Here is a 56,890-nt window from a genome sequence, read left to right as displayed (position 1 = left end):
TCTTGGCGCAAGCAGAAGAAACAGCCGCTCAATACCAAGTGTTGTCAGAGTTGACAGGGGCGATCGCCGAACAAATGAACGCCGTGTTTGCCTGTCTTGACATTTTAGTTGTGCTGGATATTATTTTTGCTCGGGGAAAATATTGTCGAGAAATCAACGGGCAGGCGATAACTATGACTGAGGAAGAAGTTTTGCTTTTTGATCAAGTCCGTCATCCTTTGCTGGGGCGTGATGCGGTTCCTCTTTCTTTAAAACTTGGCGAAGAAAACCGCTGCATGGTCATCACGGGTCCAAATGCTGGAGGCAAGACCGTCGTCTTAAAAACCGTTGGACTTGTTTGCGCCATGGCTCATTATGGCTTATTTCCAGCACACAATGGCAAAAGCACTGTTCCGTTTTTAAAAAGTCTTTGGATGGATATTGGCGATCAACAAAGTCTGGAAAATTCTTTAAGTACCTTCTCTGGACACATGTCGAACATTGCTCAGATTATGAAGAATGCTACCCGACACAGTATTGTTTTATTGGATGAAATCGGCAGCGGCACTGAGCCCAATGAAGGGGCTGCTTTGGCGATCGCCATCATGGAATCCATCTATCGCTCAGGAGCTTTAATGATCGCAACAACGCATTATGGTGAAATCAAGCAGTTTGCCGTCGATCATCAAGATTTCGAAACAGCGGCAATGGCTTTTGATGCCAAAACCTTGACACCAAAATATCGTTTGCTGACGAATGCAGTCGGTGATAGTAATGCGTTTTGGATTGCCGAAAAGATGGCGATCCCCGCTGACGTAGTCCAAACAGCAAAGGAATATTTAAAGCATAAAACCTATTCTTTTGTGAAGGAGCCTTTTGAAAAGGGGAAGAAACAACCCCATCAACAAGAAGCCAAGATAGATCTTATTTTTCAAAAAGGAGACTTGGTCTTTTCAACAGAACATAACCAGCGCGGGCTTTTTTATGAGTATTTGGAACAAGGACAAGCGAAAATTTCAATAGAGAAACAATTTTTTGTCGTTGCCGCTCGTCGCTTGCAACTCCTCACAAAGCGAGAGGTGCTCTATCCCGCAGGTTATGATTTTGATCAGCTATTCGTTGATTTTGCGCAGCGCAAGTTTACTCGAGATATTGAACGGGGATCTAAAAAAGCGCAGAAGCAGTTACGAAAAGCAGCGCAAGAACGGCAAACCAATCGACCCGTGGATTGATAGATTAAGAAAACTTTCAATCGATAGACCAAAATCAAGCAAGCAGTCCTTTTTCAGCACCTAGAAAAAGGACTGCTTTTTTTAAATGTTCGTTTTTTTAATAACGTCCTTTATCGATGCCGTCCCTTTGTTTGGATGATTATTTTGGTTGTTTTTTCTTTATAGAGCAGAAAATATTCGAAATATCTAAATTCTTTAAGAAAAGTTAAAGAAAAATAAAAATAACAGAGAATTGGTTGTATCTTTATTCGAGGAAGGGTACCATTCATATTGGATTGAAAAATAACATATAACCTTGTTAGGTGAGGCTCCTATACAAACACAAGCTATTGCGCAGAAACGTCGAAAGACGCCAATGTGTAAAACAGGAATTGTCGGATTAAGGCTTTTCATAAAATAGCTAAGAGAGCAAATGACTTTCTTTACGTTGTATAGTGCTAAAACTCGGACGATGAGATTGCTGCTAAAGTCTGACGTCCTAAGAGAAGTGAGACTTTTTTGCTTTTCTTTCTGATGGATGACGAAGCTCATAGAGCAAAATAACTGGTACCGTCTGAACACCTACTCCAAGGCAAGAGGAGTGGAAGCAATGATAGAAAAAAAGAAGATCGATTGGCTGCTGATCATAGCTTATTTGCTATTGAGCCTTATCGGTCTTTTAATGATTTATAGTGCAAGTTCATACCGTTTATTAACGAGAGATCAACCACCAGCGTCGCTATTTATCCGTCAATTGGTCTTTTTGTTACTTAGCTGGGTTCTTTTATTCATTATTCAGCGGACGCGAAGAGAGATTTTGCTTAGCAAATACTTAGCGATCGGTCTGCTAGCATTTGGGATCTTTACCTTGCTCTTAGCTCGTTTGCCCTTTTTCGGTGTCTCTGTTAATGGGGCACAACGCTGGGTCTCGATCGCAGGGATTCAATTTCAACCATCAGAGATTGTGAATGTAGGGATGGTCTTGTACCTTGCTCATTACTTTCAAACTGCAAAAACCACCTTGCAGGAAATGAAACGTCCGCTTTTCGTTTTGTTTTTGTGCTGCGTGTTGATCCTGTTTCAACCGAAAATAGCCGGTGTGATGATTTTGCTTTTTTTAGCATTTGTCATGATAACTACGGTACAAGTCCCCGTGAAGCTGACGGCTCTTTTATTTGGTGGCTTAGTGATCAGTCTATTCTTGGCTGCCCTGTTGATCATGTTTTTAGGCGACAATGATTTATTGCCTCATATTTTTATGCACGTATATAACCGAATTCGCCTAGTAGGTGATCCATTCTCCGACCCTTACAATCAGGGGTTCCAAATGATCCATTCTTACTATGCTTTATTTAATGGAGGGCTTACTGGTCTCGGTTTAGGAAACAGTATTACGAAAAAAGGCTTTTTACCAGTTGCGGAAACCGATTTTATTTTTTCCGTTTTAGTAGAAGAGCTTGGCTTGCTTTTCGGGATTTTTGTTATTGGCTTATTATTCGTAATCATCTTACGTTTATTTATTCGTTCCGCAGCTATTGAAAACCCTCAGATTGGGTTGATATTGCTAGGAACAAGTACATTACTTTTGTTGCAAACAAGTATCAATATAGCCAGTATTTTAGGGTTGATGCCGATGACGGGGGTACCGTTACCCTTTATCAGCTATGGTGGCTCCAGTTACTTTATTCTTTCATTTGCCTTTAGTATGTGCCTGAAATTAGAGCGAGAGGAGGGCAAACGAAATGAAGTTCCTCAAACGACATGATGCAAACTATGCCTTGCTGCTACCCGTTTTTCTGCTTTTTTTGCTAAGCATTTGGGTCCAGCATCAAGCTTCTGTAATGGATGGCAATGATCCTTCTGGAATCGTTTTTCGACAGATCGTTTTTTGTGTTCTATCCGCCATCGCGCTCTTCGTTACGAGTTTGATCCCAACCAATTTGCTCTTACGCTTTTCGGGTCTTTTGTATGTATTGGCGCTAGGTCTGATGGCTTCTCTTCATTGGTTCTACGATCAAACGATGTTTGAGCAGACTTCTACCAAACGCTGGATCAGAATCGGCGACTTTACCATTCAGCCCTCAGAGTTTATGAAAGTGGCCTTTCTGCTTTTTATGGTCTATCTCACCTTAGTGTATGAAAAACGAAAAGCCGAACGGACCATTAAATCTGATTTGATCTACGTCACTAAGATCTTGCTTTATAGTATACCGACATTTCTATTGATGTTTATGCAACGGGACTTTGGTACGAGTTTAGTGTTTATTGTGATGTTAGGGGCTTTATTTATTATCTCGGGTGTTCATTGGAAAATTTTGACCGTAGTGATCGGTTTGATCGCAGCCCTCGGCGCTATTTTATTGCTGCTCGTGTTTACGGAATGGGGCAATCGTGTCTTGTTTCGACTTCATTTCTCGCAGTATCAATTAGACCGAGTGCGAGCTTGGGCAGATCCCCTAGCGTACCAAGACTCTATCGCGTTCCAACAAGTTCGCAGTATGTGGGCGATTGGCTCAGGAGGCTTATTGGGAGCGCCTGACACCCATACGACAGTGTACGTGCCGGTTCGTGAATCAGATATGATTTTTACAGTTATTGGTGAAACCTATGGCTTTTTAGGAAGTACCTTAGTGATCTTCTTGTATTTTTATCTCATCTATCAAATCATCTTCGCCGCGTTAAAAACGAATAACAAGGCGTCGGTCTATATCGCCATCACGTACGTTTTTGGCTTAGTCTTTCAGATCTTTGAAAATATCGGAGCGGCGATTGGGTTGCTGCCATTAACGGGAATTCCTCTGCCATTCTTAAGCCAAGGAGGAACCTCGTTGATTGCGATCAGTATTGCGATGGGAATTATTTTCGGGTTAGAAAAATTCCCGACTAAAGCGAAGAAACGATCTTACGCATTAAAAGAAAGTAGGGGATTAACATGAGCAAGACAGCAAAACAAGGGGTGATAGGTGGACTGCTTTGTAGCTGTTTCGCATGGTTGTTTTTCCTTGTAGCATTAGAGCCGCAGTGGTTCCAAACGCTTGATACCCTGTTTTCCCACGTGCCTCAATGGCGGACGGCTACAGTAGAAGCGATTTTTGTTCCGCTTGCTAGCACGGCAACGATCGTCCCGATAGCGGCTATTCATTTTCTATTGGCAGCAATTTTGTTTCTTCGAAAGAAACGGATCGAGAGTTTTTGGTTGATGGGAAATATGATCATAATCAGTGGTGTTGGCCAAGTGATCAAGAAATTCGTTGATCGCCCAAGACCGGAGTTTGCTGACAGTATGGAACGGGCGTCCGCCAGTTTTCCAAGTGGGCATACGCTATTAGCGACCACGCTAATTATTTCTCTCCTCTTTTTCTTCGCACAAACAGCGCCTGGCAAAAGAGGCAAACGTCCTATTAGCCAAAAACTAGCTATGTTTTTGGGATTGGTTTATTTACTGCTTATTATGATGAGCCGCTTGCTATTTGGGGTTCACTATCCTAGTGACTTGTTAGCAAGTCTTCTTTTAACAAGCGGAGTCAGCTCAATTACGTGTTCAATAGTTTTTTCAATAAAAAAAAGGGTGCTTAGGGGGGAGTAAATTGAGTTTGGTAAAAAAAATAATTATTGTATTTTTGGCTTTGCTTACAGTGGTTGTGGCATCGGGGACTGCGTACGGAATCAAAGTATATTTTCAAGTTGAAAATGTTGCGCACTCGATTCATCGGCCGATAGAAGGAAGACAAGAAGCAGAGGTGATAGAAAACACAGAACCTTTAAGTCTGCTTTTGCTAGGAATTGCCAATGATGCTCGCCGGCAAACAGATTATCGTGCCAATACGATCATGATTGCAACGTTGAATCCAGTTACGAAAAAAACGACACTTACGAGTATTCCCAGGGATGCGTATGTTGAAATTGTTGGTCAAGGATATGAAGATAAAATCAACCACGCACATTCCTTTGGCGGAGCAAAGATGATGATTGAAACAGTGGAACAATACCTTAATGTTCCGATTCATCATTATTTTTCTTTAAATATGGATGGTATGGCAGATCTAGTTGATGCGATTGGCGGTATTACCGTTGAAAACGATTTTGCATTTACTGCTGAGGATATCTATTTTGAAGAAGGTATCCTTGATTTGGATGGCTGGGAAGCACTTCAATATACCCGTATGCGCAAAGAAGACCCGGAAGGTGACTATGGACGCCAACGTCGTCAGCGAGAAGTGACAGAGATTTTGGCCAATGAATTAGTTTCTCTATCAAGCGTGATGCGGATTCAGGATCTGTTAACGATTATTGGGGAAAATGGTGAAACAGATTTAACGTTTTCTCAGATGAGTCAACTATTCACCCAATATCAATCGGCACTCGTTACTGTCGAATCTTACCAAATGGCGGGTACTGGGTTCACTGGCGATGGCTTTAGAGGTGAATACGGTATCTCTTATCAAGAAGTGTCACCTGAAGAACAACAAGCGACGAGTCAGCGTTTAAAAAGCGAATTAATGCTTGATTAAGTAAGCCTTGGGTTTAATTAGTAACAACACCACTTCCTCTTTGTTCCTCTAGTAAATCGTGATTAGAGTTGACAGCTGCTTTTCCTCAGGATACTCTTTAGTCAAGCAAAGCAATTCGGCTTGAAGGGTAGCAAGAGCCTGTTCGGAAAAGGACTGTTAACTCTTTATTTGTTGCTATATCGTTTGGTTAAAAGTTACAAGGGGGAAAAGAATGACTATCATCTTTAAAGATCAATTACCAGCGGATTCAAATCAGATACTCGCTTTGTATAAATGTGTTGGCTGGGTCGCCTATACGAAAGAGCCAGAGCGACTATTAAACGGCCTAGCTCAGTCACAGGTGATCACTGCCTATGTTGAAGAGCAGCTAGTCGGACTTATTCGATGTATAACCGATGGACAAACCATTCTTTATATTCAGGATCTATTAGTAGCGCCAGCGTTCCAACGTCAAAAAATTGGCCAGCGATTGCTCAAAAAAATGCTGGCGAGATATCCATCAATTCGACAAAAGGTTTTGATCACGGACAACACAGAGAAAACGCGCCGATTTTATGAGTCTTGCGGCTTTTCCTCTGTAGAAACGCAGCAAATTGCAGCATTTATTTATTTACCTAAAAACGAGTAAATAGCCAGAAACCCGATCGCTAGTTGAAAATAGTCAATTTATTAACGGTTTTATGTTTGATGAAGGAGTGGGAGAAATGAAGCTGCGATTTGCGTTATTTGTGTTAAGTTTAGTGATTGGTGTTGGCGCATGTGGAGGAAGCATGCTGGCGTTTATGAGTATTGAGCCATTAAGGAAAGGACAGTCATTTGCTGGGTTGGAATCGTCCATGCTCCAAGGAACGCCATTTACAACATTTTTGATTCCCGGGGTGTTTTTGCTAATTGTGTTAGGACTGGGCAATTTATTGGCAGCTATCCGATTGTGGCGCAACCAAGGGTATCATGGCGAATTGCTTTTAGGCATCTGTTTAATTATCTGGATCATTGTTCAAGTGATTTTATTAAGGGGCGGGAATGTTTTGCATCTGATTTTCTTAGTGTTAGGTTTACTCCAGCTCGGTGTGGCAGCTTACTGTATCAAACACTTGCAACTCTCGGTTCCTTTTTCTGCTCATCAAAATTGATTTTGCAGAAGGGTTTTATTGGTAAAATAATTAAATTACTCAAAAGTTTCCTATGAAAAACGTGGATTTTTGAAAAAATATTCGCAAAAGGATCATTCACTTAAAAAATTATGATAAACTGAAAGAAGTGAACGTATTTTCTAGAATCAGGAGGATCAATTATTGGAGTTTCTTAAAAAATCAAAAATTTTTGCAGGTCTGGTGATCGTCTGCCTTTTAGGGATCGCCGTCTGGATCTATTCAAATATACTGTTTGTTTTTCGACCATTAGAAGCAATCTTTTCTAGTGTCTTTTTACCAGTACTGATATCCATTTTTATTTTTTATATCTTTTTGCCTTTCTTTAATTGGGTAAAAAGAAGGACGAAAAAGAAAAGCATTGCGCTGTATGCGACACTGTTGTTGATCGTTTTTGCAGCCTATTTGATCATTCAGGTGATTGGACCCGCATTAGCCTATGAGATGGGACGCTTTATCAATCAAATACCCGTTATCATCAATTTGGTGATCGATAACATCGATCATTCCTATTTGGAGGAACTTTTCGGTCCTTTCATTGATTCGATCGATATTTCGCAAGCGAGCAATTTCGCTTTGCAGTTTATTACCGGGGCAACGAATAGTCTGACGAGTTTGATCTCCATCGTTTCTCACTCAGCGATCGTTTTGTTTACGATCCCACTGCTCTTAGTCTATATGTTTAAAGACGGTGAGAAAGTGCCAGACTTTTTAGCAAACAAAACACCGAAAAAGTATCAAGGTTTGATGCGTCAATTATGCAGTGATTTCCACCAAGCAGCGTCTGCTTATATTGGCGGGAAATTGCTTGTATGTTCGTACGTTGCCGTTTCCAGTTATTTGATTTTTTCTTTGCTAGGTTTGCAGAATGCGTTGCTTTTAGGCCTGATTTGTGGTGTCTTGGATATCATCCCATACTTCGGACCATTTATAGGAGCGGCACCCGCATTTCTATTTGCTTTAAGTTTAGATATCCGGACTGCCATTTTATTGGTAGTGGGCATCACGATCATTCAATTGGGTGAATCGTATCTAGTTTCACCTCTAGTAATGAATAAAGTGTTGCATATCCATCCGATTATTGCGGTGTTCTTATTATTGATCGCAGGCAACTTGCTGGGATTTGTTGGTATGATCGTTGCACTTCCAGTGTATTCGATCATAATGGCGATGTCTGGCACGCTACTCCGTTTTTTCCAGGAACGCAAACTAGAACGTTCTGTGATCGATAAGGAGTCATTGTAACAATAAAACTTGCTGTTGAAGAAATCTTCATCAGCAAGTTTTTTGTTTTAGATGACACATAGCACGGTACAAAGACTCATGCTATACTGATTGAAACGAAAACGACGATAGGAGTGAGGAAATGAAGGTTTTGTGGAATGATCAGATCGTTGATCGAGAGGTAGTGAGAATTGATATCGAAGACCGTGGCTATCAGTATGGTGATGGGATCTATGAAGTTATCCGAATATATAATGGCCACTGTTTTATGTTAGCGGAGCATATGGCTCGATTGGAAAGCAGTGGACAAAAAATTAAGCTAACGTTACCCTATTCGATTCCCCAATTGACTGAAAATCTAAAGTTACTCATTAAGACTGAAGGAATCACAGAAGGAGAAATCTATCTTCAGATCACCCGAGGAATCGCTTCTCCGAGAAATCACGAGTTTCCACCAGCTGGATCGGTCAAAGGGGTGGTGACGGCAAATGTGATCCCCTTTGAACGACCAGATGAAATGCAGCAAGCAGGGCTTTCGGCAACCGTTCTTCCTGATGAACGCTGGTTGCATTGTGATATCAAATCATTGAGTTTGTTAGGGAATCTTTTGGCGCTGGATCAAGCGATCGAAGCTGGCTTCGATGATGCGATACTGCAACGAGATGGCTTTTTTACAGAAGCATCTGCATCCAATCTCTGGTTTGTCATTGATGGGATCGTCTATACTCATCCGGACGGGCGCTTGGTGTTACCGGGGATCACGAAAATGAAGGTCCTTCAGTTGTGTCGCCAATTAGAAATTCCCTATCGAGAAGAACCCGTCCCGATTGAGGCACTACGCGACACGCAAGAGTGTTTCTTGACCAACTCAGTTTGGGAAATCGTTCCGATCGTTGCCATTGATGGGAAACCCGTTGGCACTGGCGAATTGGGTTCAATCACGAAACAATTGCAAGCAGCGTATATCGCTGCCACAAAGAATAAAAGCGATTCATTGTGATTATGCAATAGAAACCACCTAAAAAAGCTTTGGCAACACCCAGTATTTTAAGGCTGGGTGGGACCAAAGCTTTTTCTTGCGTTGAAAATTATTTCTTACCATTCACTAGGGTTCCACAACTTCCCGTCAAGTTCTCCTTGTTTCAATTCGATGCGGGTTTCTTGCTGCTGCAACAACTGTCCCAGCTCTTGCAAAAATGCTTTTTCATGGTAATCAGTGGTTTCTTGAATGGATTGTTCTATCAGCGGTGTTAGCCAATCATGACCCATCAAAGCACCTCCAATTCAGCTAAAGCATCTTCTAATTCGGTCAATGTTTCATGGTTTTCCTGCAACAGGGATAGCAAAGGAGAAAGCTGCGGTTTTTTAGAAACCAAATGTGCCAGTTTCTCAGCAAACCATTGTTGCTTTTGATCAAACGTAAAGGGAGCGGGCATCGATAATAATTGCTGATAGGCAATGACAAAGGCACGCTTTTCTTTTTCCGTTTTATACATCAGTTGGTCAAGGACAACGATGGGTAACACGGTCATTTGGTGTTTTTTTGCCATCAGTACGAGTGGATGCAAAATTTCGTTAAAGGTCGTATTTTCTCGACCACCTAACTGAAATTCTTTGGCAGCAACACCAGTAGAAACGGCGAAACTGATTTCTTTCCCCATCAAAGCAGGCGCGCAATTTTCCCAAACCGTATCGATCCAAGCTTTCATTTTTGCTGGAACACTGTACCAATATAAGGGGAATTGTAAAACCAAACGGTCACAGTTTTGCAGCAGCGCCTGTTCATCGGCAAGGGAAAAGTCAGAAAAATCATCAAGAAAGTGTATGGTGACATTAGAAAGTTTGGCACTTTCACTGAAAAAACGTTGGGAAAGAGAGCTGTGGAAATCTGGGTGGCTAGCCACCACTAAGGTTTTTATCATGAGATTGATCATCCTTTCCTACTACATGTACCATATTTTACCAGAAAGGGAAACTAGTCTGCTTTGCTTTTCGTAGTGTTGGTCCTCTTTTAGTTTGATTTAAGGTACCTCGTCTATATTCATTGTTAAGGAAGTGTCAGTAACAACTTACACGTGAAGGAAATGGGGGAATAGAGGATGGAACCAAACGATCCCTTGATCAAAGGTCTAGCAACTATAATAAAGTTCGTTGCAAATGCAGTGAACTATGTCGAAAATGGACTTGCCAGTTGCAAACAACGAATTGGTGGAAAGCATCATACGAAAGAAAATGATTACGGCAATGGGCAAGAGTTTACAGAAGTGACTGTCTACAGATGACCGATGCAGAGAAAATAACTAAGATGGCTCACCCTCATAGGGTGAGTCCTTTTTTTAAGGATGGCAAGTTTCTTCAACTGGGGTGTTTGCTTCGATAAAGGTCGATAAAGAAGTAAAAAGAATCGTAGAGAGAAAATCGCTGAAGAAACAATGTGATGTGAAAATTCTTCTAATTATCATAGGAATAGAGCCAATGAATGGAGTCAGCCTTTTTAGTATCTTAGTCCAACTGAAAAAAGCGGATGGTAGAATTGCAGCAACGAATGATTCAAAAGGGGAAAGTCGCGATTATGTCAGGAGAGCTCTATGGGAAAGAGGGGAGAAATTTTTTGCGCCTAAACATTGGCTGTTCGCGAGAAAAACTCATTGATGGCTTGAAGCGATTCACATTGAGTTTGACATAAAAAAGAACCCACTGAGCGATCAGAAAGATCCTGTATTCTTTCTGATCGCCAGTGGTTTTTTAGTCTTTCGTCGTGCGGGGAGTCATTGCAGTAGTAACGGGGATTGGTTCAACGACATGGAAATAACCTTCTTTGTCTTGAATGATCAGCATATCTTGCTGACTCTTGCTCTTGATGATCTCACCTTTAACAATTTCGTTGGTGACAGTCCGATAAATGCTTGTAGTCATGTTCATTCCTCCCAACGGTTTTTACCAATTGATCTTCAATAGGGGGACTAGTACAAATCAATTGCTTGATTTGTACCAGCAAGGAAAAAGAAAACGAATTGGTATCTTTAGTATAGGAGAGCAATGTTTAGATTGCTGCAATTCCATGTAAAGTTTTTGTTAATCCTTTTTTTTTTTCAGCGATTGACTAATCGGCTAAAGAAAAACGCAAGGCCATTTTATTACTGCCAGACTCCACCATTTTTCCTAGTAACGTTGTTGCATTTTTTAAATACAGTTCGGCCATCTCAGCGTTGGCTTCTTCAAGCAGACGAGTAGGCTGCTTGTCAACGGAAGCTTTACGATCAGTTTCTTGTTGGATGCGGCGACAAGCTGCCATCGTTTCCATTTCAAAACGGTTGGCAAGATCACTATAGCGATCGTAGTCGCTGTCTCCAATCAACGCCAAGGTGCGTCCTAACCAATAGCTATTTGATGGATCGTAGGTCTTTGTCGTATCACAATAGCCAAGTGGGGTCTTAGTGATAGCTGCATAAAAGGGCACAACGCCATTGAAGGTATTGGGGCCAAAGGCAAGCCAATGAATGCCAGCGATTGCTGCGGGCACGTGGTTGCGGATCTGTAAAATATGGACTTGCTGGTTGCGATTGAGAGCAATCGATCGGAATTGTGTTTTTTGTGTCTCGCTCCCTGTACCGTAAGGGTCAAAAGGCGTATTTTGGAAGTGGGAGCTCAATGCCCATTTTACATCTTCCACGGATAGCTTTTGTTTTGGGTAGCATACAAACGGGAGCTCTTGATCGATCGGTTCAGCGGCTGTTCCGCTAAAGTGTTTTTGAATGTACCATGCCCGCGGGTTATTGTAACGGGTATCTTTTTCTGAGGAGCTGCCAAAAATATGGCGTAGATTAATGCCTTCAAAATCAGGATTTAATTGATAGTCTTCAATCAACTGTTCGAGATCCTGCGAACACAACGTCATTTCTGAGGCGAAATCGAAGTGATCAATGTTTAAGCGATTTGGTGCCACGACATAGGCATCATCTGGTATGCGAACAGCTGCCCAGTGATGTCCACCGATGGTTTCCATATACCAGATTTCCTCGGCATCAGAAAAAGCGATCCCGTTGGCTTCATAGGTCCCATAGGTTTCTAAGAGTTCCCCTAAGCGTAAAACACCTTCTTTAGCGGAATGGATGTAAGGCAGTACGATGCTGACGAAATCAGCTTCCCCGATACCATCTTCCACATATGGATCAATAGCCAAAACGCGCGAATTGGTTGTGATCGTTTCTGTTGCAGTCATGGCGATATTTTCTTCATTGATTCCTGAAGCTGCCCAAACTCCTTGCGATTCATCTGCTTCAGGGGTTGAAGTATAGCGTAATGATTTTGCTGGCAAACTGATTCGACAGTCGCTTAAAACGGCGTAAAATTCATTTCCTTGCCGTTCTGGAGTGATGACGACGAATTTTTGCGGTTCCGAACCGCTTCCAGAATCTTCATTGCGGGCAATCATGGTCGAGCCGTCGATCGATGCTTTTTTTCCTACTAGTAAAGTGGTACAGGACGCTTTTTTTCTATCCATCTTTCCAACACTCCTTCATTTCTTCTTACGAATGATTGAAGCTAGTATACCCATAGTCTCATGGTTTTACAATGCTTTCTATAGAGAGGAACAAAAAAATTTCGCCTTTTTTATTAATTTTTAGTAGAATAAGGTGTTGTAAAAAAAATCAAAGGAGCCATTATTATGAAGAAAACAGTTGTTTTTAGTTATATTTTTTTACTAAGTCTGGTTTTTGCCGGCTGTGCCAAACCATCGATGGATGCGGGAAACTCCTCCAGTGAATCTTCGTCAGTCCAACAAAACGCCGAAGAGCGCACTGCCCAAATCAGCTTCAATAATAAAAGTGAAGAGCAAGACCAGGAGATCGAAACCAAAACGGTCACTTTTAAAGAAGGGGTTTCTTTGATGACTATCATGAAAGAGAACTTTGACTTGGAAGAAAATCAAGGGATGATCACCAGCATTGACGGTTTAGCGCAAGATGAAAAAGCTGGCTATTATTGGACATATACGATCAATGATGAAATGATTACAACTGGGTCAGATGATACCTTTTTAGGAAACAACGATAAAGTGGTTTTCACCTATGAAAAATTCGAATAAACCACTTGCATTTGCTGGAAAAGAAATTGCTTATTTAGGGCTGCTTGTGGCAGCGGCCGTCGTCGGCAGGTCACTTTTTCAACCCTTACCCAATGTTCAACCAATGACGGTGATCTTTTTATTAGTAACCATCCATTTAGGTCTTAGTCGTGGATTGATCGTTTGTCTGCTCTCGATGCTGATTACCAATTTTTACATGGGAATGGGAATATGGACGATTGCTCAATTAGTTAGCTATGCAATCATTATTTTGGGGATGTATCTGTTGTCAAAAAGCAAGCTGTTTATGAAACGGTTGCTTTTACAAGTCAGCTACAGTGTATTTGCAGGGTTTGCTTATGGCTTTGTGATATCTTGGATCAGTGTCAAACTTTATGGGTTTCCTAGCTTTTGGGCTTATTATTTTCAAGGATTGAGCTTTGATGCCCTCCACGCAATAGGCAATGGCATTTTTTATCTGTTACTAGCACCGATCTTTCTGCGGCTTTTCCAACACTACTATCCAAAGAACAACAGCGAAGGGCACTAAGCGCTTCGCTTTTTTTGTTGAGTTAGCTAGTGTCGGGCAAAACGTCCATGACTAGAGGAAAAAGTCTTTGACGATCAAATGAGGTGAAAGGGGTTATGTGAGGAAACAAGCAGGCATATTGTTGTGCAAAAGCGGTTTCTGCAGGTATCCTTAAGGTATCTAAGGAAGGATGTGGCTTTTGATGAAATGGATCGTGAAAAAGGATGATTTAGAAAGCTACCGTGCGAAGTTCCATGGAAAACTGGCTGGTTATGCCGAGGAAGCCAAAATGATTGCCCTGCCAACACCAAAGTATTTTATCGTGGTGGTTGACGAAGAAAAAATCCACTTGATTCAGTTAGATCTGCAATTTCATGAAAAAGGGATGCAGACAATTATGATCCATGAGATCACAAAATTACAACTAGGCGGTGTGGTAAATAAAAAAGTCCAGATTCAGACACCTTCGACCACTGTCAAACTAATGATCAAACCGTTGGCGATCGGTATCAAAGAGGAGCAAAAAGCCTTGATCGATCGGTTTACCAGAATGTCGCGATAAACATCGGAGGAACACGCGGGAAAAATCAGCTGGATTTTTTCAAAAAAAAGCAAGGGCAGTTGCCTGCACTTGCTTTTCGTGAGTCCTGTTATTCTGGCGTACCGACGATTTTAATAAACTCATCGATATTCTTGATTTTCATATGCTTGATCACTAACTGTTCCCGCTTGTTCCATTTTCCTTCGACTTCTAATTGGTATTTATTTAATGGAAGGCGTAAGACATAACTGGCTAAGTAGCGATCCTTAATAATGCAATTCACGATTTTGTGGTCTTCTAAAAGTTGGATACCTGTTAGCATCATTGGCGTTTCTTGAAAAACACGGCTATTGACTAACAATCCAGTGTGGGTTTCGTTCATGGGATCTTCCTTTCTGATAAACCTGGGATAAATCATCTTTCTGTCTGTTATGTTACCTGATTTGCATCAGAAAGGCAATTCCTATAATAAATCCTCGTTATTATGTGCCACGTAAAAAGAAAGGAGGCAAAAGGAATGGTTGGGTATAACCGTTTCTCAAAAGAGTTTCAAAAGGCTTCAAAAGAACTCCGTGAAGGGAAGAAGTCCAAAAATGCCAATAAAGGGCTGCGAACACGACAAAAAATCGCTGCTGAAAAAGAACAAAAAGCACAAAATGCTTTTTCGACTGGTTTTTTGATCGGTTCCTTCAGAGAAATATTCCGCAAGAAATAAGCAAGTTCCGCTGCCAAAGCGGGACTTTCTTTTTGTTTAGAATAAATAATTGAAGAAGACACCGTTGAGAAAGGAAAAGCTCAGATAAAATAGAAAAAGTGTCACGATGTCCAGAGGTAAGCCTTTCAGAATTGGCGGAATTGCGGCAATTTGATTTCGTGTATGAACCCCTGACAAAGCACAGGAAAAGAGAAAATACATGCCTACAGCAACAAATAAATTGGTTAAATAATCGGTATAGGGAAATTGGGTCACAGTGGCGATCGTCAGCAAGATGACACTGACTAGGGTCGTCTTTTTTAGATCATTCGTCAAGAAACGTTTTTTTGCTGGAACGATCAGTAAGCATAAACTGGCAGTAATCAAGGCGATGATGGCAGCACTTACCAAATTGGTGACCACTTGATTGCCATAGACAAAGCGATTTTGAAGCAAAAGATAAAAACTTAAACCGCTCAACAAGTATGCGACTGCAATGATCCCTGACAGGAAAACCACCCGTGTCGTCACGTTCGGTTTTTTTTCTTTGACGGTCGGCGCCAAATTTTGACAGGCGTAATTTGTGAGTAGAATGACTAGGAAGACCACTAGTCGATTGGCGATCATCATATGAGAACGCTCCTTTCTTGCGTTTTAGCTCATGATTTTAAGGTTGAACGGGGTCTTTTTTCCTTCCCCTAAAATGCGAAGGCGTAAGAAGCGATCGATGAGTGGAGTAAAACAATTCATGATCAAGATGGCATAGCTCATGCCTTCGTTTGTGAAACCAAAGAAACGGAAGAGGACAACGAGAAGCCCCACGCCTAAGGCAAAAAGATTTTCTCCTGCTTTTGTTCCTGGAGTCGAAGAATAATCAGTCGCCATATAGATCGCACCCAACATGGCACCACCGCTGATGATATGCCCAATCACCGTTTGCCAACTGCCAGTAAAAAGTCCTTCTGGACCAAGGATAAAAGCAAAGAGCCCGATCGTTGCAAAAATAATCAGCGGGATACGAGGGGAGATGATTTTCTTGTAAACGAGAAAAATTCCACCCAGAAGTAAAAGCAAGGCACTGGTTTCACCGATTCGTCCCCCAGTAAATCCTAAAAAAGCATCCAACAGATCAGAACCGCTTAAGGTGTCCCCGGCCTTCATGACAGCTAATGGCGTAGCACCGGAAACGACATCGTTCGCCGTAGCTTGCGAAACCACATCAGGAGCGATGCTGCCAAAAGGTGGATCTGGCCAACTGATCAAAAACATCTGGTTATAAAACAAGCCAATCAACAAGGCGCGACCGCCAAGGGCTGGATTTAAAAAGTTATAGCCGATACCGCCAAAAAATTCTTTGACGATGATCACGGCAAACGCCACCCCGATCACTGGGAAATACCAAGGTGCGGTCGGTGGAAGATTCATCGTTAAAAGCAATGCCGTCACAACGATACTTAGATCGAAACGAAATGGCCGTTTGATGAGGTAGGACCAAATTCCGTCGGCGGCAAACGCCGTGGCTAGCGCAATGAAAAACAACCCATATACCTTGAGCCCGAAAAGGTAGCCAGAGAATAAAACTGCTGGTAGTAAGGCTAGTACTACACAGCCCATGATTTTGACTGTTTCGTCATTGCTGCGAATATGGGGGCTTGGTGGTGTTTCTTGGTTTTTTCGTTGCTGAAAGAGGCGCTCGCTATCGGAATCCTTGTAGTAATCAGGCACTTTCCTTCGCCTCCTTCTGCAGCTGTGCAACCTTGCCTTTTGCGGCAGTGATGTTGGCAGCTAAGGAACGTTTGGCTGGACAGACAAAGGTGCAAGCACCACAATTGATACACGCTTCTGCCAGCAATTCTTCACATTTTTGATAATCGCCTGCTCGATAGAATTGATCGATCTCCATCGGCATCAGGCGCATCGGACAAGCTTCGACACATTTATTGCAGCGAATGCAGGGGTTTTCGGCATATAGCCAATCGGTTTCTTCATTAAAAACAACGATCCCGTTGCTGCCTTTGGTGACCGGAACCTTTAATGTTTTGACGGATTTCCCCATCATGGGGCCGCCAAGAATCAGCTTGCTGGGCGCACCTTGAAAGCCGCCAGCAAAATCGATCAACTCTCCTGCGAGTGTTCCTAAAGGATTTTTGACGATGCGTGGATGTTGAACATCACCAGTCACGGTTGTATAGCGTTCAATCAGCGGTTTGTCATAACAGACCGCTTCAGCGATGGCAAAGCTGGTGGCAACATTGATCAATACGATCCCAATATCGGCAGTCAAGCCGCCTAAAGGTACCTCCTGATCGGTCAATAACTCTACTAACTGCTTTTCACCACCGGTTGGATAAACAGTTGGGACAGTAACGACTTCTATCGTGTCATCCTCTGCACTTGCGGCTTGCATCGCTGAAATGGCTAGCGGTTTATCATCCTCGATGCCAATGATGATTTTTGGATCAGCTAACAATTTTTGGGCAATTTTTGCCCCTTGGATGATTTTTTTGGCTTCTTTTTGCATTAAGAAGGCATCACTGCGCAAAAAGGGCTCACATTCAGATCCGTTTAAGATCAAGGTATGGATTTTTTTATTTTCATCAATACTGAATTTGACATGGGTGGGAAACGTTGCACCGCCTTTGCCGGCGATACCGCCTTGACGGATTTTTTTGAGGATCGTTTCGTTAGCAGCAGATTGCCAGTTGAATGGGGTAGACAAAAAATCATTATCGAAGGCATAATCGTTTTCAATGATGATGGTTTTTCCTTCTTCATTGTTTTGATTTGGCCAATCGACAATATCGACGATTTTGCCCGAAACAGATGCATGGACTTTCGCAGATACAAAGGCATCTGCTTCAGCGATCACTTGCCCTTGCTTGACGTACTCACCAACGGAAACCGTCGGTTCGACAGGGGCACCAATATGTTGTGCCAAAGGGATAAAGACCATCGTGGGTGAAAAGGTAAGGATTTCATCTTGTTCGATCATTAATTTTTCTTTTAACATTTGTAACGGGGGACTTAGTGAAATTCCACCAGTAAATGTTCTCATAGCCAACACTCCTTTTTTCTCCTAACTTTATTCTAGCATGCCATCCGCATTCTCAAAACCATAAACGCTTACATTTCACAAGAAAAACTTATTTCGGTTGACATATGATTGTTTGTTCATATATAATCAGGGTATAAACATGTTTGATCGTTCATATGTTCGATGGAATAGAGGAGGTTTTGATGATGGCTGAACATACTTGTCAACACGAGCACACAAAAACGAAGGGACATACGCATACCCATGATCATGGGACGTTTCCTCGTAAAGTTTACTTCGCGGGGGTAATCTTCTTTATAGTGGCGCTGTTTATTTCGAATCAATGGGTAAAAGACGGGGTTTATTTTGCTGCAGTTTTATTAGCGGGCTACCACATTTCGTGGGAAGGGATCGAGGATACCGTAAAAAGCACAAGAATCAATCGGCGCTTTACGCCAAATGTACATCTATTGATGTTATTAGCAGCGATAGGGTCAATGATCATAGGCAATTTTAATGAGGCAGCCTTACTGATTTTGATTTTTGCTGGTGCTCACTTTTTAGAAGAATACGCGGAAGGGCAAAGCCGACGAGAAATCACCAATCTTCTCAAATTGAATCCAACGGAAGCACGTTTGATGGGCCCAGATGGGAAAGCCAAAAAAATTGCTGCTTCAGAGATAAAAAAAGGGGATATTTTACAAGTTTTGCCTGGTGATCAGTTAGCAACAGATGGGGTGATTCTTTCTGGCACGAGTGCCATCAACGAAGCTTCCATCAATGGCGAGAGTATACCGCGAGAAAAAACAGCGGGAGACGAAGTTTATGGCAGTACCATCAATGGCAATGGAACATTTTTGATGGAAGTCACAAAAGACAGCTCGGAAACGGTCTTTGCCAAAATTCTTTCAGTCGTTGAAGCGGCACAGTCGAATCAGTCACCAACAGAAACACGAATCAAAAAAATCGAACCAATCTATGTAACCATTGTTTTCATTGCAGTCCCTTTGTTCATCTTAACAGCACCGTTTCTACTTGGTTGGGATTGGTATACCAGTTTTTATCGCGGGATCGTGATGATGATTGCAGCGTCTCCTTGTGCGTTAGCGGCAAGTGCGGTACCTGCTAGTTTATCTGCGATTTCAAATCTAGCAAAAAAAGGGATTCTTTTTAAAGGCAGCAACTACTTAACGAATTTTGCTCAGATCAAAGCGGTGGCATTTGACAAAACGGGCACGTTGACCGTCGGAAAACCAACGGTCACGGATGTCATTTTCGCAGAAGCCATCGATCAAGCAGAGGCCGCTTCCATCATCGTTTCGCTGGAAAAACAAGCCAATCATCCATTGGCAGATGCGATCGTTACTTATTTTGAGAAGAACAATAAAGGGCAGCAAAACGAACAGCTGACGGTTACGAATGAGATTGGTTCCGGTTTAGTAGCCGTCTCAGGAACAAAAACCTATCGATTAGGAAAAAGAACCGAAAACTCCCAGTTAACAGGTTCGTTGGAGCAACAGTACCGTCACCTGGAAGCGCAAGGAAAAACGATGGTCATTTTTTCCATCAATGAAGAGGTTGTCGCAATCATCGCTTTGATGGATGAGCCGAACGAACAGGCAGCTTCTGTGATTCGTTATTTAAAAAATGAAGGGATCCATACCGTTATGATCACCGGAGATAGTGCGTCTGCTGGGGAAGCCATCGGAAAGCGGCTAAACGTTGATCAAGTGGCGGCTAATGTGTTACCTGAGAACAAAGCGGAAGCGGTTCGAGCACTCCAAGAAGCCTACGGACAAACCGCCATGGTGGGGGATGGCATCAATGATGCGCCCGCACTTGTTCAGGCAGACATCGGTTTTGCGATGGGCGAAGGGTCAGATGTTGCTATCGAAGTGGGGGACGCCGTGATCATGAAAAATGATCTTTCACGCTTCGCGTATGCCTATCGCTTAGCGAAGAAAATGGATCGAATCATTTGGCAAAATATTTTCTTCTCCATGTTTATCGTCGCATTATTAGTCGGGTTGAATCTATTTGGAAAAATGAATATTGGGCTGGGGGTATTTGCCCATGAAGGAAGTACGTTGATTGTATTGTTTAACGGGTTGCGCCTTTTGCGCAAACTGCCAGATGCATAAAAAAAGCGGCTATCGAAGGATAGCTGCTTTTTTAATGACTGAATTGTGTCGAAGTTGGAAAATCAAAGGCATCGATTTTTTGCAATCGATTTTCGATCCTTCTTAAAATCCCTTCAGAGGAATCCAACGGTTTGATTGCATGATAAGCAGTCAGTAACAGGTCTTTTTCTTTAGCGGGACGGTTTTCGATGCGGTAGATATTTGCTAGTCGTTCCACGTATTCATAATGACTATAGTCTGTTTTGTTGATCAAGAAATGCAAAAGATCTTTTGCTTTTGCGTAGTCTTCTTGAAGATAGAAACTGATTGCTTCACGATACAATTTGATATCAAGTTCTTCGATCTGGTCAGGGGTTGCTTTAAGCGCACGCCACTCATTGATCGAGATTTTTCGTACGACTTTGCCAGTTGCATCGGTCAAAAAAATTACCGGTACATCGTTTGGATGTTTTGCTGCTTGCTTGATTTTCTTCATGTCGCACCTCCCGCGTGTCAATGGACTGACTGTTTGATATCTCCTATTTTAAAAGGAATAGCGGGAAAAGTCTACATGTAGATGTTAGATTCGTAGGAAATTTTAAAACATTCTCATTTATTAGGCTCTTTTTCGTTGAAAATGGTTGACCGCATCGGAGGCACCCATGAAAATCAAGATCCCGCCAAAAATTTGGAAGAATAATAACCAAGTGGCGAAGGGATTCAATACTAGGATGATCCCTGCAGCAATGATCAATAGACTGATGATCAAGTTAGTGATATAAGGTAAACCAATGCGTTTTTGGTTAAAGCTTGCCATCAATCGGGTGCAACCGCTGATGGTGATCATGATTCCTAAGAAAAATGGCACGATGGCAAGTAATCCTTTGGCAAAAACTAAAATCGCAGCTGCCGCAATCAACAGTAAGATACCAGAGACGGATTGCACATTGCGATAGCCCTTTTGTTTTTCTTTGTAGCTCGTATACAAGCTAATGATCCCTAAACATGCAATATACCCGGCAACAAGATAAACGATCGTGTTGAAGACAGATCGTGGTGCAATCAAGATGATGAAGCCAAAGACGATATATACGACGGCACGAAGTAAATCATAGCGTTGTAATTTATCAAAAAATGCATTCATGATAATTCCTCCTTTTTTTCCTATTGTACCGAATTCTTGTTAAAATAGATATCAAAAAACCTACGAAATAGGCTAAGCCTTTTGTATCAGATGGTTTTTTGGTAGAATAAGGAAAAGAAAACAGAACGGAGAGTATTATGAGTGGGTTAACGCTAGTGATGTGTGCCTTTACGATCGTTTTATACCTTTATTTATTCGTGGTACGGAAAGACATTCAATTTCTTGCTGTGGAGCGCAAACTAAGCAAGGTCGCCATTACGATTTTTTCAGTAATGATCATCCTATCCATGGTGATGATGGAAGAGGCACTTGATAATCGGGTGCGAGGGATCGTTTCGGGTTTGGTCTTTTTGAGCTTTGTCTTAGACAGCCGCGGCTTAGCACTTGATCGAATCATTGTCCATCCAATGAGTATCAAAGGGGTACTATACCAAGAGATCGATCGAGTCGTTTTGTTTCAAGAAAAGGAAGGGCAGCCCATCAAGATGAACTATTTTCGAAGAGGGATGAGAGGCCCATTGATGAAATTCAAGCAGCCATTAGCAGAATTGGTTGTTTTCTTGTCAGAACACTTGAATGAAGGGACACCGATCGATATTTTAGTCGATCATGATCAAGGAACAAAGGACTAAAAGACCCTCGATTACTGCCAGTTTAAGGCGTAATCAAGGGTCTTTTTTTAGGTCGAAAATTGATTAATGGAACACGCGGAAGCGCTCATCGTCACTTAGAAATTCTTTTTCGTTCGGTTCGCTTTCTTTTGAACCAAAGACTAGTTGCGCTCGCAGTTGCCAATTTTCAGGAATTGACCATTCAGCTGCAACAGCGTCATCGATGACAGGGTTGTAATGCTGTAAGTTGGCCCCTAATCCAGCTTCTTCTAAAGCGGTCCAAGCGTTCGCTTGAGCGATCCCATTCGATTGTTCTGCCCAAACGGGAAAGTTCTCTGCGTATAGAGCAAATTGCTCTTGCAAATTTTTCACGGTATCCGTGTGAATAAAGAATAGAACGGTTCCGTAACCCGCTTTAAAACCAGCAAGTTTTTGTTTTGTCGCTTCAAACGCTTCGGGTGGTGTCAATGGTTCTATGGCAGCCTCTGTTAATGTCCACAATTTTTCGTGGGCTTCGCCAAATAAAATCACGGCTCTTGGTGATTGTGCGTTAAACGCAGTTGGACTATTTTTCACTGCTTCTTTCACAATGTCTTCGATTTCAGTGTCGGAAAGAGCCACATTTTTACCTAGCCCATAGATTGAGCGGCGCTGTTTGATCGTATCAAGAAATTTTGTCATCGTATTCCCACCTTTTCTATTGTCATAGAGTGAAGTATACATTCTTACTTAATGTTAGTAAAAGAAAATGCTTGGGACGTCAAAAAGTCAGGCAAACGCACCTGACTTTTTCTTATTGGGCATCGATAGCAATGAATTTAACGGTCACGTATTCTTCAGGGCCATATTTGCCGTTTTCACGACCAAAACCGGAGTGCTTGACGCCGCCGAAGGGAGCCGCCGGATTTGAGATCGCAATGTCATTGACCCCAACCATCCCATATTGGAGGTTTTGGGCGACATTCGAGATCGTTTGCAAATTCGTTGAAAAGAAGTAGGAAGCTAGTCCAAATTCCGTATCATTTGCCGCAGCGATGACTGCTTGTCGATCCGTAAATGAGATCAATGGGATCACAGGTCCAAAGGTTTCTTCATAGTAGATAGCCATCTCAGAAGTAATCCCATCGATGACCGTTGGTGCGAAGAAGTTGCCTTTTTCGTACTCACCTTCAGTAAGCTTCTTACCACCGAGTAAAACTTTAGCTCCTTTATTTACCGCATCTTCCAACTGCTCGATGACTTTTTCAACGCCTGCTTGGTTGATCAAAGGACCAACAGTAGGGTTTTCCAGACCATTGCCGACCGTTACGGTTTCCATTTTCGCTAGTAATGTTTTGGTAAAGGCGTCTTTGACGGACTCTTCGACAAAAATTCGATTGGGGGATGTACAGACCTGACCGTTGTTGCGGAATTTTGCTGCAATTAATTTTTCAGCAGCTAAATCTAAATCAGCATCAGCAAAAACAAGAAACGGGGCATGACCACCTAACTCCAATGAAACTTTTTTCAGAGTTGGTGCTGCTTGTTCATATAATTTCATCCCAACTTTCGTGGAGCCGGTAAAGGTGATTTTTTTGACTTGTTCATTTTCGGTCAATTCTTTCCCAATCTCAGAAGAATCTCCTAAGACGATATTGACGACCCCGTCTGGAAGTCCTGCTTGTTGAAAAAGCTCGCCTAAAGCTAATGCGGATAGTGGGGTTTCTTTTGATGGTTTCATAACAAGGGTACAGCCAACGGCCATAGCAGGTGCAATTTTTCTTGCAATCATGTTAGAAGGAAAGTTCCAAGGCGTGATCGCGCCAACAACCCCGATCGCTTCTTTGCGTACCAGCCAATGATTGTGTTCAGGGGCTGGAATCACTTCGCCATAGACCCGTTGCGCTTCAGCTGCATTCCAACGGAAATTGTCAACGTTGGATTGGATTTCTGCCTCCGCTTCTTTTAATGGTTTTCCTTGTTCCATACTCATGATTTTTGCTAAACGATCGCTTTCTTCCTCCATCAAATCAGCAATGACGTTCATCAAATCGGCACGTTCTCGAGGGGAGCGTTTTGACCATTCGGGAAAAGCAATCGCTGCGGCATCGATTGCTTGCTTGGTTTCCTCGATCCCTCCTTGACTGACTTTTACGAGTTCTTCATTAGTGGCAGGATTGGTAACCGAAACCGACTCTTTTGTTCCTTCAAGCCATTTTCCGTTAATCAATAACTTTGTTGGTACTTGTGGTAACTGTTGGTTCATCTTGGCACTTCCTTTCAATAATGGGTTCTTATTTAACCCTAGCACGGATCAGAAAGGATGACAATTCATATGCAAGTCTCTTGATTCTCCAAATTTTTGTAAAGAACCAAAGGGGAAATGTCCTGCTCCTATCATTTTATGGTAGAATAGAAAAATAAGAATGTTTGTTCGATTCTTGGAAAATATAGTAAAATATTCAAGGAGTGAGGGACGCGTGCAACAAGTAAAAGAGCTTTTAAAAACAGTAGGATTTGTCGTGATCTTCACTTTATTCCTCTTGTTATTAAGACAGTATGTCTTTACTCCTGTGATCGTAAAAGGAGATTCGATGGACCCCACATTACATGATGGTGAGCGGGTGATTGCTTTGAAAAATACCGAGATCGAACGTTTCGATATCATAACGTTTGAAGCACCGGATGAAGCAGGCAAAAACTATATCAAACGCGTGATTGGTTTACCTGGCGATCAGGTTTCCTATCAAAACGATACCCTTTATATCAATGGACAAGCATATGATGAACCCTACTTGGATGAATTCAAAGCAGCTGTCACAGATGGCTTTCCATTGACCAGTGATTTTGATATGGGGTTATTTGGTGTTGAAGTCATTCCTGAAGGTCAAATTTTAGTGTTAGGGGATAACCGCCGAATTTCCAAAGATAGTCGTCAATTAGGTCTGATCGATGAAGCAACGATTTTGGGTGATGTAAAATTTGTATTCTGGCCAATTGCCGATTTTGGTATGCTAGGCAAAGAGTGAAATTCTGCGACCGTTTTTTTGTTTTTAAGGAGATTCTTTTAAAACAAAGACGCATTTGAAGAAGCGTGTCGGTGATTTTTAGTGTTTTTTTTAAAAGACGATGGAGAGAAGGAGTCCTTTCATGAGTTTACGATTTATCCTTGGCGATGGCCGTTGTCGTCATGATCAAGCAGTGATAGAAAATGCAAAAAGTTGGTTAGAAAAAGACCATCAAGAAGTTTTTTTTCTGGTACCTAACTACAACAAATTTGAACGAGAGCGTGAGATCCTTCAATTACTGAAAGAGGATCGCGTAGAAGATTTTGCTTCTATTCGCGCGCAAGTGTATAGTTTTCACCGTTTGGCTTGGTTTTATTTGCAGCAAACCGGCTTGCTTTCTCAAAATGCCATCACTGAAAATGGTGCCTCCATGATCATGCGTAAGCTGCTTTTGGAACTAGAAGAAGAACTCGTCTTATACCGTGGTGAGATCAACAAAGCGGGTTTTATCCAGCAATTGTTGGCGTTCTATCAAGAAATGCATACAAGTCGATTGGGGATCGAAGATTTATTGGCAGGTGGTGCTGCACCAAGCGCAACCCAAGACGAGGAGAAAAAATACAGTGAATTAGCGAAAATATTTCAACGATTTGAACAAGAACTTCTGGAGCGTGCATTACAAGTCGAACAACCGATCACCTTGTTGACACGCTTTCTTGAAGGTTCCTTGCCGGATGATTCTCCAGTGGAGCAAGCAATGCCTAACGCGGTGTCAATGAACAAAGCACCAGATCTTTCCCATGCCTTATTTATTATCAGTGGGTTTTCCGCTTTTTCAACACAGGAACAGCAGCTGATTCAAGTGTTGATGAAAAAAAGTCATGTCATTATTGATCTTTTTCTGGATCGTGGGTATCCACAAGAGCTGCCTTCACCGTTAAATTTGTTTTATGAAGCAGGGCGAACCTATTATCAATTGATCAGTTTTGCCCGAGAAAATCAAGTGCCGATTTATTTGGATCAGAAACTTTCGGTCAACCAAGAGGTAGACAAGGAAGCGAAGGGATCGATGCAACAGGCGTATAATGAAATTGAAACATTTTGGCGGCAGACCCAGTCACAAGTCAACTATCAGCAACAGTCCTCTGTGAAGGACTTTCTGGCAGTTTGGAAAGTTGGGAATCCAGAAGAAGAGATCCGTCAGATTGCAGCGTCGATCCGTGGGATGATGAGCGATAAGAAACGGTACCCAGCATTACGATACCGAGAGATCCAATTATTGATCGCCGAACCAGAAATCTATCATCAATATATTCCTAAAATTTTTACTGAGTTTGAGATTCCTTTTTATATCGATGAAGAGCAGATGATGGCGCAACATCCATTGGTTGAGTTTTTGAATGCTTTTTTTGCTTGTCAATCCTATGGCTTTCGCTTAAATGATATTTTACGGTTGCTTAGAACGGAACTTTACTTACCGGCAGCCTATCGCTCCGAAGCAGATTGGCTCGTTGGGCGTGACCAGTTTCGTAAGTTGGTGGATATTACCGAGAACAAAGCGTTGGCTCATGATTTCCAAGGAGCGAGTTGGACGAGAAACGAAGATTGGGAACTGATCGAGTATTTACAATCGGAAGAAGAGCAGACGGATAAAGTGGATTTGACAGCGTATACCAACCAGTTGCGCAGGGCCTTTAAACAAGATGTTGCTGATACTCTTGACTGGCTGACAGCTGCTAGAACGAACCGCGATGCGGTCGAACTGCTGTATCGCTTTTTACTGAATGCCGGTGTTGAAGAACAACTGCGGCATTGGCGAGATCAAGCGATCCAGCAAGGGAAGTTGGATCAAGCCCGTAATCATGAACAAGCATGGCAAGCCTTGATGGATTTGCTGGATGAATATGCTGCGATCTATGGGGAAGAGTCCTTTGATTTTGCGCTCTTTGAGGATGTCTTATTGACTGGCTTAGAAAATGTCACATTCGGGAAGATCCCAACAGCGATCGACCAAGTCAACATCAATCGCCTTGATCTGGCACGTCCAAAGCAAGCAAAGATCACATTTGCACCGGGATTGAATGAAACGGCGTTGCCAAGAAAAATAGAGAACAAAACGTTGTTGACGAATGAAGAACGTCAGCATTTCAATCAGTTGTTCAATGGTGAAAAATACCTTAGAGATACAGTGGTGGAAGGCAGTGTCAAGGAGCCATTTGCCTTTTATTCTGTCTTGCTTTCAGCAACGGAACACTTATCACTGTCCTATGCCGTTAATTTTGATACCCAGCAAAACATCAAAATGTCGCCTTATTTAGATCGCGTGGTCAAACGTTTGGATGTCCCACTGCAAGAGCGAGGGATTTTGACGCTAGTCAGCGATCCAAGAAACTATGTCGGCAGTTACCGTGGCCTGATCTATCAAATCAATAACCTCAGTCAGCAAGCGCAAAAAAACAAAGAGAATTTGCCTAGGGTTTGGGAGCAGCTGAAACAAGCACTGCTGCGTTCGGAATGGACAGATTTAGCTGCCCAAGTATTTGAAAGCCAAACGCATCAAAATATTCCGATTCCTTTGTCTCAAGCACAAGCTGCGGCACTATATGGACCGTCGATCTACAGTTCCATTTCTCAGATGGAGACGTTCTATCAGTGTGAATACAAGTATTTCGTCAGCTACGGATTACGGTTGAAAGAACGGGAAGTTTACGGCTTAAATCCAGCAATGACCGGTGAGTTTTTCCATGATGCGTTGGACCGCTTTGTCAAAGTCCTGATTGCTGAAAATATTTCCTTGACCCAGTTAACTGCTGACCAACGCGTGCAATTTGTGGAAGTCGTTTTGCAGGAAATTTTTGGCGAAAGCCGTTATCGCTTACTGACGAGCTCTGCTCGGATGAATTTTATTCGGTATCAATTAGGCAAGACGATTCAGCGAGTAGCGTGGGCATTAGCGAAACAAGGACAAAAAATGCATTTTAGTCCTGAAAAGACGGAGGTGCTATTCGGTCAGATCGCTGGCTCAAATGGAATCAATGGGATCGAATTGCCATTAAGTTCTGGCGGGAAACTGCATGTGCGGGGGAAGATCGATCGTGTCGATACGGCGAAAACGGAAGAAGAACAATGGCTTTCTGTTGTTGACTATAAATCTAGCAGCCGAGATTTTGACCTTTCTGAAGCATACTACGGACTTGCGATGCAGTTGATCACCTATCTCGATGTCGCATTGACGGATGCTGTCCAACTGGTTGGTTCGCCAAATGTGCGACCAGCGGGGGCTTATTATCTGCATGTGCATAATCCGCTTTTGGACGGACAAGAAGCCAGTGAAGAAGAACGTTTAAAACGTTTCAAGTATGACGGGTTGTTTATTGACGAACCGGCTGTTTTCCCGTTGCTAGATGAGGATGTTGAAGCCAGCAAAAATTCACCGATATTCCCTGTTCGAAAAGACAAAAACGGCAATTATCAAAAAACAACGCAGGCGAAAAACAAGTTTTATACAGAAGAAGAGCTTGAACTGTTAAGAAAACACAATCGTAAAAACATGCAGCAAAGCGGTGAGAAGCTGTTGAGCGGTGAAATCGCCTTAAACCCGTCTTATAAAATAAAAGACAAAAAACGGGCGTGTGAATTTTGTCCGTTTCGCAGCATCTGTGACTTTGATGTATTGTTGAAAGAAAATGAGTACCACCGTTTAGAAAACTTATCTAAAGATGAGATTATCCATCGCTTAAGGGAGGAAGAAGATGAGTAAGATCCCTTTAAAACCGCAAAATGAAACCTTTACGGATACCCAATGGCAAGCCATTTTTGATAAAGGGGATAATATCCTCGTTTCCGCTTCAGCGGGTTCAGGCAAAACCACCGTTTTGGTTCGGCGAGTGATCGAAAAGCTAAAAGCAGGAACGACGATCGATTCTTTACTGATCGTAACCTTTACCGAAGCAGCTGCTCGAGAAATGAAAGAACGGATTCAAGTGGCATTGCAACAGGCCATCAATCAAGAAAGTGACGAGCAAAAGCGCCAGCACTTCGTTCGTCAGCTGCAGCTGTTGCCGACAGCTAACATTTCTACCTTGCATGCGTTTTGTTTAACTGTGATTCGGCGTTTTTATTATTTGATCGATTTAGATCCCAATTTCCGCATGATGACCGATGAAACCGAAATTTTATTGATGAAAGAAGAAATATGGACACAGCTGAGAGATCAACAATATGAAGCCAATGATGAAGCCTTCTTTCGTTTGACGGAAAATTTTTCAAGTGATCGTTCTGATGAAGGCGTCGGGGATCTGATCCTGTCTCTTTATGACTTTGCCCGAGCCAATCCAGATCCAGTCAACTGGCTAGCTCATCTAAGTGATCACTATATCGGCAAAGAAACCTTTGCTGAAAATATCCTTTATCAATCGCAAATCAAACCGACTTTGCAAGAAAATTTGAAGACAGCGGCGCATTTGCTGCAGGCGGCGCAAGACTATGCCCGTTCTGATGAAGCGATGGAAAAAGCGGCACAGTTGATCGATACCGAATTGGGCATGGTGGAAACCTTAAAGGCTCTGCTGGATGCAGACGATGTCGATGGCTTCTATGAGCAGATCCAAACATTGCGTTTTGGTCGTTACCCAGCTTTTCGCAAACCAGAACAAAAGGAATTGTCCCAAGAAATCAAGCCCTTACGCGATGATGCGAAAAAATTGGTCGAGCAATTGAAAGCCACCTTCCCGTATCCACCAGCTGAAATGATGGAGCTGCTTCATCGATCAGCACCTGTCGTTGAAAAAATGGCAGCGATGACCGAAGCATTTATGAAAGCATTTCAAGAAAGAAAGCTTTCAAAAGGCCGTTTAGACTTTAATGATTTGGAACATTTCACCTTGCAGATTTTACAAGGAGATGGCAGTGGAAGTGAGGCATCGACCTATTATCGTGATCACTTTGAAGAAGTTTTAGTCGATGAATACCAAGACGTCAATCGGCTGCAAGAGGCAATTTTATATTGGGTCAGACAAGTCGATCATAACCCTGGCAATATGTTTATGGTGGGGGATGTGAAGCAGTCGATCTATTCGTTTCGACTAGCAGATCCGACGCTATTTATCGAAAAATACTTGGCATTTGAAACAGAGAATGGTGGGCGAAGAATCGTCTTAGCAGAAAATTTCCGTTCTCGTTCCGATGTATTGGATTTTACGAATCTAGTTTTTCAACAACTGATGGATGAAAGGGTTGGACAAATCCCTTACGATGAGGCGGCAGCCTTGATTACCGGTTTTCCTGATTTTCCAGAAAGCGAGGCCTTTGCCACAGAGCTCTTGTTATATGAAAAAGAGCATGAATCCGAAGAACAATTGATCGATGACAAAACAGAAGGTGAAATGCAGATCACTGCCTTGAAGATTCGAGAGTTGATTGAATCAAAATTCATGATCTATGACAAAAAAGCCAAAACAAATCGACCAATCACTTACAATGACATCGTCTTATTGACCCCCACACGTAAAAACAATCTTGTCATTTTGGATGTCTTTAAGCAGTTTGGGATTCCGATGGCGGTCAATGATGCTCAAAACTATTTTCAGGCAACGGAGATCCAAACCGTCGTTTCTTTGCTGCAGATCATTGATAACCCGTACCAAGATATCCCACTTGTGGCCGTTTTGCGTTCGCCAATCGTCGGCCTAACAGAAGATCAATTGGCTGAGATCCGTTTAGCGAATCGTTCCAGCGACTACTACGATGCAGTATTGGATTACCATGGGCAACAAGAAGCGTCACCCTTGTGGCAAACGGTGGATGGGTTTTTAACAAAACTGGAACAATGGCGAGAGGAAGCACGACGATTACCAATCCCAACCTTGCTTTGGCAAATCTATGAAGATACTGCCTATTTGGATTATGTCGTGGGACTGCCTGCAGGTCAGCAGCGCTATGCCAATTTAGCGGCATTGGTCCACAGAGCGGAGAAATACGAAAAGAGCAGTTTCCGTGGGTTGTACCAATTCATTCGCTTCATCGAAAAGATGCAAGAAAAAAACAAGGACTTGGCAGAGCCATTAGCTACACCAGTAGAAGATGCGGTTCGTGTGATGACCGTCCATGCAAGTAAAGGTTTGGAATTTCCTGTAGTCTTCTTATTGGATACAACAAAATTCTTTAATTACCAAGATTTTCAAAAACGCTATATCTTTGAAGAACAGCTGGGGGCTGGGATCCAATATGTGGAACCCGCAGAAAACCTTAAATTTGAAACACTACCGTTTCAAGCCATCAAGCAAGTTCGTTTGAAAAAAGCCTTGTCAGAAGAGATGCGAAAATTATACGTAGCATTGACACGAGCAGAGCAGAAGCTTTTCTTAGTAGGCTCCTATAAAAATCAAGCGGATGCCTTTAAGACGTGGCAATCTGGCTTGACACAATCCGAGATGGTTCTTGATCCAGCGTTGCGCCTTGTTGCTCGGGGGAGCTTGATGGATTGGGTCGGACGGACCTTGATGCGCCATCCAGATATGGAAGCAGTATTCTCCGAAGCGTCAGAGCGCAAGCGAACGATCGATCATCCTGCTCATTTTCGTCTGTCATGGTGGAATCAAGAAACGATCACGCAAGAAGTCCAAGAGACGCTTGCGCCAGTCGAGGAGCCTAAACGATTGATTGCGCCAAATAGCAATATCGATGATCTTTTGAAACGCCTAGCCTATCGCTATCCTTATCAAAAAGCGACCCAAACGACTAGTTATCAATCTGTTTCAGAATTGAAAAGACTCTATAACGATCCTGATGATCAACAGACCACTTTGTTGGAATGGCGGTCGGTTTCCGAGAAGACGAATCCTCAGCAATATCGCTACGTACAAGATGAATTGGCGAAACCCAAATTTCTGCAAGAAACGAAGCCTCTCGCCAGCAGTATCGGAACCGCAACACATACGGTTTTGCAAATGATCCCCTTAGGAATGAAGCCAACACAAGATACTTTGGCGCTCCTGATTGCTGAACTCGTGAAAAAGCAATTTTTTTCTGAAGAAATCGCCAAAAAAATTGACCGATCGAGTATTTTGTGGTTTTATCAAACTGAACTAGGTGAACTGCTGAACCAATTCTCTGATGTGGTGAAGCGGGAGCAGCCGTTTTCGATGCTAAAAGAGGCCGATACGATCTTTGAAGGGTTTGACGAACCAGATGCGCCGCTTTTGATCCATGGTATTATTGACGGCTATATTGAATTGGCGGATGAAATCATTTTGTATGACTTTAAAACGGATGATGTGTTCGGCAGTCAGGCTCAGATTGAACAGAAAATGCGCGAACGATATTATGGTCAATTAAAACTCTATTGCCAAGCATTGGAGAAAGCATTGAACAAACCAGTGAGACAGACCTATTTAGTGCTGTTAAAACCTAAGATGATCGTGGCATTCTAGCTGATCGATCCTAGTTTCTTACATTTCGTAAGTCATATGCTATAATAGGTAAAAGAGGTGATGGAGAATGATAAAAGTAGAATCGGATTATGCCCTTTGTCCTAAATTTGAAAAAGCTTTTTCTATTTTAGGCAAAAAGTGGAACGGCTTGATCATTGATGTCCTTCTTGAAGACGGCAAACAAAGATTTGTTGAGTTAGCAAACAAGATTCCTCAAGTGAGTGATCGGGTGTTAGTCGAACGCTTGAAAGAATTAGAGCGGGAAGAAATTGTCTGCAAAGAAAACAATCTTTACTGCTTGACGCCAAGAGGTATTGCTCTTGAAAAGAGTATGATGAGTGTGAAGCGTTGGGCAGAAACCTGGGTACGTGAGGAAGAATGCAGTTGATTTCTCAACGGAAATTAGGTAAACTAAGCTTAAATGAATAGTAATAAAAAGCGTTGATAGAAACTAGTAATTTGGCTGGATCAGAAAAAGGGAGACTTGTCACAGACTGAAAGCAAGTCCTGTATTCGAAAAATGAATTTCACTTCTGGAGCTTGCTGAGAACAATCAGTCGGCAGTGTTGCTGTCGTTAGCCGAAGTGAGTGCGCGGAACTTTCCGCGAATGAGGATGGTAACACGAGACGTCGTTCCTTTTTAAGGGATGACGTCTTTTTTTGTCTTTTTTTCAAAAGATCGTCACTTTTTCCAGTCAAATCGTTTTTACACTATTCACTGTATAGAAGGAGGAAACACATGTCTTTACAAGAAAAATTAGAAGCATTGAAGGAAACGACATTGCTTAAAATCAAAGAAAGTCCAACCATGAATGACTTGAATCAGATTCGAGTGGAAGTGCTTGGAAAAAAAGGTCCCATTACTGAAGTTCTACGGGGAATGAAAGATCTTTCTGCGGAAGAACGGCCGAAGGTGGGGAGCTATGCCAACGAGATTCGTGATATCTTGACAGAAGCGATCGAAGAAGCAAAATCGTCTATCGAAGCAGCAAACTTGGAAAAAGCCCTTGCTGAAGAATCCATCGACGTGACTTTGCCTGGTAAAAAGATGGACCGAGGAACACGCCATGTCCTAACGCAAATCATGGAAGAAATCGAAGATATCTTTGTTGGTATGGGCTACCAAGTAGTTGAAGGCTACGAAGTGGAAAAAGATCATTACAACTTCGAACGGATGAATCTGCCAAAAGATCATCCAGCCAGAGACATGCAGGATACTTTTTATATTTCAGAGGAAGTGCTGATTCGGACCCATACGTCACCAGTGCAAGCGCGAACAATGGAGACTCATGATTTTTCTAAAGGGCCGCTGCGGATGATCTCACCAGGGAAAGTTTTCCGTCGTGACACAGATGATGCGACCCATAGCCACCAATTCCATCAAATTGAAGGATTGGTGATCGATAAAAATATTACGATGGGTGACTTAAAAGGAACCTTAGAAGTCATGATGCAAAAAATGTTTGGTGAAGATCGCCAAATTCGCTTGCGACCAAGCTATTTCCCTTTCACAGAACCATCGGTCGAAGTCGATGTCAGCTGCTTCAAGTGCGGTGGTGCGGGTTGTAACGTTTGTAAACAAACTGGCTGGATCGAGATCCTCGGTGCTGGAATGGTGCATCCTAACGTCTTAGAAATGTCAGGGATCGATCCAACCCAATATTCAGGATTTGCTTTTGGTTTAGGTCCTGATCGAGTGGCAATGCTGCGCTACGGCGTAAACGACATTCGCCAATTCTATCAAAATGATGTGCGTTTCATTCGCCAGTTCAAGGGGGAACAATAAATGTTAGTATCGTACAAATGGTTAAATGAATACCTTGATCTGTCTGAGATCACACCAAAAGAGCTGGCGGACAAAATGTCAGTGACCGGGATCGAAGTCGAAGGTATTGACGTGCCTGAAGAGGGTTTAAAAAAAATCGTTGTCGGAGAAGTGACCGACTGCCGACCACATCCAGATTCTGATCATCTATCGATTTGCCAAGTAAATATTGGTGAGGAAGAAGACACGCAAATCGTTTGTGGGGCACCAAATGTCAAAAGTGGCATCAAAGTCATCGTAGCATTACCAGGCTCTCGAATCGCAGGCAATGTAAAAATCAAAAAGAGCAAGATGCGGGGAGAAGTTTCGAACGGCATGATTTGTTCATTGCAAGAACTAGGGTATGCTGATAGTGTAATCCCCAAGGAATACGCAGAAGGAATCTATTATTTACCAGCAGAAGCAGAAGTAGGAACACCGGTTTTTCCTTATCTCGATATGGATGATCACATTATCGAATTATCGATCACTCCGAACCGCGCGGATGCGTTGAGCATGCGGGGGGTTGCTTATGAAGTCGGTGCCATCTATCGGCAAACACCGAAGTTTCCTGAAATTGCGCTTAAAGAAAGTGAAGTAGCTGCTGCCGATAAAATTCAGGTGAAGGTCACGGAAGCAACTGATGCACCCGCTTACCAAATTCGAATCATTGATGGTGTAACGATCGCCCCAAGTCCACAATGGCTGCAAAATCGCTTGATGAATGAAGGCATTCGTCCAATCAACAATGTCGTGGACGTGACAAATTATATCTTGCTATTATTTGGCCAACCATTGCATGCTTTTGATTATCAAAAGCTAGACAGCAAGGAAATACTGGTACGTCGCGGCAAAGAAAATGAAAGCCTGGTTACCTTAGATGGAGAAACACGTCAGCTTTCATCAGAAGACATCGTTATCACCAACGGAACGACACCCGTTGCGCTCGCAGGCGTCATGGGAGGGCTTGATTCTGAAATCACGGAAACAACGACCACAGTCGCTTTAGAAGCGGCGTTGTTCGATCCATTAGCGATTCGTTTAACCTCAAAGAAATTCAATTTAAGAAGTGAGTCCTCTGCTCGTTTTGAAAAAGGGATCAACCAAGCAACGGTTGCAAAAGCTTGTGATGCAGCAGCAGCACTAATTGCAGAACTTGCTGGCGGAACGGTCTTAAAAGGGGCAGTAATAGGTTCCCAAGTAGCTGTAGAACCTGTGGAGGTTACAATCACTTTAGCTCGAATCAATAGCTATTTAGGCACAGAAATCACTGATGAAGAAGTGCAAGAAATCTTTGATGCATTAGGCTTTGGCCATCGTCAAGAAGCAGACAGCTATATTGTTTCTGTCCCACCTCGTCGTTGGGATATTGCGATCGAAGCAGATATCATTGAAGAAGTGGCGCGTATTTACGGTTATGATCGTTTGCCATCGACTTTACCGCAAGGAGAAACGGTTGCCGGTCATCTAACCAAAGCGCAACGTCTGACTAGAGAAGTTCGGACGCTATTGGAAGGCAACGGGGTCAGTGAAGCCATCAGCTATGCTTTGACCACTGAAGAGAAGGCACAACAATTTACGGATAAATCGAGCCAAGTGACTCGATTGGATTGGCCAATGACCGAAGAGCGTGCCGTCTTGCGCTTGAATCTGATTTCAGGCTTGTTAGACGACGTTGCGTACAATTTGGCACGTAAAAACAATCGTGTTGCTTTGTATGAAATTGGTCGCGTCTTCTATCAAACAGGCGACAGTAAGCACGAGCTGCCAACAGAAGTCAATCACTTAGGGCTAGCTTTGACAGGAAATATCCATGAGAAAGACTGGCAAACCCAAGCTCAAAAAGTTGATTTCTTCCATTTGAAAGGCATTTTAGAAAATCTATTTGATTCGTTGGCATTAACCGACCGTATTCGTTATCAAAAAACGGCAGCTATCAAAGAGATGCATCCTGGCCGTACGGCAATGGTCCTGCTAGATGACCAAGAAATCGGCTTCTTGGGACAAGTCCACCCATCGATCGCCAAAGATTATGAAGTGAGTGAAACCTATGTTGCTGAATTGAACTTAGATCAACTGTTAGCAGCGAAAACAGAACAATTGGTCTATCAACCAGTTTCTAAGTTCCCATCAGTGACCCGAGATATGGCACTCTTGCTTGATGAAACGATCGATAACCAGTCCGTGATGGAGATCATTCGCGAAAGTGCAGGTCGCTTCTTAAGTGCGATTCGTTTATTCGATGTTTATCAAGGGAAAAACATCGAAGCAGGCAAAAAATCATTAGGGTACAGCCTTACCTTTAGCAATCCAGAAGCTACCCTGACGGATGAAGAGATCAATCAAGCAATAGCGAAAATTACTCGTAACTTAGAAGAAAAAGTTCAAGCAGAAATCCGCTAATCAAATAAGTAGAAAAACGTTCTCCACCATACAAAGAAGTTGGGTGGGGAACGTTTTCTACTATTATAATAGATGCTCAGATGACACAAGAATGTGAGGAGTTGAGTGAAAGCCGTAAAAGATTTCTCTATAGAAGGCAATCCAGCTTTTTTGGTACAACTTTTTTAAACACTGGCAAGGTTGAAAAAAGGATTTCCTAATCCGCATTTTATGAGGTTATTTTTTAGGACAGCTTTCTTGGTTTTTGTGCAAGAAACAGCATCAAATCAAATTACACAAAGTGTCAGTCTGGGGAGGAAGGGTTCTCGTGAAATCTAACACAGAGTTGACACATAGGTTTTGTATGAAAGAATTCATTCCGATTTGTAAACAAAAAAACAAGCCGTAAAGGCTTGTTTTTTAGGCGAAGTAATTGATGCCCATTGCATTTTTGACTTCAGCTAACGTTTGGGCGGCAACTTGTTCTGCTTTTTCACTACCAATTTTTAATAAGTTCATCACTTCACCGGGATCTTTTGCAAAAGCTTCACGGCGTTCACGAATCGGTGCAAATTCGGCTTCTAGAACATCGATCAAATAGCGTTTGATTTTGACATCGCCTAATCCACCACGGGTGTAATGTTCTTTTAATTCAGCAATTTTTTCTTTTTCAGTGCCAAATACATCAAGATACGTAAAGACCATATTGCCTTCAACTTGTCCAGGATCGTTGACATGAATGTGATTTGGGTCCGTATACATGCTCATCACTTTCTTTTGTAATACATCGGCTGGATCAGCTAAGTAAATACCATTGTTCAGTGATTTGCTCATTTTCCCGTTCCCATCGATCCCCGCTAAACGTCCCATGCCTTTTGGCGGTAAAACCGCTTTTGGTTCGACTAATACTTCACTATACGTAGAATTAAAACTATGCACGATTTCTTGCGTTTGTTCCAGCATTGGTTTTTGATCTTCTCCAACGGGGACTAAATTTGCTTTAAAAGCGGTGATATCCGCTGCTTGAGAGACAGGATAGATGAAGAAACCTGAAGGGACGCCTTCACCAAATTTTTTTTGTTCAATTTCGGCTTTAACGGTTGGATTGCGTCGTACTCGAGCAACACTGACTAGATTGAGATAATACATCGTCAATTCAGAGAGCTGAGGGATTTGCGATTGAATAAACATCGTTGTTTTTGCTGGATCCAATCCAACGGCTAAATAATCCAAAGCAACTTCTAAAATATTCGCTGAGACCTTCTCAGGTGTTTTCGCGTTATCTGTTAGTGCCTGCATGTCAGCGACCATGATATAAAGCTGATTTTCAGGGTCGGCTTGCATTTCGACCCGTTTTTTTAAAGACCCCACATAATGGCCAAGATGCAATTTGCCAGTTGGGCGGTCGCCAGTTAAAATCGTATTCACTTTTTTTCCACCTTTTCCTTTATTATATGGTTTATCTTACCTTTTTTTAGCAAAAGAAACAACCGGTTCTCCTTGTGATCTGATGGGGTGAGAAAAATTTTCATGGACAAAAACCTCACATCAAAGTAAAATAGCACTTGTCTTTTCAGAAATAAGGGGGGAACATTGGAAAAGCACCTTTACAAATGAAAAAAGATTGAGCTATAATATGAATCAAATCTTTCCAATTACTCATTTAATTTTAAAAAAAGCTAGGAGTGTGAATCAATGGCAATGATCGAATTTAAGAACGTAGAGAAATATTACGGAAAGTTCCATGCATTAAAAAACATCAACCTTGAATTTGAAAAAGGTGAGGTCGTTGTTGTTATCGGACCTTCAGGATCTGGTAAAAGTACAATGCTCCGTACGATTAATGGTCTAGAAACCATTTCAGGTGGTCAATTATTGGTCAATGGCAAGAACTTGTTTGACAAAGATGTCAAAATGACAGAAATTAGAAAAAACATCGGCATGGTGTTTCAACATTTCAATTTGTATCCAAATAAAACCGTGTTAGAAAACATTACGTTGGCACCGATCAAAGTATTAAAACAAAATGAGCAAGAAGCCATCAATTTGGCGGAAAAGCTTCTTGATCGGGTAGGGATGTTAGATAAAAAAGATTCCTATCCTTCCATGTTATCTGGCGGACAACAGCAGCGGGTCGCTATTGCCAGAGGGCTTGCGATGAAACCAGAAATGCTGCTTTTTGATGAGCCAACATCAGCATTGGATCCAGAAATGATTGGTGATGTCTTGGATGTCATGAAAAAAATTGCCAGTGAAGGCATGTCCATGATCGTTGTTACCCATGAAATGAGCTTTGCCCGTGAAGTAGCAGATCGAATCGTCTTTATGGCGGAAGGACAAGTCCTAGAGGATCGGCGCGATGTCGATGGATTCTTTGATGCACCAAGAGACGAACGTGCAAAACAATTCTTGAGCAAAGTCAGCAATCATTAAGCAATAGGAGGAACCCTTATGAGAAAGAAAATATTTTCCTTTCTAGTCTTAGCCTTTGCCCTTGTGACTTTCTCAGGTTGTAAAGGACAAAGTGCCGCAGAGATCGATATTTTAGAAAACAGCAAAGAGACGAATCAGATCGTTTGGGGCGTAAAAAACGATACCCGTCTTTTTGGATTAATGGATATCGCGACCAGAGAAGTACGAGGATTCGATATTGATATCGCTCGTGCAATCACTGAGAAAATTTTAGGTCGTGATGGCAATGCCATCTTTGTTGAAGTTACCTCAAAAACCCGGATTCCTCTTTTGAAAAACGGCAACATCGATGCAATCATCGCCACGATGACTATCACGGAAGAACGTAAAAAACAGGTCGATTTTTCCGATGTCTACTTTGATGCAGGACAATCTTTATTAGTCGCAAAAGATAGTCCAATCCAAGGGATCGAAGATTTGACCGCAGACACCACTGTATTGGTCGTGAAGGGCTCTACTTCAGCTGTCAACATCCGTGAAGCAGCACCAGAAGCGCAAATTTTGGAACTTGAGAATTATGCGGAAGCCTTTACCGCTTTACAATCTGGTCAAGGGGATGCTATGACCACGGATAATGCGATCTTATTAGGGATGGCGAGTGAAAATCCCAATTACCATTTAGTTGGCGAAACTTTTACAGAAGAACCTTATGGTATTGCCATCAATAAAGGACAAAAGCCGTTTCTTGATGCAGTGAATCAAGCCTTGCGGGAAATGCGTGAAGATGGAACCTATGATGAGATTTACAACAAGTGGTTCCCTGAAGACGAATCAGGAAAAGTAGAGTAGGAGGAAACTGAATGGTTGAATTATTTCAAACGTATACCGGTCAGTTTATTGAAGGCTTTAAATACACAGTCATGGCGAGTTTGATCGCACTGTTTTTTAGTCTTTTGATCGGAACCTTAATGGCAATTTTTCAGTTGTCAGACAATCGCCTCATCAAAGGGATTGCCAAAGCGTATGTTGAGTTTTTTAGAAATATTCCCTTATTGATCATCGTGATGTTCTTTTATGTCGTTGTGCCAATGTATTGGGTTTCTTTTGACGGCTTTCAAGCAGGAACGATCGGCTTAACGATCTATACATCGGCATTTATCGCTGAGACGATCCGTTCAGGGATTCAAACGGTCCCTAAAGGCCAGATGGAAGCTTCCTTGTCTTCTGGTTTTACTTACAGCCAAGCGATGCGCTACATTATTTTGCCTCAAGCATTTAAAATCGTCGTACCGCCGTTAGGCAATCAATTTATCAATCTTGTCAAAAATTCATCAATTTTGGCGATGGTCGCAGGATTAGATATTATGTATCAAGGCGATTTGATCGCAAGTGAGACCTTCAATACATTTGATACGTATATCATTGTTGGTCTTTTCTATTTGATCATTACCCTACCATTGTCTTATTTGATGGTTTACTTGGAACGGCGTTGGGCTGTCCGCTCATAGAAAGGAGCTAACGAACTATGGACTTTTTTGAAGCTTTTTCAGCGATTAACATTCGCTTCTTGATCGATGGCTTGCGGGTAACAGTTGAAGTGTCGATCCTATCGATTTTATTTAGCTTTATTATCGGAGGGATCGCCGGCATTTTGCGCTTCAGCTCGATCCCAGTCTTTTCTAAAGTATTAGGTGTCGTGATCGATGTTATTCGTAACTTGCCTTTGCTCTTGATCATCTTTTTCACTTACTTTGCATTGCCGCAGATCGGTATCCGCTTTAATATTTTTTGGTCAGCGGTTGTGGCGTTGACGATTTTTGAATCAGCGATGCTCTCTGAAATCTTTCGTGCTGGTTTGAATTCTGTGCCAAAAGGGCAGATGGAAGCTGGTTTGTCTACAGGGCTAAGCTATGTCGAAGTATTGCGGAGCATCGTCGTGCCGCAGGCATTTAAAGCGATGCTGCCAGCGATCGTCAGTCAGTTGATCTCTTTGATCAAAGATACGTCATTAGCCGTGATTATTTCTTTACCAGAGCTGACTCATCATGCTCGAATCATTTATGGCCAAAATACAAACTATGTTTTGCCTATGTTTTTGGCAATGACTGTTTTATACTTTTTGGTTTGTTATGCCTTGTCATTGCTTTCTGGCTTTTTGGAAAAACGTCAGTACGATTACTAAAAAGAATAATCGTCAAAAAAATCCCCACGATCGGTCTATTACCCATGCAAGTGCAACTTGTGGGGTGTAAGCCAATCGTAGGGGCTTTTTTCTTTTTGACCGTTTCGTGCTTTTTGGGAAAGCTTTTTTAGCAAGCGAAAGGAATACTTGAAAAATAGTCAAAAAAAGTCCAAAATGAATAAGAGAGAAAAATGCACCAAACTCTTTCTTTCATGTAAAGGATGGAAACTATGACAAACAACAGACCAATTGGTTTTATCGATTCTGGTGTTGGTGGGTTGACGGTCGTCAAAGAAGCAATCAAGCAATTACCCAACGAATCGATTCTTTATCTGGGAGATACAGCCAGATGCCCGTATGGTCCGAGACCTGCTGAGCAAGTCATCGAGTATACGTGGCAAATGACCCGTTTTTTATTAGAAAAAAATATTAAAATGTTGGTGATCGCTTGTAATACAGCGACAGCGGTCGCCCTTGAAGAAATCAAAGAACAACTAGCGATCCCAGTGATCGGCGTGATCCTGCCTGGCAGTCGAGCAGCAGTCAAAGCAAGCAAAAACCAACGAATCGGTGTCATCGGGACAAACGGAACGATCAAAAGTGACTCTTACAAGCGCGCGCTTCATGGCAAAGCGCCCCATGCGTCCGTCGTCAGTTTGGCTTGCCCGAAGTTTGTGCCGATCGTAGAAAGCAAACAATACCATAGCTCGGTCGCCAAGAAAATCGTGGCAGAAACGTTGCGTCCATTGAAAAACAAACGGCTAGATACAGTGATTTTGGGTTGTACCCATTATCCTTTATTGCGTCCTTTGATCCAAAATGAATTGGGCGCTCATATCCAGCTGATTGATTCAGGGGCAGAAACGGTGGGGGAAGTCAGTACCTTGTTGGACTATTTTTCCATTGCTGCAACGAGTCAGGACGATCCGCATCCGCAACATGCATTTTTTACTACTGGTTCACCGAAAATGTTTGATGAGATTGCCAATGATTGGCTTGATTTAGACACGATCTCATCGATTCACACTGATTTAGGAGGCTTTTAAATGCGACATGATGGCAGAAAAGAAACAATGTTAAGACCAGTTAAAATTCAAACCAACGTCTACAAACACCCCGAAGGATCGGTTGTGATCTCTTTTGGTGACACAACCGTGATCTGTTCGGCAACGATTGAAGATCGGGTCCCTCCGTTTTTACGAGATACGGGAAAAGGCTGGGTCACAGCCGAATACAGTATGCTCCCACGAGCGACCAACACTCGGAATCGTCGAGAAAGTGCCAAAGGCAAGCTTTCTGGTCGGACGATGGAGATCCAACGGCTGATCGCTCGTTCCTTGCGCGCAGTAGTCGATTTAGAAAAATTAGGGGAGCGCAGTATCGTGGTCGATTGTGATGTCGTTCAAGCAGATGGCGGTACCCGAACAGCTAGTATTACCGGCGCATTTGTCGCGTTGCGTTTAGCTATCGATACCTTGTTGCGTGACAAAGCGTTGACGGAAGATCCAATCAAGGAGCATTTAGCAGCAATTAGTGTCGGGATCTTACCAGATGGCACCTGTGTGACCGATCTCGATTATCAAGAAGATTCTTCAGCTGCTGTTGACATGAATTTGGTGATGACGGAATCTGGTCGATTTGTCGAATTGCAAGGAACTGGGGAAGAAGCGACCTTTGATGGTCAGCAGTTGAATGAGATGCTGATCTACGGAAAAACAGCTATCGAAGAATTGATCGCCTATCAAAAAGAGGCACTGTTTTTACCAGATGAACCCCCTTATGAGATTCCCGAAAAAACGATCGTCATTGCTACAGGCAATCCAGGAAAAGCCAAGGAATTTAAAGCCGTATTTGGCGCAGCAGGTTACGATGTCCGTACCTTAAAAGACTATCCTTCCTTGCCAGATGTTGAAGAAACCGGCACCACCTTTGAAGAAAATGCCCGCCTTAAAGCCGAAACCATCGCCAGAATTTTGGGAAGACCGGTGTTAGCTGATGACTCAGGACTGAAAGTCGATGCACTAGGGGGACGACCAGGGGTGTACTCTGCTCGATTTGCTGGTGAGCAAAAAAGTGACGCTGCCAATAATGCAAAATTGCTCTATGAATTGACGGATGTCGAAGATGACAAACGCAGTGCCCAATTTCACTGTACGTTAGTTTTCGCAGCGCCAGGAAAAGAGAGTTTGGTGGTTGAAGCTCAATGGCCGGGGAGAATCGGCCGCATCCCTCGCGGAGAAAATGGGTTCGGCTACGATCCATTGTTTATTCCTGATGGTTCAGAGCAAAGCGCAGCCCAAATGAGTCAAGAAGAAAAGAACCGAGTGAGCCACCGTGGTCTAGCAATCAAAAAACTGCAGGAACAGTGGCAGGAGTGGTTAGAAGGAGAAAATGTATGAAATACTTAGTTGTCAGTGACAATCATTCAGATCGTGAGATTCTTGTTGATCTTAAAAATGAATTCGAAAATCAAGTCGATTTGTTCCTTCATTGTGGGGATTCAGAACTTCCTGAAACGGATCCTTTATGGGAAACATTCCAAGTCGTTTGTGGCAATTGCGATTACGGTGGTGGTTTTCCGAATGAGCGTATCGTTAAAACGCCGCTGGATACCATCTATATGACCCATGGCCATTTGGCGGATGTTCGTTTTGGCGTAACCAAATTAGGCTTAAAAGCGCAACAAGCAGATGCCTCGATCGCTTTGTTTGGTCATACGCATCAAATTGCTTGTGAGAAAGTCGGGAATCGACTTTTCTTGAATCCCGGCAGTATTTCCCAACCGCGAGGGCAAATTCAAATCAAAAGTTTTGCGATTATTGAAAGTACGCCAGAACAATGGGCAATCCAATACTATGATCGTTCCTTTCATAAAGTCCCAGAGCTAGCTTTCGTTTTTACACGTTAAGTAAGCGGAATCAAAAAGTAAAAATTTCATTATAATTTTGCAGGTTTCTACTTTCTATTCTCATTTTCAAGTAAAATAGAAGAGTAGCTGTGAAATGGAGGCAATTAGATTGATAGGACAGACCGTAGAAAAAATATTACTCGAGAATCAAGAAAATTTCTTGGTGCCGGCAGAGAATGTGGCATCGGTATTTTATAACCACCCTTTGAGTCACGCATTGCTTGTTTTATCAAAAGTGGGCTATTCAAAGATCCCAGTACTAGATAGTGAGGACCATTTAGTCGGCTTAATCAGCCTCTCAAACATCGTAGAACGAATGATGGATCTCACTGGCTTCAGTATGGAAAATATTGAAGGGCTGACTGTGGCAGATGTCATGGAAGTCAATGTGAATTGCATCAAAGAAAACGATGAGTTGGAAAGTATGCTGCATCTGTTAGTGGATCAAGCATTCTTGCCGATCGTTGATGATGACAATGTCTTTGTTGGGATTATCACCCGCAAAGAGATTTTAAAATCCGTCAATCATTTGGCGCATGAAATCGAAAGACGCTATTTGCTGATTTCGAAAGAAGATGCCCCAAAGATGACAGATGAACTGCATGTGGTATAGAAAAAAGGTTATCCCAGTTTCGGGATAACCTTTTTTAAATACCGACGATCGGCGCATTGGGGATCGTATAGCCTTTGGCAGTTAAAGCATCGATCGATGCGGCCAAAAATTCCTCTTTGATTTTCCATTGCGTACCGTTGGTCACATACATGGTCGTGCGAATTGCAAAGTTGTTGTTTCCTAGATCCACCAGACCGAAGACCGTAGGGGCCGTTTGAATCTCTTCTTCGTGCTGCTGAGCAATCTGTTCATTGACTTCTTCAATGATGGCACGTATTTCATCTAAGCCTTCAGATGGTAAGATACGTACGTCTACCACGACTTGCATATTGGCTCTGGATGTATTACTGATGGTTGTGATGTTACGATTTGGGATATAATGAACGGTTCCATCAACGGATTTTAATTGAACAGTCCGAATACCGACGGCCGTCACTGTACCTTCAAGCGTCAGATTGGTCAAGCGGACGTAATCACCAACGTTGATTTGTTGTTCGGTAATAATAAAGAAGCCAGTAATCAAGTCATTCATAAAGCCTTGGGCACCGAGACCGAGGGCGACACCGACGACTCCGGCACCGGCTAGTAGCGAGCCTACAGGTACGCCGATGGTTGAAAGGAGTGCATAGACAAAAAAGAAGCCTAATGTGTAATGAACCGTATTGCGGATCAGGGTATGGATCGTGTTGATTCGACTCACATTGAAGGTGGCTTTTTTTTCATAGGACCGATAGATCCGGTCAATGATCATGTTGCTTATTTTTAATAAAATTCCGAATAAGATACACAAAAAAAGCAGCATCAGTGCTTTTTGGATCAGTAGGCCAATGATCGATTCCCAGTCGATCGATGCCCACCATTTTTGTAATGCATTGAGCTGAGCAGCTGCTGGTTCGGTAATGCTGGAACCACTTGAATCGGTCGTGCTAGCTGCAAGTAGCAGTTGTTTCATAAAATCCCTCCAAGTCTTACTGCATCTATTTTAACGAAGATAAAATAGAAATGCAAAGGAGGTTTTCTGAAATACCTGTTTTTTTCAGAAAAAGCCTGCTTAGCCAACGGGTAGGCAAATAGCAGACTTTTCTATGACAATTATTGTTTAAGATAAATGAACGCCTTTATCAACGAAAATCACTTCGCCGATAATCCCGCTTGATAATGGACTGATCAAGAAGGCACAAGTATTGCCCACTTCTTCAATCGTCACACCAATATGATCAGGTGTTCGATCTTCTGACAATTGGATCAGTTTTTGATAGTCTTTTACACCAGTTACTGCCAGCGTCTTGATGGCACCAGCTGAAATCGCATTGACGCGGATTTTTTGCGGTGAAAGTTCGGCAGCTAAATAGCGAACGCTTGATTCTAAAGCGGCTTTTGCAATCCCCATCATATTGTAGTTCGGTACTGCCCGTTCGGCACCTAAGTAGGAAAGGGTAACGATTCCAGCATTTTCAGCTAAGATTGGTTTGGCATATTTGGTGACGGCAATCAATGAATAACTGCTGATGTCTTGCGCCAAAGCATAACCGTCACGAGAAATATTCAAAATATCGCCAGATAGATCTTCTTTATTGGCATAAGCAACGGCATGGACAACACCGTGGATCTCACCTGCATATTCTTTGATCGTTTCAAAGGCGGAAGCAATGCTTTCGTCATTGGCGACGTCACATTCCACTACAAATTCATCAGATTCCAATAAGCGCTCTAAAGGCTTTTTCATGCGGTCGTTTTGATACGTGTAGATCACTTCGGCTCCTTGTGCTTTTAATGCTTGTGCACAGCCCCAAGCGATACTGCGTTTGTTAGCAACGCCCATGACGACAACTTTTTTACCGGTTAAAAAACTCATAATTCCACTCCTTAATAAATTCAACAATAATAAAATACGTATAATGACAAATAGTAAATCAAACTATCTTGATTTCTAATTATTAAGCATAATTGTTTGATTGTCAAACTATTTTTTTCTTAATAAATATTTAGTTGCGAATTTCGCTGAACTATGATACTTTGATAATCAAACTATAATAAATTCTTAAGCAAGGAAGGGAAACCATGAAAAAACTATTGACTGAAACAGAAGTCATGGATTTGATTCCAAATCGCTACCCAATTATATATATTGATTACGTCGATGAAATCGAGTCTGGCAAAAAGATTATCGCAACGAAAAATGTCACCATCAACGAAGACTTTTTCCAAGGACATTTCCCAGGAAATCCAGTAATGCCAGGTGCCTTGATTTTAGAAACATTGGCACAAGCAGGATCGATCCTGATCTTGAAATCCGAGGAATTCCAAGGTAGAACGGCGTATATCGGCGGCATCAACAAAGCCAAATTCCGTCAAAAAGTTGTTCCGGGAGATACCATGAAACTTGTTTTCGAGATCACTAAAATCAAAGGCTCTGTAGGAACTGCTGATGCGATCGCTACAGTGGACGGCAAAAAAGCTGCGGAATGCGAATTCACCTTTATCGTTGGCGACCAAAAGTAAAAAGGGATTTAATTTATCTGTTTATCGAAAGCCAAGAATACTTATAAAATAGTATTCTTGGCTATTTGGTGATTGTAACAACGATAAATGCTACAGAAAACGGTGATTGTTTTGGTGATTGGTAGGAGTTAGTGAACTGAAGCGTTTTGTTTAGATATTAGATATGTTTCGAGCTTATCTACAGCTCGTTCTTTTATTTCTGGGGTTATATGAGCGTATATGCGTGTAGTTTTGGCGTCTGTGTGTCCTAGAAGCTCTCCTATATCATCAAGGCTAACACCAGCTTCTCTGAGCCTCACAGCATAGGTATGTCGACCGTCGTGTACTTTTATTTTAGGGAGATCTTGTGATTCAATTATTCTGTTCATAGCTGGATTTATCGCTTGCCCACGGAATGGCGTACCGATTTCATTGTTATAAGCGGTTTTGAGAAATATAAACTGATTTTCACCGGTATACGGCAAGTGACCAAAGATTCCTATCACATAATTTCGATAGGAGAGGAGAGCTTGCTTCATTCTATTAGTCATAGGAAGATCACGTATACTTGAAATAGTTTTGGGATCATCCACGACGTAGGTCCATTTCTTTTTGTTTTCGGCTGCAAAAACTCGGGTACGTTGTATATGCATAATGTTTTTGTTAAAGTCGATATCTTTCCATTCCAAGCCTAACGTTTCGCCTTTTCTTAATCCTTGATCGAATATAGTTAGAAAAATGGGATACCAAGCAGGGTCTTTCTGATTCCGTGCTTCTTCCAAAAATACTTCTGTTTCCTGGTAGGTGAAATAATGTAGGGTATCATCTTGTCTCTTTTTGGGAAAAGAAATTCCTCTTGCAGGATTTCTTCTCAAAATTCCCAATGCTACAGCTGTGTTGAAAGCACTTGAAACTAAGTCATGAACTTTTTTAGCAGAACCTAGAGCTAAACCCTTTTTCTGTTTTCCTATGTTTTTATCAGACAAAAGAGAATTAATAAATTTTTGATGCTCCCTTGTACTGTAATCGCATAGCATGTAATTCCCGATATGCGGAATGATATAAATGTCGATAGTTTGTTTATAATTGATCTGAGCACCTAACTTTAGGTCAGGTTTATATACTTCTAACCATTCATTTAGATATTCTTTGATCTTTACTCTTTGGGGATTAACGTGGAGGTGGTCTTCGTTAGCAAATTCTCCCTCTGTTGCCTTCTTCCATTTTTTAGCCTCTGCATAAGTAGAAAATCCTTTTTTATGTTTTTTGGATTGTTTTCCTGTGCCCTTATTGGTTCCGTTGAATGCATATGCTTCGTACTTTAGTTTTCCATTTTTGAGATAGTAGGGATAAATTCCATCACCTGTTGAATTTTTCTTCTTCTCCATTAAATCATTCCTTCCTTATTTATTATCTGGAACGACATAAGTAACATTTTGAGGGGATGACCAAATTTTGTAGCCAAATTTTTAATTAGCTCTTGATCAACTAACTCGGAATTGAGTATGCCCTCAAGTAATGTCCCAGTTATTTTCTTTTTGAATTTTTTATCAGATACAGAGTAATAGAAGGAGGGGTTGCATCGGCTTTATCAATTTGCTGGACAAATAAATACCTGTTATTGATCAGGAAATCTTTAATTGTGCCTTAAGGAGAAATCTTAATAAGGGTTCTCAACAGTTGATTCTTTTTGTGATCTGTTATGTCTTGTATGTTCATTAGCAGTATCCCTTTCTTCGAATGTATGTTTGGTGTTGTTTGAAAAGAAAAGCCCGAAGGCTAATCTTATCTATTAAGTTTCTTTTTCTTGGACAAGATATATGCGCCAGTAACAAAAATACCTAGACCGATTACAGAAAAAGTTGCTGAATGTTGAGAACCTGTAGCAGGAAACTTAGATTGTTTTGAACTATTTCTAGTCTGCCTGTTTGTGTCTCTATTGTTCGATCCATTATTTGATCCGTCACCTGATTTGTTATTATCATCTTTCTTAGGATCATCATTTGGATTACCATCAGAGTCATCATCATTTTTGCTGTCATCAGGTTTGTTTGTATCATCTGGATTTGTTTCGGTTTGACCGGTGACTAATATCTCTCCATCAACTTGTATGAATCGTCCGTTTTCTTCTCCAAAATCATAACTTACTTCAACAGTATACTTTCCAGGTAGACTTCGATTGATTGAAGAAACTAATCCATGTTCGCTATCAGGAGTTAATCCTTTAGAAATTGCATCTTTTTCAGTATAGACTGCAATGTCATCAACTTTGCTTGTTTTTAACAGTTCGTCTAGATCAAAATGATAATTTTTACTATCCTTAGGAACGTAAACCATATTGGATTTGATGCTGAACTTTAAATCTTTTTTATCCCCATCAAACTCAACAAGTTCGTGTAATTCCTTCATGGAAATTGTTGAGTTAGGTTTTACAGAGAAATTGTTCCGTTGGTTAATAAATTTTAGATTTGGTAGTTTTTCAGGTTCAACTACTATTGGAGGCCCAGGTTCTGGTTCAGGATCAATTATCATAGGAGGGTCCGGTTCAACTGGTGGCTCAGGTTCCGGTTCTGTAGGTGGATCAATCGGAGGTTCAGGAGTCCAACGACTTTCAACTTGGATGTAAGACTCAGCGGAACCGTATTGATTGGATGCAATTACTCGGTAATATGTTCCTCCACCATGAGTTAAGTTAATCTGATTAATAAAAGGTGTACTTCCTTCTGCAGCTACATATCCTAGTCGAATAGCGTATTCCTCATCGAAACTTACTAGGTTGTCAAAGTTTGTTTTTTCAAGAACTCTATTTAAATCGTGATAATAAAAAGTTTCTTCACCTTGAATAATGTAAACGATAGTAGATTCTATAGTAATATCTAGCTCATTTTTATCACTAGCGTAGTCTACATAATCAAGAATATCACTTTTTGTTAAAATACCATCATTTTCTTGCCATACTCGAATCCAGCTCTCACTGAATTCAGGAATTGGCTGGTAAACCTCTTCGCTTCCTACCTGATCATCAAGAAACATTATTTCAGATGCACTGACAAAAGCTGGTGGGGGAAGCATAAGCATTGCTGAGAAAAATAGCGCTGCAATCTTTTTCATTTTGTTAAAATCCTCCTATTTACAAGTCTTTCATTAAACGTACTAAAATTGTGAAATATCTTCAAAAAACTTCCTTTGTTTTCTCCTTTCTGCTAAAATCGTATTTGTAAGGTTAAAAAAATTTCCTCCATGAAGTGTACAGCTTCTGTGGGGGATTTTTGCGTTTGTCAATAGTAGTTTTTACTCACAGCCATTAGTGACTGCAGGTGTGTTATGCCGTTATTACCATATACTTCATCTTTATACGGCATTAAATAGTTAAAGAATGCTACTTTCGGATTTAAACCAACGTCATAAACTAGAAAATTATTTATTCTGTTATGTAAGGCTTTACGACTAATACAGTGTTTAACTAAAATTCGATCAAATGACAAACCTTCATCTAGGTACTCAACCAATTTTTCATTGTTTAGATAAAGAATCGATGCAATTACGTTTGCCTCATCTTCAAAGGGGAGTATCTCATCTGGATAAAAACCGTCTACATCCACAGAGGCAAAGATTTGCATATAGTCTCTATCTGAGCAATGAAAGTATATATGAACTAGTTCATGTAAAAGTGTAAAAATCATCCGTTGTTTGCTATTATACTTGCGAATAAATAATTTAAATTGTGAGCCCGAAGCACTAGAGACAGTAAAGCCTGATACTCTCTTACTAAAGGCTTGGGATACTACAATTACTTCAGGATGGATGAAATCGTGTTTAGGATTAATAGTGCAGGGCTTATTATCAAAATAAACCACTTCAATATCAAACTTGTTACTAAAATAATCTATGATTTTCAAATAAGTAATTTCAGAAATGGGCATTTGTGCCCAATCCGAAATACTATTAAGTAAATCATACGCCTTTGCAGAATATAATTGGTAATCCGGTTGCTCAATTTCTCTATATTCGTAAGTTTCCTGATTGTACATAGGCAGCAGTCCTTACTTCTTTTTTTTATCTCGTTCAAATAGATCTCTTGCGACTGACATCAGCTTATCTAATGATTCATTAAATTCCTTTTTTTCCTCTGAATCCATATCTGCAGTATTTTTACGGAACATCACAATCAATTCATCCTCTTCAGGAGCTAATTCGACTTTGTGTGATGTATCACCACCGAGTAAGTAATCAGTTGTAACTCCAAGATAGTCAGCAACTCTTTTTAATTTGTCAGCAGAAGGCACACTTGTTTTCCAGCCGTAAAGTGAATTTATGCTTAAGTTTGTTCGCTCTGCCAATGTTTGCAAAGTAATTCCTCTTCTTTTACATAGCTCTTTTATTCTGTCAAATAACTCCATATAAAAGCACACTCCCAATATACTTCGAGTTATTTTTACGAAATATAACCAAAGTAAATTGACAAATTAAGTATATTCCGTTATAGTTATCTCGTAAGCAAGAATATTTACAAAATAAGTTACCAAACAACGCACATTATAATCCGCTCCCCAGCAAGTATTAATGTATTGTAAGGTTTATTTCGTATACCCTATTTTTACAAAATTTGACTAATTTGTCAATAAGATTTGTAAATAATCTTGCCAAAAACTATAAGTGAGGTGAAGCAAGTGATGAAAACTAACGGAAGAGTAGGGGATGAAGTAATGACATTGAAAAAAGATGTTGATGTTTTTCTTGCATTGAAAAGCAAGCCACGATCGTGGTTAGCAAATAAGCTAGAAATAAACGAAGGGTATCTTTCTCGTATCTTAAACGGTCGGGACGAACCAAAGCATCAAATTGAAAGAATCAAAGAGTTCATTGAAAAAAATTGATAATTCGGGAGGAGGAGAGAATTTGGGTGTACAAGTGTCCAAGGCAAAACCTATCCAGATGCTGAAAGCTCAGCCAGAGCCGAAAAGAAACAAGAATAAAATTGAATGGAAAAAAGCTAAATTTGTTGCTGAATACTTTGGTGTTAGCTTGGCAACTGTTTCTAGATGGACAAATCGTCTAGATGATCCTTTGCCGAGTAGACGTTTATCTGGTGTGCTGCAATATGATTTTGAAAAGATCAAGGAATGGGAAGAAAGAAATTCTAATTGATCAGATTAGGAGGATATGATGTCCTACACACCTAAACAAGAAATATTAATTCGTGAATTGGCATCAGAAAAAAATTCAAGATCTTCAACACCTGCTTCATGATAAAAAGGGATCTTTAAGCGATCGACAACGTGAAGCTAGTAACCGAGATTTGAGGGAATTCCAAGAATTGCTTTACCAAAATCGACTTAATGTCTACACGGAAAAGAGGTGAACAATTTGAAAACTCAACAAGTCTTCAATTTTGAAAACAATAGTATTCGGACGATTTTAGTTAACGATGAACTGTATTTTGTTGGAAAAGATGTTGCTGAAATTTTAGGCTATAAAAATGTTAGTAGAGACATTAATCGTCACGTTGACGAGGAAGATCGCCAAAACTACCAAAACGGTACCTTTGAATCTCCAAGAGGACTGACGATTATCAATGAATCAGGATTGTACTCCCTTATTTTAGGAAGTAAGTTACCAAAGGCTAAAAAATTTAAACGTTGGGTCACAAGTGAAGTGCTTCCGTCTATTAGAAAAACTGGAGGCTACACAAACATTCCTCGGACGTTTCAAGAGGCACTAAGATTAGCAGCAGATACAGAAGAAGAGCGCGCACGGATGGAGCAACAAATAAAACTAGATGCACCATACACTATTTTCGGAAAAACAGTATCGAATTCAGACGGAGCAATATCGATTGGTGAATTTTGCAAAATTGTTTACGAGAAGCACGGAATTAGTATTGGAAGAAACAAAATGTTCTCTTGGCTTCGAAAAAAAGGATATTTGATCTCATATGGTCGAGAGAAAAATAATCCGAAACAAAAATACATCGAACAAGGTTTATTTGTTAGTAATCCAGTAATTGTCGCAAGAACACAAGGGAACATACAGGAAGCGACAACATTAATCACGGGAAAGGGCCAGGTATATTTTTTAGAAAAATTACAGGAGGATTCAGAATGAGAAAATCAACGAAAGACACAATCGGTGTTTGGCTGTTATTACTAATTGTTGTCACTGTCAGCGCTATCCACGCAGCTCTTGGAGTTGCATTGATCACGGCTTGGGCTACTATCGATCTTGCTTGGTATGCAGGAGTTGCGGAAGGGAAAAAGCGGTCTTCGAATCAACTTAAATCCAAGGAGGGCAGCTAAGGATGACTAATACAGATGTGCGTCATTTCGATTGGGTTGGCGCAAATCAATGGTGGGAAGAACACAAGGAGCTGATTCGGTCCCGTCAGAATATCAACCGAATGAAACGATCTATTCAGTTGTATCTGAAGGAGGATAAAACATATGCAGTTTGAAGAAAAATGTTACACATTTTCTTGTAAATTTTGTAGCAGAACAGTTTATCTGAACGCAACTGAGCTAGAAAAATGTAAACCTTGGAAGGGTCCATACTGTTCGAAATGTGGGCGAAAACTCAAAAGAAAGTAGGGAGAAAGTGATGGCAACAACTAGAAAAAGACTGACAGAATACGGGTTTGAGGAGGTTAAAAAGACCCAAAGTTACCGATTACTGCAATTGGTAATCAGTAAAGAAGGTGATCGTTTCCGAACGGTCCTGCATTGGTACTCTGATACACCGAAAAAGGTCTACATCAATATGTTCAAGATGTCTGGTGCCGAAACATTGACCGAGAAGGATGTGCGAGACAATTGGAACGGACTGCATTGTGGCGTATTGGAAAACTGGACGAAATTTCAGGATGCGTTTCCTGATATCGTAAGTGCAATTTAAGGAGGAGATAATATGCCGAACAATACGCTAAACGATTTGAACAATTTTCTTTTTGGTCAACTGGAAAGATTGGATAACCCAGAAATGACACAAGAAGAATTAGAAGCAGAAATCAAGCGATCAGAGGCTATGACAGACGTTGCTGAACAAGTGATCAAAAATGCCAATACGGTTCTTGCAGCAGAAAAAATGTACTCAGGAAAAGACGGTTGGGTCGATCCAAAACGAAGACCAAAAATGATTGAAGGATGATAAGCATGCCTAAATATTTGTATACCCAAGAAATGATCGATTATCTGAAAGAGATCACTCCTGGGCGATTGAATGACGAAGTCACCGCGATGTTTAATCAAAAATTCGACATGGCTCTAACAGAAAGCAAAATGAAGAGTCTCCGAAGTAATTATAAGATACGAAGTGGGATCACTCATTCTGAAAGAAGACGAAGAGCAAATCAATCACGAAAACTCTTTTCTACCGAGCAAGAAGCTTTTATTAGAAAAAATGCAAAAGGGAAAACGAACAAAGAGTTGACGGAATTGATCAACCGCACATTCGATCTTCAGTTAACGATTGCACAAATCAAAGGATGGAAGGCAAATCATGCGGTGGGGAGTGGCTTGACTGGTTATTTTTCAAAAGGCCATGTACCTATAAACAAAGGAACCAAAGGGATGTTCAATGTTGGTGGAAATAAGACATCGTTCAAGAAAGGACAACCTGCTCGAAATCATAAGCCAGTCGGCACCGAACGTGTCGATCGTGATGGCTATGTGATAGTAAAAGTGCAAGACGATGGCCCATGGCATAAACGCTGGCGCCCCAAGCATAAAGTGGAATGGGAAAAAGTGCATGGGAAAATCCCTCCGGGCTTTGTACTGATTTTTCTTGATGGCAACAAGCAAAACATTACCATGGAGAATTTGAAGTTAGTTACACAAGCTCAAAACTTACAGTTGAACCGAAAACAGTGGCGCTCTGAAATTCCAGAAGCGACGTTGGCAGGTGTGAATCTAACACAGATCCAAACCAAAGTAACAAAACACAAAAAAGGGCCTACACCAGTTCCCGCTAGTGTAAGCCAAAACAAAAAATAAAGAATTACTCAAGGAGATTATAGCATTATGAATGAAAAAATGAAAGATTTAGCGAGACAGCTACAAGATGAATGTCGTAAGGAAGGGGTGTCCTTACTTTGCACGATGCAAAAAAAAGGAAAAGCTAACGTCATTGCTCTTGGAAATATTGTGGACATAGGATTGTGTTTAGCGATGGAAGATCGGAATCTGGACAAACAACTCCCAGTTCCTGTAGCACTTTTACGGAAAACCGCATTAGAAGCTTTGAAAAGTACAGCGGTTCAACAAGATGAGGTCAACGGTCATACCTTTGTACTAAATGATCTGGCGGATCTTCCGGATGTTTTGAACCGGATTATGCGAGGTGAATTTGAATGAACGCCTTCGATTCTTTAGGAGCAAGACAGTTTCCGAAAGATGAACCGACACCAATTGCATTCGATTGGAAAGGTGATCCTCTTTTCGCAGGGGAAATGGTTTACTCGATTGATGATCAATATGTTCATGAAGACGATTTATTGCGCTATACCCAAGAAAAATTAGGAAAGCCGGTGCCTTTATGACTGCAGAAAAATTAACTATCCAGCAGAAATTGATCCAGATTCAATCAGAATTAAAAGTGCCGAAGAATAATTTTAGTGAATACGGTGGCTATAACTTCCGCAATGCAGAAGACATTTTGAAAGCCGTTAAAAAGCATAATTTAGAACATGGACTTTTGTTGACCTTAACAGACATTCCTCTATTTATTGAAGGTCGTTTTTATATCCGCGCTACCGCCACGCTCACCGATGGGCAAGAATCCATCTGCATTGATGCCTATGCCCGAGAAGCAGAATCGAAATCAAAAATGGACGACAGTCAACTCACTGGCTCTGCTTCCTCTTACGCCCGCAAATACGCCTTGCAAGGTCTTTACCTAGTGGATGATGGTATTGATCCAGATTCGTTAAACGAAGGGGAGGAAGAGCCTGAGAAGACAGAACAGGAAGTGTTCTTTGAGTATTTCAAGCACTATGCTAATGGCGTTGCAGAATTGACGAATAAGCCATATGAGGAAATCGAGGCAAATGTCTTGGGCGTTAATACATTCGCACGTCTAAAGGATGTGACGCCGGACATGTATGCACAGGTGATTGGAACCGTCAAAGCGATGGGTAAGAGAGCTGAGTTACAGCTAAAAGAGAGAGTGGCAGAGGAAACGAAGTCACCTAAGCCAGAAACAAAGAAATTTACCTGGGGGAAATAGCAGATGAATGAATTAATTAAACCTGACACGATAATTCATATCGATTACACACCGAGCACCATTTCAATCCAAAACGAAGCAGAACTAGCAAAACTAGTCGAAAATACGGTGAAGCATTATAAGAGCTTGACGTTTACTGAAGGAGATATTCAGGGGGCAAAAGATGCTCGAACGTCTCTCAACAACATCATCAAGCTTTTAGATGCAAAGCGAAAAGAAGTGAAAAAAGGCTACTCTGAACCTCTCGACGCTTTTGAAGACAAAATTAAAGAGTTTGTTAGTCAGATCGATCAAGCCAAAGAAGGAATCGCTCAAAGCCTTGAAAAATTTGAAACGCAGGAGCGAGAAGGTCGACAGGAGAAAGTACAGACAAAAGTCAATGAATTATGCAGTGTCGTGGGAGTCGATCCTGAAGAAATCGAAATTCTTGATCAGTGGACGAACAAAGGTGCTTTCACTTTAGCCAAAGGTGAATTGAAAGCAGCGATCGTTAAAGAAATCACTGAGAAGATCAACGAGATTGTTTCTGAGAAGCAGACGTTGGCTGCGAATAAACAAGTAATCGAAAATTACGCGGAAGCAATGGGATTGGATCCTGTTTCTTGGGTACGATGGATCGACCAAGGACATGAATTGCAGGAAGTGATTGATCAAATAA

General features: G+C 41.6%; 62 protein-coding genes, 1 pseudogene and 1 riboswitch (2 of these 64 running past the window's edge). Of the genes and pseudogenes, 44 read left to right on the top strand and 19 right to left on the bottom strand.

Translation table 11 applies throughout. From position 1 onward, the window contains the following. The 9 genes from IGI77_RS09665 to dat form a co-directional block, all read left to right on the top strand. A protein-coding gene (locus tag IGI77_RS09665) for an endonuclease MutS2 (protein WP_438769926.1) crosses the window boundary here: on the top strand, positions 1–1,211 show its 3' portion. The gene continues 685 nt to the left of window position 1, outside the view; 1,211 of the gene's 1,896 nt are visible here — the last part of the coding sequence; its start codon lies beyond the left edge, outside the window; the stop codon is at positions 1,209–1,211. A 287-nt stretch (positions 1,212–1,498) separates the two neighbouring features. Then, a riboswitch (M-box (ykoK) riboswitch) is annotated at positions 1,499–1,674 on the top strand. Positions 1,675–1,800: 126 nt separating this feature from the next. Continuing rightward, a complete protein-coding gene (locus IGI77_RS09660; RefSeq protein WP_034868647.1) occupies positions 1,801–2,955 on the top strand; it encodes an FtsW/RodA/SpoVE family cell cycle protein in 1,155 nt (384 codons plus the stop codon). Further along, positions 2,933–4,126, top strand: coding sequence for an FtsW/RodA/SpoVE family cell cycle protein (locus IGI77_RS09655; RefSeq protein WP_438769925.1), 1,194 nt, complete (start codon positions 2,933–2,935; stop codon positions 4,124–4,126). The genes IGI77_RS09660 and IGI77_RS09655 overlap by 23 nt, the downstream gene beginning before the upstream one ends. Continuing rightward, a complete protein-coding gene (locus tag IGI77_RS09650; protein WP_142964967.1) occupies positions 4,123–4,776 on the top strand; it encodes a phosphatase PAP2 family protein in 654 nt (217 codons plus the stop codon). Before IGI77_RS09655 ends, IGI77_RS09650 begins: the two co-directional genes overlap by 4 nt. 1 nt (position 4,777) lies before the next feature. Next, a complete protein-coding gene (locus IGI77_RS09645) occupies positions 4,778–5,701 on the top strand; it encodes an LCP family glycopolymer transferase (protein ID WP_005226221.1) in 924 nt (307 codons plus the stop codon). 211 nt (positions 5,702–5,912) lie between these two features. Then, positions 5,913–6,329, top strand: coding sequence for a GNAT family N-acetyltransferase (locus tag IGI77_RS09640; RefSeq protein WP_015509792.1), 417 nt, complete (start codon positions 5,913–5,915; stop codon positions 6,327–6,329). 76 nt (positions 6,330–6,405) lie between these two features. After that, positions 6,406–6,834 (top strand): hypothetical protein, encoded by a 429-nt coding sequence (locus IGI77_RS09635; protein WP_010748436.1) that lies wholly within the window; start codon positions 6,406–6,408, stop codon positions 6,832–6,834. Between the two features lie 162 nt (positions 6,835–6,996). Further along, positions 6,997–8,097, top strand: a complete 1,101-nt coding sequence (locus IGI77_RS09630) for an AI-2E family transporter (RefSeq protein WP_010748435.1) — start codon at positions 6,997–6,999, stop codon at positions 8,095–8,097. A gap of 121 nt (positions 8,098–8,218) precedes the next feature. Beyond that, positions 8,219–9,076 (top strand): D-amino-acid transaminase, encoded by an 858-nt coding sequence (gene dat / locus IGI77_RS09625; protein WP_438769924.1) that lies wholly within the window; start codon positions 8,219–8,221, stop codon positions 9,074–9,076. Between the two features lie 95 nt (positions 9,077–9,171). Here the strand turns inward: dat and IGI77_RS09620 are convergent, their stop codons facing one another. Continuing rightward, positions 9,172–9,345, bottom strand: coding sequence for a hypothetical protein (locus IGI77_RS09620; RefSeq protein WP_005226215.1), 174 nt, complete (start codon positions 9,343–9,345; stop codon positions 9,172–9,174). Beyond that, on the bottom strand, positions 9,345–10,010 hold the full coding sequence (locus IGI77_RS09615; RefSeq protein ID WP_438769923.1) for an NAD(P)H-dependent oxidoreductase: 666 nt from the start codon (positions 10,008–10,010) through the stop codon (positions 9,345–9,347). The genes IGI77_RS09620 and IGI77_RS09615 overlap by 1 nt, the downstream gene beginning before the upstream one ends. Before the next feature lie 165 nt (positions 10,011–10,175). On the opposite strand from IGI77_RS09615, the gene IGI77_RS09610 reads away from it, so the two are divergent. Together IGI77_RS09610 and IGI77_RS09605 are read left to right on the top strand one after the other, a co-directional pair. Then, the gene (locus IGI77_RS09610; protein ID WP_347483325.1) at positions 10,176–10,358 is read left to right on the top strand and encodes a hypothetical protein; all 183 of its coding nucleotides are present in this window, start codon (positions 10,176–10,178) and stop codon (positions 10,356–10,358) included. A 242-nt stretch (positions 10,359–10,600) separates the two neighbouring features. Then, positions 10,601–10,762 (top strand): annotated as a pseudogene (locus IGI77_RS09605) (MalY/PatB family protein); the annotation flags it as partial. Between the two features lie 59 nt (positions 10,763–10,821). Here the strand turns inward: IGI77_RS09605 and IGI77_RS09600 are convergent. Both IGI77_RS09600 and IGI77_RS09595 read right to left on the bottom strand, forming a co-directional pair. After that, positions 10,822–10,992 carry a hypothetical protein gene (locus IGI77_RS09600; protein ID WP_010748430.1) on the bottom strand — a complete coding sequence of 57 codons (171 nt, stop codon included), beginning with the start codon at positions 10,990–10,992 and terminating at the stop codon, positions 10,822–10,824. Positions 10,993–11,179: 187 nt separating this feature from the next. Further along, positions 11,180–12,580 (bottom strand): C69 family dipeptidase, encoded by a 1,401-nt coding sequence (locus IGI77_RS09595; RefSeq protein ID WP_010748429.1) that lies wholly within the window; start codon positions 12,578–12,580, stop codon positions 11,180–11,182. Between the two features lie 165 nt (positions 12,581–12,745). Here IGI77_RS09595 and IGI77_RS09590 point away from each other — a divergent pair, with 165 nt between their 5' ends. The 3 genes from IGI77_RS09590 (at position 12,746) to IGI77_RS09580 (ending at position 14,235) form a co-directional block, all read left to right on the top strand. Continuing rightward, positions 12,746–13,165 carry a DUF4430 domain-containing protein gene (locus tag IGI77_RS09590; RefSeq protein ID WP_438769922.1) on the top strand — a complete coding sequence of 140 codons (420 nt, stop codon included), beginning with the start codon at positions 12,746–12,748 and terminating at the stop codon, positions 13,163–13,165. Then, positions 13,149–13,694 carry a metal ABC transporter permease gene (locus IGI77_RS09585; protein WP_015509784.1) on the top strand — a complete coding sequence of 182 codons (546 nt, stop codon included), beginning with the start codon at positions 13,149–13,151 and terminating at the stop codon, positions 13,692–13,694. Before IGI77_RS09590 ends, IGI77_RS09585 begins: the two co-directional genes overlap by 17 nt. A gap of 169 nt (positions 13,695–13,863) precedes the next feature. Further along, positions 13,864–14,235, top strand: a complete 372-nt coding sequence (locus IGI77_RS09580; protein WP_005226207.1) for a hypothetical protein — start codon at positions 13,864–13,866, stop codon at positions 14,233–14,235. A gap of 88 nt (positions 14,236–14,323) precedes the next feature. Here the strand turns inward: IGI77_RS09580 and IGI77_RS09575 are convergent, their stop codons facing one another. Next, positions 14,324–14,596, bottom strand: coding sequence for a hypothetical protein (locus IGI77_RS09575; RefSeq protein ID WP_005226206.1), 273 nt, complete (start codon positions 14,594–14,596; stop codon positions 14,324–14,326). A 135-nt stretch (positions 14,597–14,731) separates the two neighbouring features. Between IGI77_RS09575 and IGI77_RS09570 the strand changes: the two genes are divergently transcribed. Next, positions 14,732–14,929, top strand: a complete 198-nt coding sequence (locus tag IGI77_RS09570; protein WP_015509783.1) for a hypothetical protein — start codon at positions 14,732–14,734, stop codon at positions 14,927–14,929. Positions 14,930–14,965: 36 nt separating this feature from the next. Here the strand turns inward: IGI77_RS09570 and IGI77_RS09565 are convergent, their stop codons facing one another. From IGI77_RS09565 to rsxC, 3 genes are read right to left on the bottom strand one after another with little or no spacing between them, the layout of a single operon-like run. Continuing rightward, positions 14,966–15,538 carry a hypothetical protein gene (locus IGI77_RS09565; protein WP_015509782.1) on the bottom strand — a complete coding sequence of 191 codons (573 nt, stop codon included), beginning with the start codon at positions 15,536–15,538 and terminating at the stop codon, positions 14,966–14,968. A 24-nt stretch (positions 15,539–15,562) separates the two neighbouring features. Next, positions 15,563–16,633 carry an RnfABCDGE type electron transport complex subunit D gene (locus IGI77_RS09560; protein ID WP_015509781.1) on the bottom strand — a complete coding sequence of 357 codons (1,071 nt, stop codon included), beginning with the start codon at positions 16,631–16,633 and terminating at the stop codon, positions 15,563–15,565. Beyond that, positions 16,626–17,963, bottom strand: coding sequence for an electron transport complex subunit RsxC (rsxC, locus tag IGI77_RS09555; RefSeq protein WP_005226202.1), 1,338 nt, complete (start codon positions 17,961–17,963; stop codon positions 16,626–16,628). Before rsxC ends, IGI77_RS09560 begins: the two co-directional genes overlap by 8 nt. 185 nt (positions 17,964–18,148) lie before the next feature. On the opposite strand from rsxC, the gene IGI77_RS09550 reads away from it, so the two are divergent. Then, positions 18,149–20,083: a heavy metal translocating P-type ATPase gene (locus tag IGI77_RS09550; RefSeq protein WP_375838827.1), complete on the top strand. Its 1,935-nt coding sequence runs from the start codon at positions 18,149–18,151 to the stop codon at positions 20,081–20,083. Positions 20,084–20,114: 31 nt separating this feature from the next. On the opposite strand, the gene IGI77_RS09545 is transcribed toward IGI77_RS09550, so the two are convergent. Beyond that, the gene (locus tag IGI77_RS09545) at positions 20,115–20,558 is read right to left on the bottom strand and encodes a hypothetical protein (RefSeq protein ID WP_016609260.1); all 444 of its coding nucleotides are present in this window, start codon (positions 20,556–20,558) and stop codon (positions 20,115–20,117) included. 120 nt (positions 20,559–20,678) lie between these two features. After that, positions 20,679–21,206, bottom strand: a complete 528-nt coding sequence (locus IGI77_RS09540) for an HdeD family acid-resistance protein (protein WP_438769921.1) — start codon at positions 21,204–21,206, stop codon at positions 20,679–20,681. Positions 21,207–21,343: 137 nt separating this feature from the next. On the opposite strand from IGI77_RS09540, the gene IGI77_RS09535 reads away from it, so the two are divergent. Beyond that, complete coding sequence (locus tag IGI77_RS09535; protein ID WP_005226198.1) at positions 21,344–21,838, top strand: hypothetical protein; 495 nt, start codon at positions 21,344–21,346, stop codon at positions 21,836–21,838. 63 nt (positions 21,839–21,901) lie between these two features. Here IGI77_RS09535 and IGI77_RS09530 read toward each other — a convergent pair whose 3' ends face one another. Beyond that, positions 21,902–22,498, bottom strand: coding sequence for a nitroreductase family protein (locus IGI77_RS09530; RefSeq protein ID WP_074933687.1), 597 nt, complete (start codon positions 22,496–22,498; stop codon positions 21,902–21,904). 112 nt (positions 22,499–22,610) lie between these two features. Continuing rightward, the gene (locus IGI77_RS09525; protein WP_015509777.1) at positions 22,611–24,062 is read right to left on the bottom strand and encodes an NAD-dependent succinate-semialdehyde dehydrogenase; all 1,452 of its coding nucleotides are present in this window, start codon (positions 24,060–24,062) and stop codon (positions 22,611–22,613) included. A gap of 214 nt (positions 24,063–24,276) precedes the next feature. On the opposite strand from IGI77_RS09525, the gene lepB reads away from it, so the two are divergent. The 6 genes from lepB to pheT all read left to right on the top strand — a co-directional run bounded on the left by lepB (position 24,277) and on the right by pheT (position 36,441). Then, entirely contained in the window at positions 24,277–24,825 is a 549-nt protein-coding gene (gene lepB, locus IGI77_RS09520; RefSeq protein WP_005226195.1) for a signal peptidase I, read from the top strand. 121 nt (positions 24,826–24,946) lie between these two features. Continuing rightward, positions 24,947–28,564, top strand: a complete 3,618-nt coding sequence (locus IGI77_RS09515) for a PD-(D/E)XK nuclease family protein (protein WP_438769920.1) — start codon at positions 24,947–24,949, stop codon at positions 28,562–28,564. Then, complete coding sequence (addA, locus tag IGI77_RS09510; RefSeq protein ID WP_438769919.1) at positions 28,557–32,234, top strand: helicase-exonuclease AddAB subunit AddA; 3,678 nt, start codon at positions 28,557–28,559, stop codon at positions 32,232–32,234. The genes IGI77_RS09515 and addA overlap by 8 nt, the downstream gene beginning before the upstream one ends. 67 nt (positions 32,235–32,301) lie before the next feature. Next, positions 32,302–32,622, top strand: coding sequence for a winged helix-turn-helix transcriptional regulator (locus IGI77_RS09505; protein WP_005226192.1), 321 nt, complete (start codon positions 32,302–32,304; stop codon positions 32,620–32,622). Positions 32,623–32,973: 351 nt separating this feature from the next. Beyond that, positions 32,974–34,020 (top strand): phenylalanine--tRNA ligase subunit alpha, encoded by a 1,047-nt coding sequence (pheS, locus tag IGI77_RS09500; protein ID WP_005226191.1) that lies wholly within the window; start codon positions 32,974–32,976, stop codon positions 34,018–34,020. Then, positions 34,021–36,441: a phenylalanine--tRNA ligase subunit beta gene (gene pheT, locus IGI77_RS09495; protein ID WP_438769918.1), complete on the top strand. Its 2,421-nt coding sequence runs from the start codon at positions 34,021–34,023 to the stop codon at positions 36,439–36,441. It abuts the gene before it with no gap. Between the two features lie 399 nt (positions 36,442–36,840). Here the strand turns inward: pheT and trpS are convergent, their stop codons facing one another. Further along, positions 36,841–37,848 (bottom strand): tryptophan--tRNA ligase, encoded by a 1,008-nt coding sequence (trpS, locus tag IGI77_RS09490; protein WP_005226189.1) that lies wholly within the window; start codon positions 37,846–37,848, stop codon positions 36,841–36,843. A gap of 267 nt (positions 37,849–38,115) precedes the next feature. Between trpS and IGI77_RS09485 the strand changes: the two genes are divergently transcribed. The 8 genes from IGI77_RS09485 to cbpB all read left to right on the top strand — a co-directional run bounded on the left by IGI77_RS09485 (position 38,116) and on the right by cbpB (position 44,535). Next, positions 38,116–38,853, top strand: a complete 738-nt coding sequence (locus IGI77_RS09485) for an amino acid ABC transporter ATP-binding protein (RefSeq protein ID WP_005226188.1) — start codon at positions 38,116–38,118, stop codon at positions 38,851–38,853. 18 nt (positions 38,854–38,871) lie between these two features. Next, the gene (locus IGI77_RS09480; protein WP_005226187.1) at positions 38,872–39,681 is read left to right on the top strand and encodes a transporter substrate-binding domain-containing protein; all 810 of its coding nucleotides are present in this window, start codon (positions 38,872–38,874) and stop codon (positions 39,679–39,681) included. 11 nt (positions 39,682–39,692) lie between these two features. After that, positions 39,693–40,340: an amino acid ABC transporter permease gene (locus IGI77_RS09475; RefSeq protein WP_005226186.1), complete on the top strand. Its 648-nt coding sequence runs from the start codon at positions 39,693–39,695 to the stop codon at positions 40,338–40,340. A 17-nt stretch (positions 40,341–40,357) separates the two neighbouring features. Continuing rightward, positions 40,358–41,014, top strand: coding sequence for an amino acid ABC transporter permease (locus IGI77_RS09470; RefSeq protein WP_005226185.1), 657 nt, complete (start codon positions 40,358–40,360; stop codon positions 41,012–41,014). Between the two features lie 230 nt (positions 41,015–41,244). Next, positions 41,245–42,060, top strand: coding sequence for a glutamate racemase (racE, locus tag IGI77_RS09465; protein WP_015509769.1), 816 nt, complete (start codon positions 41,245–41,247; stop codon positions 42,058–42,060). Then, positions 42,061–43,413, top strand: a complete 1,353-nt coding sequence (gene rph, locus IGI77_RS09460; RefSeq protein ID WP_005226183.1) for a ribonuclease PH — start codon at positions 42,061–42,063, stop codon at positions 43,411–43,413. Then, entirely contained in the window at positions 43,410–43,922 is a 513-nt protein-coding gene (locus tag IGI77_RS09455) for a metallophosphoesterase (protein ID WP_005226182.1), read from the top strand. Before rph ends, IGI77_RS09455 begins: the two co-directional genes overlap by 4 nt. 109 nt (positions 43,923–44,031) lie before the next feature. After that, positions 44,032–44,535, top strand: coding sequence for a cyclic-di-AMP-binding protein CbpB (gene cbpB / locus IGI77_RS09450; RefSeq protein ID WP_005226181.1), 504 nt, complete (start codon positions 44,032–44,034; stop codon positions 44,533–44,535). A 34-nt stretch (positions 44,536–44,569) separates the two neighbouring features. On the opposite strand, the gene IGI77_RS09445 is transcribed toward cbpB, so the two are convergent. Then, positions 44,570–45,487, bottom strand: coding sequence for a mechanosensitive ion channel family protein (locus IGI77_RS09445; protein ID WP_015509767.1), 918 nt, complete (start codon positions 45,485–45,487; stop codon positions 44,570–44,572). 147 nt (positions 45,488–45,634) lie between these two features. After that, positions 45,635–46,390 (bottom strand): enoyl-ACP reductase FabI, encoded by a 756-nt coding sequence (fabI, locus tag IGI77_RS09440; protein WP_005226179.1) that lies wholly within the window; start codon positions 46,388–46,390, stop codon positions 45,635–45,637. A 206-nt stretch (positions 46,391–46,596) separates the two neighbouring features. Here fabI and fabZ point away from each other — a divergent pair, with 206 nt between their 5' ends. Next, a complete protein-coding gene (gene fabZ / locus IGI77_RS09435; protein WP_074933723.1) occupies positions 46,597–47,037 on the top strand; it encodes a 3-hydroxyacyl-ACP dehydratase FabZ in 441 nt (146 codons plus the stop codon). Positions 47,038–47,165: 128 nt separating this feature from the next. Here the strand turns inward: fabZ and IGI77_RS09430 are convergent, their stop codons facing one another. The 4 genes from IGI77_RS09430 to IGI77_RS09415 all read right to left on the bottom strand — a co-directional run bounded on the left by IGI77_RS09430 (position 47,166) and on the right by IGI77_RS09415 (position 51,416). After that, the gene (locus tag IGI77_RS09430; RefSeq protein WP_016612131.1) at positions 47,166–48,404 is read right to left on the bottom strand and encodes a tyrosine-type recombinase/integrase; all 1,239 of its coding nucleotides are present in this window, start codon (positions 48,402–48,404) and stop codon (positions 47,166–47,168) included. Between the two features lie 397 nt (positions 48,405–48,801). Further along, positions 48,802–50,127: an LPXTG cell wall anchor domain-containing protein gene (locus IGI77_RS09425; RefSeq protein ID WP_438755368.1), complete on the bottom strand. Its 1,326-nt coding sequence runs from the start codon at positions 50,125–50,127 to the stop codon at positions 48,802–48,804. Positions 50,128–50,294: 167 nt separating this feature from the next. After that, the gene (locus IGI77_RS09420) at positions 50,295–51,047 is read right to left on the bottom strand and encodes an ImmA/IrrE family metallo-endopeptidase (RefSeq protein WP_438769917.1); all 753 of its coding nucleotides are present in this window, start codon (positions 51,045–51,047) and stop codon (positions 50,295–50,297) included. Positions 51,048–51,059: 12 nt separating this feature from the next. Then, positions 51,060–51,416, bottom strand: a complete 357-nt coding sequence (locus IGI77_RS09415) for a helix-turn-helix domain-containing protein (protein ID WP_016612134.1) — start codon at positions 51,414–51,416, stop codon at positions 51,060–51,062. 273 nt (positions 51,417–51,689) lie between these two features. Between IGI77_RS09415 and IGI77_RS09410 the strand changes: the two genes are divergently transcribed. From IGI77_RS09410 to IGI77_RS09355, 12 genes are all read left to right on the top strand, one after another. Next, positions 51,690–51,893 (top strand): XRE family transcriptional regulator, encoded by a 204-nt coding sequence (locus tag IGI77_RS09410; RefSeq protein WP_411415291.1) that lies wholly within the window; start codon positions 51,690–51,692, stop codon positions 51,891–51,893. Positions 51,894–51,915: 22 nt separating this feature from the next. Next, entirely contained in the window at positions 51,916–52,164 is a 249-nt protein-coding gene (locus tag IGI77_RS09405; protein ID WP_269923627.1) for a DNA-binding protein, read from the top strand. Positions 52,165–52,374: 210 nt separating this feature from the next. After that, on the top strand, positions 52,375–53,121 hold the full coding sequence (locus tag IGI77_RS09400) for a BRO family protein (protein ID WP_438755370.1): 747 nt from the start codon (positions 52,375–52,377) through the stop codon (positions 53,119–53,121). Continuing rightward, entirely contained in the window at positions 53,118–53,312 is a 195-nt protein-coding gene (locus IGI77_RS09395; RefSeq protein WP_016612140.1) for a hypothetical protein, read from the top strand. Before IGI77_RS09400 ends, IGI77_RS09395 begins: the two co-directional genes overlap by 4 nt. A gap of 2 nt (positions 53,313–53,314) precedes the next feature. After that, positions 53,315–53,467: a hypothetical protein gene (locus IGI77_RS09390; protein WP_218193438.1), complete on the top strand. Its 153-nt coding sequence runs from the start codon at positions 53,315–53,317 to the stop codon at positions 53,465–53,467. A gap of 143 nt (positions 53,468–53,610) precedes the next feature. Then, on the top strand, positions 53,611–53,904 hold the full coding sequence (locus IGI77_RS09385) for a hypothetical protein (RefSeq protein WP_438769915.1): 294 nt from the start codon (positions 53,611–53,613) through the stop codon (positions 53,902–53,904). Between the two features lie 12 nt (positions 53,905–53,916). Next, positions 53,917–54,156, top strand: coding sequence for a hypothetical protein (locus IGI77_RS09380; RefSeq protein WP_218193436.1), 240 nt, complete (start codon positions 53,917–53,919; stop codon positions 54,154–54,156). Positions 54,157–54,161: 5 nt separating this feature from the next. After that, on the top strand, positions 54,162–55,001 hold the full coding sequence (locus IGI77_RS09375) for an HNH endonuclease signature motif containing protein (RefSeq protein ID WP_411415294.1): 840 nt from the start codon (positions 54,162–54,164) through the stop codon (positions 54,999–55,001). Between the two features lie 27 nt (positions 55,002–55,028). Then, positions 55,029–55,361 (top strand): hypothetical protein, encoded by a 333-nt coding sequence (locus IGI77_RS09370; protein WP_438769914.1) that lies wholly within the window; start codon positions 55,029–55,031, stop codon positions 55,359–55,361. After that, positions 55,358–55,546 carry a hypothetical protein gene (locus tag IGI77_RS09365; RefSeq protein WP_269923636.1) on the top strand — a complete coding sequence of 63 codons (189 nt, stop codon included), beginning with the start codon at positions 55,358–55,360 and terminating at the stop codon, positions 55,544–55,546. Before IGI77_RS09370 ends, IGI77_RS09365 begins: the two co-directional genes overlap by 4 nt. Further along, complete coding sequence (locus IGI77_RS09360) at positions 55,543–56,232, top strand: ERF family protein (protein WP_411415296.1); 690 nt, start codon at positions 55,543–55,545, stop codon at positions 56,230–56,232. Before IGI77_RS09365 ends, IGI77_RS09360 begins: the two co-directional genes overlap by 4 nt. 3 nt (positions 56,233–56,235) lie before the next feature. Beyond that, positions 56,236–56,890: the 5' portion of a DUF1351 domain-containing protein gene (locus tag IGI77_RS09355; RefSeq protein ID WP_438769913.1), read on the top strand. Its footprint extends 260 nt past the window's final position; only the first 655 of its 915 coding nucleotides appear in the window; it begins with the start codon at positions 56,236–56,238; the stop codon falls past the right edge of the window.

The sequence above is a fragment of the Enterococcus sp. DIV0213h genome, assembly GCF_051711285.1.
Lineage (GTDB): Bacteria > Bacillota > Bacilli > Lactobacillales > Enterococcaceae > Enterococcus_D > Enterococcus_D casseliflavus.
Note: the sequence above shows the minus strand (reverse complement) of the source record. Positions and strands in the feature narration are given on the sequence as shown.

Excerpts from the sequence above, each read along its gene's own strand:
- addA (WP_438769919.1), top strand. The coding sequence starts at position 28,557 with ATGAGTAAGATCCCTTTAAAACCGCAAAATGAAACCTTTACGGATACC.
- IGI77_RS09360 (WP_411415296.1), top strand. The coding sequence starts at position 55,543 with ATGACTGCAGAAAAATTAACTATCCAGCAGAAATTGATCCAGATTCAA.
- IGI77_RS09470 (WP_005226185.1), top strand. The coding sequence starts at position 40,358 with ATGGACTTTTTTGAAGCTTTTTCAGCGATTAACATTCGCTTCTTGATC.
- IGI77_RS09530 (WP_074933687.1), bottom strand. The coding sequence starts at position 22,498 with ATGACAAAATTTCTTGATACGATCAAACAGCGCCGCTCAATCTATGGG.
- IGI77_RS09540 (WP_438769921.1), bottom strand. The coding sequence starts at position 21,206 with ATGAATGCATTTTTTGATAAATTACAACGCTATGATTTACTTCGTGCC.
- IGI77_RS09380 (WP_218193436.1), top strand. The coding sequence starts at position 53,917 with ATGCCGAACAATACGCTAAACGATTTGAACAATTTTCTTTTTGGTCAA.
- IGI77_RS09620 (WP_005226215.1), bottom strand. The coding sequence starts at position 9,345 with ATGGGTCATGATTGGCTAACACCGCTGATAGAACAATCCATTCAAGAA.
- IGI77_RS09410 (WP_411415291.1), top strand. The coding sequence starts at position 51,690 with ATGAAAACTAACGGAAGAGTAGGGGATGAAGTAATGACATTGAAAAAA.
- IGI77_RS09375 (WP_411415294.1), top strand. The coding sequence starts at position 54,162 with ATGCCTAAATATTTGTATACCCAAGAAATGATCGATTATCTGAAAGAG.
- rsxC (WP_005226202.1), bottom strand. The coding sequence starts at position 17,963 with ATGAGAACATTTACTGGTGGAATTTCACTAAGTCCCCCGTTACAAATG.
- IGI77_RS09515 (WP_438769920.1), top strand. The coding sequence starts at position 24,947 with ATGAGTTTACGATTTATCCTTGGCGATGGCCGTTGTCGTCATGATCAA.
- IGI77_RS09595 (WP_010748429.1), bottom strand. The coding sequence starts at position 12,580 with ATGGATAGAAAAAAAGCGTCCTGTACCACTTTACTAGTAGGAAAAAAA.
- rph (WP_005226183.1), top strand. The coding sequence starts at position 42,061 with ATGCGACATGATGGCAGAAAAGAAACAATGTTAAGACCAGTTAAAATT.
- pheS (WP_005226191.1), top strand. The coding sequence starts at position 32,974 with ATGTCTTTACAAGAAAAATTAGAAGCATTGAAGGAAACGACATTGCTT.
- IGI77_RS09570 (WP_015509783.1), top strand. The coding sequence starts at position 14,732 with ATGGTTGGGTATAACCGTTTCTCAAAAGAGTTTCAAAAGGCTTCAAAA.
- IGI77_RS09505 (WP_005226192.1), top strand. The coding sequence starts at position 32,302 with ATGATAAAAGTAGAATCGGATTATGCCCTTTGTCCTAAATTTGAAAAA.
- IGI77_RS09475 (WP_005226186.1), top strand. The coding sequence starts at position 39,693 with ATGGTTGAATTATTTCAAACGTATACCGGTCAGTTTATTGAAGGCTTT.
- IGI77_RS09650 (WP_142964967.1), top strand. The coding sequence starts at position 4,123 with ATGAGCAAGACAGCAAAACAAGGGGTGATAGGTGGACTGCTTTGTAGC.
- IGI77_RS09420 (WP_438769917.1), bottom strand. The coding sequence starts at position 51,047 with ATGTACAATCAGGAAACTTACGAATATAGAGAAATTGAGCAACCGGAT.
- IGI77_RS09590 (WP_438769922.1), top strand. The coding sequence starts at position 12,746 with ATGAAGAAAACAGTTGTTTTTAGTTATATTTTTTTACTAAGTCTGGTT.
- IGI77_RS09660 (WP_034868647.1), top strand. The coding sequence starts at position 1,801 with ATGATAGAAAAAAAGAAGATCGATTGGCTGCTGATCATAGCTTATTTG.
- IGI77_RS09415 (WP_016612134.1), bottom strand. The coding sequence starts at position 51,416 with ATGGAGTTATTTGACAGAATAAAAGAGCTATGTAAAAGAAGAGGAATT.
- IGI77_RS09425 (WP_438755368.1), bottom strand. The coding sequence starts at position 50,127 with ATGAAAAAGATTGCAGCGCTATTTTTCTCAGCAATGCTTATGCTTCCC.
- IGI77_RS09615 (WP_438769923.1), bottom strand. The coding sequence starts at position 10,010 with ATGATCAATCTCATGATAAAAACCTTAGTGGTGGCTAGCCACCCAGAT.
- IGI77_RS09480 (WP_005226187.1), top strand. The coding sequence starts at position 38,872 with ATGAGAAAGAAAATATTTTCCTTTCTAGTCTTAGCCTTTGCCCTTGTG.
- IGI77_RS09565 (WP_015509782.1), bottom strand. The coding sequence starts at position 15,538 with ATGATGATCGCCAATCGACTAGTGGTCTTCCTAGTCATTCTACTCACA.
- IGI77_RS09545 (WP_016609260.1), bottom strand. The coding sequence starts at position 20,558 with ATGAAGAAAATCAAGCAAGCAGCAAAACATCCAAACGATGTACCGGTA.
- IGI77_RS09635 (WP_010748436.1), top strand. The coding sequence starts at position 6,406 with ATGAAGCTGCGATTTGCGTTATTTGTGTTAAGTTTAGTGATTGGTGTT.
- IGI77_RS09445 (WP_015509767.1), bottom strand. The coding sequence starts at position 45,487 with ATGAAACAACTGCTACTTGCAGCTAGCACGACCGATTCAAGTGGTTCC.
- IGI77_RS09575 (WP_005226206.1), bottom strand. The coding sequence starts at position 14,596 with ATGAACGAAACCCACACTGGATTGTTAGTCAATAGCCGTGTTTTTCAA.
- IGI77_RS09535 (WP_005226198.1), top strand. The coding sequence starts at position 21,344 with ATGAGTGGGTTAACGCTAGTGATGTGTGCCTTTACGATCGTTTTATAC.
- fabI (WP_005226179.1), bottom strand. The coding sequence starts at position 46,390 with ATGAGTTTTTTAACCGGTAAAAAAGTTGTCGTCATGGGCGTTGCTAAC.
- IGI77_RS09640 (WP_015509792.1), top strand. The coding sequence starts at position 5,913 with ATGACTATCATCTTTAAAGATCAATTACCAGCGGATTCAAATCAGATA.
- IGI77_RS09655 (WP_438769925.1), top strand. The coding sequence starts at position 2,933 with ATGAAGTTCCTCAAACGACATGATGCAAACTATGCCTTGCTGCTACCC.
- IGI77_RS09580 (WP_005226207.1), top strand. The coding sequence starts at position 13,864 with ATGTGGCTTTTGATGAAATGGATCGTGAAAAAGGATGATTTAGAAAGC.
- pheT (WP_438769918.1), top strand. The coding sequence starts at position 34,021 with ATGTTAGTATCGTACAAATGGTTAAATGAATACCTTGATCTGTCTGAG.
- IGI77_RS09550 (WP_375838827.1), top strand. The coding sequence starts at position 18,149 with ATGGCTGAACATACTTGTCAACACGAGCACACAAAAACGAAGGGACAT.
- IGI77_RS09585 (WP_015509784.1), top strand. The coding sequence starts at position 13,149 with ATGAAAAATTCGAATAAACCACTTGCATTTGCTGGAAAAGAAATTGCT.
- IGI77_RS09610 (WP_347483325.1), top strand. The coding sequence starts at position 10,176 with ATGGAACCAAACGATCCCTTGATCAAAGGTCTAGCAACTATAATAAAG.
- fabZ (WP_074933723.1), top strand. The coding sequence starts at position 46,597 with ATGAAAAAACTATTGACTGAAACAGAAGTCATGGATTTGATTCCAAAT.
- IGI77_RS09370 (WP_438769914.1), top strand. The coding sequence starts at position 55,029 with ATGAATGAAAAAATGAAAGATTTAGCGAGACAGCTACAAGATGAATGT.
- dat (WP_438769924.1), top strand. The coding sequence starts at position 8,219 with ATGAAGGTTTTGTGGAATGATCAGATCGTTGATCGAGAGGTAGTGAGA.
- IGI77_RS09485 (WP_005226188.1), top strand. The coding sequence starts at position 38,116 with ATGGCAATGATCGAATTTAAGAACGTAGAGAAATATTACGGAAAGTTC.
- IGI77_RS09385 (WP_438769915.1), top strand. The coding sequence starts at position 53,611 with ATGGCAACAACTAGAAAAAGACTGACAGAATACGGGTTTGAGGAGGTT.
- IGI77_RS09455 (WP_005226182.1), top strand. The coding sequence starts at position 43,410 with ATGAAATACTTAGTTGTCAGTGACAATCATTCAGATCGTGAGATTCTT.
- IGI77_RS09525 (WP_015509777.1), bottom strand. The coding sequence starts at position 24,062 with ATGAACCAACAGTTACCACAAGTACCAACAAAGTTATTGATTAACGGA.
- racE (WP_015509769.1), top strand. The coding sequence starts at position 41,245 with ATGACAAACAACAGACCAATTGGTTTTATCGATTCTGGTGTTGGTGGG.
- IGI77_RS09365 (WP_269923636.1), top strand. The coding sequence starts at position 55,358 with ATGAACGCCTTCGATTCTTTAGGAGCAAGACAGTTTCCGAAAGATGAA.
- IGI77_RS09600 (WP_010748430.1), bottom strand. The coding sequence starts at position 10,992 with ATGACTACAAGCATTTATCGGACTGTCACCAACGAAATTGTTAAAGGT.
- IGI77_RS09430 (WP_016612131.1), bottom strand. The coding sequence starts at position 48,404 with ATGGAGAAGAAGAAAAATTCAACAGGTGATGGAATTTATCCCTACTAT.
- IGI77_RS09395 (WP_016612140.1), top strand. The coding sequence starts at position 53,118 with ATGAGAAAATCAACGAAAGACACAATCGGTGTTTGGCTGTTATTACTA.
- IGI77_RS09390 (WP_218193438.1), top strand. The coding sequence starts at position 53,315 with ATGACTAATACAGATGTGCGTCATTTCGATTGGGTTGGCGCAAATCAA.